Origin of the sequence: Micromonospora sp. Llam0 (genome assembly GCF_003751085.1) — a bacterium.
Taxonomy (GTDB): Bacteria; Actinomycetota; Actinomycetes; order Mycobacteriales; family Micromonosporaceae; genus Micromonospora_E.
The window spans coordinates 623853-679329 of sequence record NZ_RJJY01000002.1 but is presented as its reverse complement, the minus strand read 5'-3'; the positions used below and the strand labels follow the sequence as shown (position 1 = coordinate 679329).

Sequence of the window (55477 nt, the reverse complement as noted above, 5' to 3'; positions counted from 1 at the left end):
GGAGGCTGCCGCGGGCGCGGTGGCTCTGCTGCTGCCCGATCCGGCCCGACTGGCCGTCGCCGCAGATCAGGCGGTGGCCCGCGGCCTCGCCTCCGCGGTCCAGGTGACCGGCCCGGACGGTGCGTCGATCGTGGCCACCGCCGACCCGCCGTCGGCGCCCTGGGTCGACTGCGCGAGCGAGCGGGACGACAACGGTGGAACTGGCAGCACCGGTAGTGGACAGTCGTGGCAGGCGCCACCGGCCGACACCGGCACCGGGTCGCCGGACGGCACGGGGCCGCCGGACGGCACCGGTGGCAGCGGGGCGATGCCGACCCTCGCGGCGTTCGCCGAGGTCCGGGACGAGAACGACGCCCTGGTCGGTCAGGTGTCAGCGGTCAAGCTGCTGGACGCCGACCTCGTCGCCCGGCTCGCCGCGTCGACCGGCGTGGGCATCACCCTGCTCGCCGGCACCGACCGGGCCACGGTGGTGCACAGCACCGAGCCGTCCGAGGTGCGGGGCAACGTGGTGGCCACCGCCGGCCGGCTCGCCGACGGCGGGACCAGCTGGACCGACGGCGGCCGGCAGGTGCGCCGGCTGGGCCCGGACGACGGCCAGCTGTTGCCGATGGCGCTGTCCACCCCACGGGACCAGCTGTCCGGCCTGTACGCGGTGCTGGTGGCGACGGTCGTCCTGGCCGGACTGCTCGCGGTGGTCGCCGCCTGGTGGCTGGCCCGGTCCACCACGCAGCCACTGGCCGAGCTCGCCGACGCCGCGAGCCGGGTGGTCGACGGTGACCTGGCCGCGCGGGTCCCGGTACGTGGCTCCGACGAGGTGAGCGAGCTGGCCACCATCTTCAACCGGATGACCCGTGAGGCACAGGCGTACGTGCAGGCCCTGACCGCGAGCCGGGACCAGCTGCGCGGCCAGCTGACGATCCTGGGCGACACCCTGTCGAGCACCCACGATCTGCAGCGCATCCTGCGGGTGATCCTGCAGACCGCGCTGGCCGCGACCGGGGCGAGGGACGGTGCCGTACTGGTGCTCGACCCGGCGGCCGGGGTACTGGTCGGCCAGTCGTCCAACCGGACGACCCCGGCCACCACGTCGGCCGGCACCGGTCCGGCTGCCGATCAGCCGGCGGGACCGGACGCGGCCGCAAGCCAGGTGGGCCCGGACGGGACGCTGCACGTGCCACTCGGCAGTGGACTGCTCGGCACCGTGGCCGTCAGCGGTCAGCCGAAACGGGGGCGGATCGAACGCGACGGTCCGGCCCTGTCGGCGTACGAGCCGGCCTGCCGGACCTATGTCGCGGTGCCCTTCTCGGTGCCGAACTGGACCGACGAGCTCGGCGTGGGGGTGCCCGGGGCGGGTGGCCAGCGTCCCCCCGGCCGGCACGGTCCGGGTGCGCCCGCCGCGTTCGGTGTCCTGGCCGTCTACGACCGGCTCGGCGGCGACGAGTTCGACGACGCCGACCTGATGACGCTGCGGACCTTCGCCGGGCACGCGGCGGTGGCGGTCAACAACGTACGGATGCACAAGGAAGCTGAGCGGCTGTCGGTGACCGACCCGCTGACCGGGCTGTGGAACTACCGGCATCTGCGGGAGTCGATCCACCGGGAGATCGAACGGGCCAACCGGTTCGGCCGGATGCTCGCCGTACTCGTGCTCGACCTGGACCGGTTCAAGGACATCAACGACACGTACGGGCACGCCGCCGGGGACAGCGTCCTGGTCGAGTTCGCCCGCCGGATACGGGCCGAGATCCGCGAGGTCGACCTGGCCTTCCGGCAGGGCGGTGAGGAGTTCGTGGTGCTGCTGCCGGAGACCGACGTGCGCGGCGCGGCGACCGTCGCGGAGCGGCTCTGCGCCGCGATCCGCGACCGCCCGATCCGGGTCGAGCCGTACGCCGGGGCCGGCCGACGCGGGCACGCCAGCGTGTCCGTCACGGTATCGATCGGCATTGCCGTCTATCCGGACCACGCCAGCGACGGCGAGGAGGTCCTCGACGCCGCCGACGACGCGCTGTACGCCGCGAAAGCGGCTGGCCGGGACATTTTCCACGTCGCCGACCGGGCGGCGGCCAGGCCGACCCGGGTACCGGCGGGCGGCGGCGCGGCCACCCCGGAGGGCGGACCGTCGCGGGGCGGCGGCGCGTCTTTCGGGCCACACCCGCCGCGACAGACCCGTGGCCGATAGTCTCGCGGCATGTCGGAGCATGCAGCCACCCCAGCAACGACCCCCACCGCCAACGCGGATCAGCGGGCGGTGAAGGCGGTCATCCCCGCCGCCGGGCTCGCCACCCGGTTCCTGCCGGCCACCAAGGCCGTACCGAAGGAACTTCTCCCGCTGGTCGACCGGCCGGTCCTGCAGTACATCGTCGAGGAGGCCACCGCCGCCGGGATCAGCGACGTCCTGCTGATCACCGGGCGCGGCAAGACCTCCATGGTCGACCACTTCGACCGGCAGCCCTACCTGGAAGGCCGGCTCGCCGACAAGGGCGACCAGGAGCGGCTGGCCGCGATTCGGCGGCCGAGCGAGCTGGCCGAGATCTACACCTGCCGCCAGCACGAGCCGCTCGGACTGGGTCACGCGGTGGGTTGTGCGCAGAGCCACGTCGGCAACGAACCGTTCGCGGTGTTGCTCGGCGACGAGTTCGTCGACGAGAACGACCCGCTGCTGCCGGCCATGATCGACCTGCAGGCCCGAGCCGGCGGGATCGTGCTGGCCTTCATGGAGGTGCCGCCGGCCGAAACCAAGCGGTACGGCATCGCGTCGGTCGAACCGGCCGCCGAGTCGGTGCAGAACGGTGCCGAGATCGTCCGGGTGACCGGGCTGGTGGAGAAGCCGTCGGCTGAGGAGGCGCCGAGCAACCTCGCGGTGCTGGGCCGCTATGTGCTGCCGCCGAGCATCTTCGAGGCGATCAAGCGGACCAAGCCGGGCAGCGGCGGCGAGATTCAGCTGACCGACGCGATGGCGATGCTGCTGGCCGAGGGGACACCGGTGCACGGCATCGTCTACCGGGGCACCCGCTACGACACCGGGGCGCCGCTGGGCTACCTGCAGGCCGTGGTGCAGATCGCCTGTCAGCGGGAAGGACTCGGTGACGAGTTCCGGGCATGGCTGAAGGAGTTCGTGGCCGACGCGCCAGGGGTGCCCTCTACATGACCGCGACGGCCGGTGCCGAGGCGGCCTTCAACGAGCTGACGCCGCTCGCCGAATACCTGGGCAGTGTGCTGCGCAGGATTCGGCCGCTGCCGCCGCTCGACCTCGACCTGACCCAGGCGCACGGCAACCTCCTTGCCGAGGATGTCGTGGCGCCGCACGCCTTTCCCGCGTTCGACCAGGCCGTCATCGACGGTTACGCGGCACGCTGGGAGGACATCGCCTCGGCCGGCCGGGGGAGCAAGGTGATCCCGGCCAGCCGGTCGGCGACCCCGGCCGTGCCCCGCTCGGTGCGCCTCAACGTGGTGGGCGACCTGGGCGCGGCGAGCTGGCGGCCGGTCCGGCTGACCCCGGGCACCTGCTTCTCGGTGGCGGCCGGGGCGCCGTTGCCGATCGCCGCCGACGTGGTGGTGCCGATCGACTGGACCGATCAGGGCATGGCCGCGGTGGAGATCTTCCAGGTGCCGAGGCGTGGGTCCGGGCTGCGGCGGGCCGGCGACGAACTGCCGGCCGGGGCGGTCCTGGCCCGCGCCGGCTCGTACGTGACGCCGGCGATGGTGGCGGTCTTCGCCGCCACCGGGATCGGGCACGTGGTGGTCCGGCCCAGCCCTCGGGTGGTGATCGTGGCGACCGGTGACGAGCTGGTTGACGTGGGCCGTAGCAGCCAGCCGGGGCAGGTGGTGGACGCGAACTCGCACGCGCTCACCGCCGCTGTCGCCGAGGTGGGCGCGCTGGCGTACCGGGTGGGTATCTGTGACGACGATCCGGAGGGGCTGCGGGGGCTGCTCGAGGATCAGGCGATGCGGGCCGATCTGATCATCACCACCGGCGGCACCGGCACCGGGCCCGGCGACATGGTCCGGCGGATCTTTTCCCGGCGGGAGGGGGGCCGCGCCGGACCGGTCACCTTCACCGAGGTCGCGCTCTATCCCGGAACAGCCCTCGGATTCGGTACGGTCGGAGCCGAGGAGGTGCCCGTGGTCTGCCTGCCCGGGGAGCCCGGCTCCGCGCTGGTCGGGTTCGAGGTGCTGGCCCGGCCGGTGATCCAGCTGCTGGCCGGTGCCGAGCCGGTGTTCCGGCCGAGTGTGCGTGCCCATCTGCTGGAGACCGTGTCGTCGCCGGTCGGCCTGCGGGAGTTCCGCCCGGCCAACGTCGCGGAGCGGCGCGGCGGCGGCTACACCGTGCAGCCGCTGCCCGGCGGGCCGTTCACCCTGTCCGGGCTGGCCGAGGCGAACGGCCTGCTGGTGCTCGGTGAGCGGGTGACCACCGCCGCCGCCGGCTCCACCGTCGACGTGTTGCTGCTGGACCGGCAGCGGTGATCGGGGACGAGGCCCCGGGCTGGCCGGTGGTGCTCACCGACGGTCCGGTGCTGCTGCGCCCGTACCGTCGCAGTGACGCCGCCGACTGGTCGGCGGTCCGGCGGCGCAACCAGCCCTGGCTGGCCCCGTGGGAGCCGGCGCCGCCGGGGCCGTGGCACGAGCTGAACTCGCCGGACGCGTTCCGGTATCTCTACCGTGACCAGCGTCGACAGTCGCGGCGCGGTGAGAGCATGCCGTTCGCGGTCTGTCTGGTCGAGGCGGGTGCCGAGCGGCTGGTGGGCCACCTGAACATCGGCAACATCGTGCGGCGGGCGTTCTGCTCCGGCTACGCCGGCTACTGGGTGGACGCGGCGGTCGCCGGGCGGGGAGTGATCCCGACCGCGTTGGCCCTGGCGGTGGACCACGCCTTCGCCGCCGGCGGACTGCACCGGATCGAGGTCAACGTCCGACCGGAGAACATTCCGTCACGGCGTGTAGTCGAGAAGCTGGGTTTCCGTGAGGAGTCCTACCATCATCGTTACATGCACATCGACGGTGCCTGGCGTGACCACATCGGATATGCCCTGACCAGCGAGGATGTGCTGGTCGAAGGGGGACTGCTGGCCCGCTGGCGACGGCTGCAGGCCAGCGCCCACTGAACACAACCGCCGGCCCTGGTCGGCGCGGCGTACAAAATTCCTGGTCGGACGCCCGTAACCTCAAGTAACGAGAAGGTACGGCAACCTATCAAGCCTTTCATGTCCGTGCATGGGCGGCGGGTTGCCTCGGGGTGACGGGAGGGGTGAGGGTGCCGACCTCGGTGCTCCTCGCCGTCCTCGCCGCCGCCGGGCTGCTCGCCCTCGCACCGGCGCTGGTCCGTCGGTACGACGCTACCGAGCGCCTGGTGGCGGAGCGGGCGCAGTCGACGGCGCGGGTGCTGCAACGCCGCCGTCGTCGTCGCACCGTGCCCGGCAAACGGCCGGTCAACCCGCCCCGACGGCTCACGGTGCGTCGCGCTGCCGGTCCGGAAGGTGGTACGGCGTCCGACGCCGGGTCGTTCAACGATCCGTCCGCTCCGCCGCCGGCCGCCGGTCGACCAGGTGCCGGTCGACGGGGCGGCCGGCTGCGGCTCGTCCCGACCGTCGGCGTCCGACCGCGCCGTGCCCCGGCTCGTCGGCACACCCCGGCGGTGGTCCGCCGCCGCCGGGTCTTCGCCGCGTTGCTGCTGCTCAACCTGGTCGAGCTGATCGGCGTGCTGGTGGTCGGGCCCGGCTTCTGGATCAGCTTCGCGGTCACCGCGCTGCTGCTCGCCGTGTACCTGGTGCATCTGCGCAACCGGGCGATCGCCGATCGCCGTCGCCGTCGGCAACGTGCCCGGGAAGCGGCCTGGCTGGCCGCCCGGCAGGCCGAGGTGCGCCGTGAGCAGGCCCGCCGGGCCGCCGCCCGCCGGGAGCAGCAGCGCCGGCTGGCCGCCCAGCGGGAGGTGATGCGTCGCGCCGCGATGGGCCTGGACCGGCCGCGTGACCTGCCGGCTGCGGCCAGCGGTGGCGGGGTGGGCGGGTCGGTCTCCTACCGCCGTACGGGTGGCCTGCGGGGCCGGGCCTACGAAGCCGGCCGCAGCTACGACGGCCGGTCCTGACCGGCGCCGGGCGGGCCGTCCCGGCCTTGACCGGGGAGTGGTTCGCGTGTCGGGTGCCCGACCTGTTAGCCTTGTCGCCGGTCCACTGCTGGTCTGGCAGCGGGTCACCCGATTCTGGGGCTGTGGCGCAGTCCGGTAGCGCACCTCGTTCGCATCGAGGGGGTCAGGGGTTCGAATCCCCTCAGCTCCACATACTTAAGGCCCTGACCAGCAACAACGCCGGTCAGGGCCTTAAAGTTTGTCTATGTAATTTTGAATCACCCCCCGGAAACCCCCCACAAACGTGTGGGCGCGGTCGCGTTCGTGGGCGGGTGGGTCTGCCCGGCTTGGGGGCCATCAGACGTTCGCCCGCGAGCGTCTAGGTTGCCGGGGGCGGTCTATCGCCTGGGCGGTCGGGACCGGCTGTCGTCGGGCTGGCACCGAGCTGTTCGAGGATGTGGGAGCTGTCCGGGGCAAGAGCGGGTTTGACGATGTAAAACGTGTTGGTGACGTCCTCGCTGGCGTGCCCGAGTTGGGCTGCGGCGCTCTTGGCGTCGGCCTCCTTGTCGATGAGGGTGGCGACCGTCTTGCGGAAGGTGTGTGGGGTCACCCATTCGAGGCCGGTGTCGGCGCGGGCTTGCCGCCACTGGCGGCGCACGTTGTGTGGGGACAACCAGGTGCCGCGCCGGGAGGCGAAGATCGCGTCGTGGGGGTTGTCGGCGGCGGTGAGCTTGCGGGCCAGCAGCATCCCGACCGCGAATCGGGGCAGAATGACAGTCCGGTATCCGGCGTCACTCTTAGTCCACTCCTGTCGAAAGAAGCCCTTGCCCTTGAGGTAGACGATCGTGCCGCAGATGGTCACGGTCGGGAGTTCGGCGGCGAGGTCCGCGTCTTCCCACCGCCCGGCCAGGATCTCGCCGATGCGGGCACCGGTGGCGAGCATGAGGTCGACGATGTCGGCCAGGTCGCCGCTGTGCCGAGGCCCCGGCTTGCCGGGTGTGGGCTGTTGCCACTGGCGGATCGCCGCGCGGACGCCTTCCAAGTGTTCGACTTCGAGGGCGCGCACGGTGCGGCGTGGCTTGCGAAGGCGACCGGTTTCCCTGACGGGGTTGGTCGTGAGCGCACCACGGCGTACCGCCAAGGCGAACATCTGCCCGAGGACGACCTTCGCGTTCTTGGCCGCTGCCGGGCGGGTCTTGGCGACCTCACGCAGGAACTTGTCGATGCGCCCGACGGTGGCCTCTCGGATGCGCAGGTTGCCCATGCTGGGCAGGATCGAGGTTCCCAGACTGGTCTTGTAATTGTTGATGGTCTGCGGTGCGACACGTTCCTCTGCGGTGATCTCCTCGATCCACAGGCTGGCCAGGGTGCTGACGTGGGTGTCCCTGGTGATCTCGTCGTCGTTCGGGGTGGCGCGGTCGCGCAGCTTCTCCTTGAGTGCCCGGGTGGCGGCGGGGCCGGTGGTGCCGGTGGCTTCGACATCGCGGGTCTTGCCGTCGTGGTCGCGGAATCGGGTTCGGGCGCAGTATCGGTTGGGGCCGAGCTTCTCGGTGCGGATGTTGCCCCAGGTGCCGATCGGGAGTGGGGGTCGGGCCATGGCTCAGCGCTCCGGGTCGGTGTGGGCGTCGAGCCAGTGTTCGACCTCGCTGCGTCGGTAGCGCAGGGTGTTGCCGACTCGGATGGCGCGGGGTCCTTTGCCTCGGCTGTGCCAGGCGTAGAGGGTGTTCTTCGGCTTGCCGAGCCAGGTGGCGACGTCATCGATGGTCAGGAGCGGGTCGGGTCGCCATTCGGCGGTGGTCGGCGCGGTCATCGGTGGCCTGCCGCGTCGGATGGGCCGGGCTGCCGGGTCGCCCTGTCGTTGTCGGTAGACCGCCGGTGGTAGGTGGCATCTGGTCGTACGGACCCTGGTATGGGACGTGGGTCGGGAAGGCACGGGTCGGATGTCCTTTCAGCGTCCCGGCCCGGGTGGGCCGGGGGTGCGGTGGTGCCACCCGCGTTGGTGGGGGGCACCGGTTGTGGACGTCGATCCACGCGTGGTGGGGTTAAGGCATCAAGCCTGTGATCACGGCGGGCGTCGCCGGTGACTGGCTGAGGCGATGTCGGGTGGTGCCCGAGGGCGGGCGGCTGACCGAGTATGGATTCGCGTCGCGAGTGCGTCGGTTCGGCCGAACTCGTGGAGATCAGTGGGGCTTTGAGGATCAAAACGTCTTCGTGCTGGACGAGCCATTGCGGGTCGCCGGTGGCGATGGCGTCGCGGGTGTTCTTCTGCTGGAAGAAGGAGGCGCGGGGGATGATCACGCCGTCGCGGACGCCGCAGATGAGGGCGATGCACTCTTCGACGAGTTCGAGTCCGGCGTTGATGCCGGCGGCGGCGACCATGCCGGGGATGTCGATGAGTTCGCCGTGGCGGCGGTAGGGCCGGGCGGTGACGACGACGTGTCCGCCGGGACGCAGGAGCTGGCGGCAGCCGGCGAGGATCGCGGTGAACCCGTCAGCGAGTTGGCCGTGGCTGCGGTAGGCGAGGTTGTCCGTGCCGCCGTACTTGTGGTTGATCTTGCGGACCTTGCCGCGTCTCGGGCCTGGGGTGCGGACGTGGCCGTGGGTGGACGGCCCGTACGGCGGCGAGGTGATCACCAACGAGACCCGCCCGTGCAGGCTCGCCGGCAGCAGCGCCGGCAGCGCGGTCGAGTCGCCGTGGTAGATCTCGCCCCGGCCTGGTGCCCCGGTCTGGACGGTGTGGCGGATGTTGTCGGCTGCCTTGGCGACCCATTCGGCTTCGTACTCGACGCCGACGCCGTGACGGCCGAGGTGCATGGCCTCGATGACGGTGGTGCCGATGCCGGCCATCGGGTCGAGCACGACGTCACTGGGGTTGGTGTAGGTGCGGATGGCGTACCGGGGGATGGTCGGCAGCATCTTGCCGGGGTGCGTCAACGACTCCGGGGTGTATCGGCCGCGCCGAAGGTCACGCGATGCGGTTTGGCCGGTGAGCCAGACCGAGCCGAGGTAGCCCTCGGCGAGCAGCGCCGCCAGGTCGGAGACGCTGGGGTACGGCGATGCGGAGTCGTGGGGGTCGCCGAGGTGGAACGGCGGACGGGACTCAGGCACGGGCGTTCTCCTCACCGGTGTGTGCGACATCCCGCGAGTTCGTTGGGGTGGTGAACGGGCGGGAGTGCTTCTGGCTGGGTGGATCGCTTGTCGGGGTCGTCTGGGTGGTTTCGACGTAACTTCGGGGATTCTGAAGCGTTTGCACGGTGGTTGGCCTTTCGGCTGTTTCGGTGAAGGTGGGGTGCTCGGGTTGGCGCTGGCAGCGGTGCGGGATCTGCGGGAGCGCCGTGGGCCGGCGTCGGCGTCCGAGCTGGTGGAGTTCGAAACTGATGTGCTGGCCGGGTTCGTGCTGGCGAGGGCTTCGGCCGGGCTGGCCGACGCGACGGTGCGCGCCGATGTGGGCCACTTGGAGCAGGCCCGCGCCTGGTTCGACCGGCCGCTGTGGGAGATGGAGCCGGTCGACGCCGACGCGTACTTCGGTCGGGTGTTACGCGACGCGGCCAGCGGGACGCGGCTGGCGAGGGCGCAGGCGTTGACGACCTACTTCGCGTTCCTCGAGTTGCGGCACAAGGTCGAGATCCACGCGTTGACCGGCCGGGTGGTGCAGTGCCCGATCGACGAGATGAACCGGCCTCGCGGCCGTAAGGACGCCCGGCTGCGTATTCCTCCCTCGGAGGCGGAGGTGGCGCAGCTGTTTGCCGATTGGGCGGGCGAGCTGGCTACCTGTCGCAAGTTCGCGCCGGCCGCGCGGAACTACGCGGCGGCTCGGTTGATGGCCGAGGTCGGGTTGCGGATCAACGAAGCGCGCAGCCTGGACCTGACTGACGTGAAGTGGGATCTGGGCCGGTTCGGCAAGCTGCACGTCCGTCACGGCAAGGGATCGCGTGGTTCCGGCCCTCGAGAGCGGATGGTGCCGCTGGTCAACCATGCCGGCCGAACGCTGCGCTGGTTCATCGAGGACGTGTGGGGCCAGTTCGACGCCGACCACACCCGGCCCGGGGCGCCGCTGTTCCCGTCGGAGCGCAGGAACGGTGACGGCTCGTGCCGGCGGGTCGGTGACGACGCGTTGCGGCAGGGTTTGGCCACAGCTGCGGCCAGTCATCTCCCGGCCTGGGCGGACACGCTGACGCCGCATGTGCTGAGGCATTTCTGCGCGTCGCAGCTGTACCTGTCCGGGGTGGACCTGATCTCGATCCAGGAACTGCTCGGCCACTCGTGGGTGGCCACCACCATGCGCTACGTCCACGTGCATCGAACCCGGATCGAGGACGCCTGGGTCGCCGGGCAGCAGCGGGCCGCCCAGCGGTTGGAAGGACTGATCTGAATGCGGTGGAATCTGCGACTCGCGGCGGCCAACCGCGGCATCTGGAAAGCGTCGGAGCTGCAGCGGATGCTCGCCGAACGAGGCTTGGTCATCTCGGCGGGCAAGATGTCCGGGCTGTGGTCGGGCCGACCCGCGTCGATCAAACTCGACGACTTGAACGTGATCTGCGCGGTGCTCGGCTGCCAGGTCGGCGAGCTGCTGATACCGGAGCCGGGCAAGGTTCCCCAGCCCGGCCACGGCGAGCAGCCGATGACGGCGGCGGCCGGCGCGCCGCCGTTGGCCGTGGTGCCCCGTCGCCGTGACGGCCGTTCGCTGCCGCCGACCTGAGTACCGCTGATGAGCCCACGCGGCGTGCCCGGCCGCCACCTGCGCAGCTGCCTGACCTGTCTGGCGTGGGGTCGTGGCTTCAACAACGGGCTATGCCATCCGTGCTGGGACTTCGCCCGCCGATGGCCTGCTGGCGAGTGCGGAGCCTGCCACCGAAAACAATGCAGGCGAGGGGCGGCACCGCTAGCTTCGCGCAGATCGCCGCCGGGACGCAAGGTCCGGTCGCGCTGCTGAGAGGGATGGCCGCCGAGGGCCTCCTGGTCGCTCAAGATGGCGGCAGCTTGGACGACGAGCCCTGCGGCAAGACTCTCTTCTGCCTAACTGTCAAGGGCGAGGCAATTTTTGGTCACTTGCTCCGGCTTCATCAGTGGTTGACCTCGCGGTCATCGACGACCGGCACCTTTCGATCGAGAGGTTTCGGTCCGAAATAGCAGCTTTTGTGAGAATTGTCCTCGCGTCGAGGCGCCTGCTGCCGGCCGCTCTTTGTAGACAACGTTCAGCCGTTGGTGCAGATCCTTCAATGCAACTTGCGTGATCACATACACTGTGCTGTCGGTGCGTCGCGCGCTCGTGGCCCTGGGGAGGTGAGTTGCGCTGACAAACGAACTGGAACTCCTACTGGGCATCCTGGCGAAACGAAAGCTGTCCGTTGCGATCTTGAACGCTCTTCACGACGGACCCCTCCGGTACTCCAACCTGCATCACGCGGTGTCGCAGGCCAGCCCTTCCACCGTGCATGCCCGTACGCTCACCGACACACTGACCTACCTGCGCGCCCAAGATCTCGTCGAGCACCACCAGGAGGACGACAGCGCGGACTACCGGCTGACTCCCGGGGGCGAGGAATTGGTCGGTCTCCTCGAGGAGATCAAACGTTGGAGCAGACAGCATCGCGCCAGTCCCAAGCCCTGACTCAGGCGTCAGCTACAGGAGTCCTTGCGAGTTCGCGAAGATCGCAAACCTGGTAGAGATCCTGTGAAGGTAGCGCCGGGCTTAAAGGGGAGACCGACAAAGCGACGGGCGGACTCGGGTGGTGGGCGGCGCGGTCGACTCTTGCGGGAGATCGACATGGTCCCGCGCCGCCCACAGCAGGCTACTGGTTTTGAATCACGGCTGATCTCGGCTCCCGGACTGGGCGCCCGCCTGAGTCAGGGCTCGGGGCCTGGATGACTCACTTGGTGGGCGCGGGGCCGAGGGGCGCGGCAGGCGTGGCGTGGTGGTAGCGCGGGTGCATGGCGGGTGGTTGTCGGAGGAGGTAGCGCAGGGCGGAGGCGGCGATCGAGGGAAGGTAGCCGACGGTGCGCCATTGTGGGTCGCCGTCGAGGTGGTGCCCGGCGGCGGTGAGGCCGGTATGGATGCCGGGGAGGTGGGCTGCGCCCCAGATCATGACGGTGTCTTCGGTGGTCGTCACGGCGGCGTCGAGGGCGAGGGCGGTGCGGGTGTCGGTGAGAACCTGGGCGACGGCCCGCATGCGGGGGTCGCGGTGGGGTCGGGGAACGGTGTTCTTCGCCGCAGAGGAGGCGATCAGGCGGGTACTGAGGGCGAAGAAGGCGTAGACGCGGCTGAGTCGCCAGACCTGCTGGTCGGGCCAGTCGAACAGGGCGCGTCGGGTGGTGAGGTAGTGGGTCATGGCGTCGGTGCCGGCCTGACGGATGACGTCGAGGTCAGTGAGGTCTTTTCGCTGCCAGGTGGGGTGGTGGAGCAGGCTGGGTTGGCGTACCCAGCCGAGAGGGGCCATCCGGACGGTTTCGAGGTCGCGTAGGGCGTTGAGGTCGTCGAGGACGGACTGCTCTGCCTGGGTGGGTTCGTCGCCGGGGGTCTGGTACTGGGCGTTTTCGTAATGGACGACGTATCCGTCCTGTTGGTAGCAGTCGATGTCGTGCAGGAGTTCTCGATAGTAGGCGGGCTCGGCGTAGTGGTGCGTGGCGACGACGACGATTCGCTGCCCGCTGTCGGGGTGGCGGTAGAAGCTGATTGGCGTCTGGAGGACGAGGCGTCGCCGACGACCAGTGGTGAGCTGTAGGTAGGGGATCATGTGCTGGGTGTCCTCGGTACGGAGAGGTGGGTGCGGTCGGTGGTGAGGATGGTGAGGATGTCGGACAGAGCGATGGGGTCCAGGTCGAGCACGATCTCGTCGTGTCCGGGGTCGTAGGCGACGTTGACGACTCCGACGAGGTAGTGCTCACCGAGGCGGACGCTGACGGGATTGGTGCGGCGTCGGGTGAGGAGGTCGATGACCTGCTCACGATTGAGGGTTTCGCCGCGGAAGGTGGCGCTGGTCGGCATGGCTCTGTCCAAGGAATCCGTCGCGGTACCAGTGGAGGGTCGGGATTTCGTGCCAGCCGGGCCAGTCGGTGTTGATGGCGATGTGGCCGTCGCGCTGGTGCAGGACGATCTGTTCGTCGTGGACGAGGGTCGCGTCGTCTCCGGGGCTTGTGGGCATGCAGCGTGGGTAGGGCTCATTCGGGTTCGCCGGTGTGGTGGCGCAGGATGATGACGGCGGCGAGGACGAGGAGTCCGGCGGTGAGAAGTCGCCGGGCCCGGTATTTGGCGTAGGCCCAGGCCACGCTGTTGCCGGCGTGGAGGACAGCGATGGCGAGCAAGATGATGCCGACCGCGACGGCGACGGGGGCGGTCATCCGTTCGTCTTCAGCACGTCGGTGACCCGCGTGGTTGTCGTGGTGTAGAGGCGGTACTCGGCGGCCATGTCAACTGCCGGTGGGGGCGCGGCCGACGTGGGACAGGGCGAGGTTGCCTTTGACCACCAGGTCGGGGTGGAGCAGAAGCGTGCGGAAGGCGTCGATGTCGTCGGGGGTCATGCCGGCGGCGGTGAGCCGGTCGCGGATGACTCCGGCGGTGGCGTAGGGCAGGAGGCAGCCGGGTTGCCCGCCGGTCCACGTACCGGTGTGGCCGTTCGTGTCGACGTGCAGGCCGAGAGCACGCATCGCGTGGTGCGCGCGGCGACCCCACGTCAGGTCGTTGCCGGAGCCGGTGAGCACGGCCCCGAACGCCCGGTGGTAGGCGGCGAAAAGCCGGTCGGCCTCGTCGGGGTCCGGGGCGGACAGCACGGAGCTGCGCCAGGTGGGTTCGAACTCTTCAACGATGAGCAGTCCGCCGGGGGTGAGGGCGTCGACGAGCCGGGTGAGTACGGCGGTGCGCTGGTCGGTAGGCAGGTGCGCGAGGAGAAGCCGGACGTGGATGAGGTCGTAGCCGTCGTCGGGCAACGGGTCGGTGACGATGTTGTGGCGGATCAGCCGGATGCGGGGGTGCCGGCGGCTCGGGGTGAGGTCGATGTCGGTGGCGGCGATGTCGCCGTGCGGGGCCATCTCGGCGAGGGTTGCGGCGATGCAGCTGGCTCCGACGGCGACGACGAGGCATCGGGCGTCGGCGCGGACTCCGACCCGGCGCAGCTGCCGGCGGGAGAACGGGTCGAGCATGCCGGCCAGGGCGTCGAGCATGACCGCGTTGTCGTCGCGGGTGTCGGGTGGGGCGTCGCCGAACAGGTAGGTGGACGTGGTCACAGCTGTCTCCTTTAGACATAGGGTCGGCGGCACGGCCTGGACCCGTTGGACGGGTGAGCGTGCCCGGGGTCAGGCGGTTGTGTGCGGGACCCACGGCGCCGCCCTGGCGCAGGCTGCGGTGAGTAGCCCGTACATCGCGGTGCTCATGGCGGCGAGGACCGCGATGGCGGCGAAGGCCATGTCGGCGCGGGTTCCGGCGTGCTGGATGACGACGCCGAGCCCGGCGAGCCCGCCGAACAACTCCGACACGATGGCGCCGATCAGGGCGAGGGGTAACGCGATCCGCAGCCCGGAGTACAGGTGCGGTAGTGCGGCCGGCAGTCGGACCTTGACGAACGTCTGCCAGCGGGAGGCGGTCAGGGATCGGGCCAGCTCGACCAGATCCGCCGGGGTGGCCGTCAGACCGGTGGCTGTCGCGAGGGCGATCGGGAGGAAGCACATCAGCCAGACCAGGACGATTTTCGGCCCGGCGCCGAAGCCGAGGGCGATGATCAGCACCGGCACCAGGGCGGGTTTCGGTAGCACGCTGAGGACCAGCAGGGTCGGGGTGAGTGCCCGCGCTAGTGGCCGGGACATGGCCAGGACAGTGCCGAGCATGATCGCCGTGACGGCGGCGATGGTGTAGCCGGCCATCGCTGTGGTGAGGGTGACGCTGGCGTGGTGGAACAGGTAGCCGGGCTGGTCGCGGATCACGGCGGCGACCGCGAAGGGCGGCGGCACAACATAGTCGGCCACGCCGGACACCTCGACGGCGGCCCACCAGACGGCGACCAGCCCGGCCACACCGAGAACCGGCGGGCAGGCTCCCGCGACTACCATCCACAGCCGCGCGGTGACAGCCGAGGCGAGACTCGGCATCGGCGGCATGCGCCGGTTCATGGGACGAGGTCCGGGGCGATGATGTCCGACGGCACCAGACCAACGGGTATGGCACCTGCACCATGCAGGATCGCGATGTTGCGGGCCACCCTCGCCTCGTCGAAGTGGCCGAGGCGTCCTTCTGCCGGGGTGACGTAGCCGCGCAGCGCGGTCAGTTCGGCGGTGGCGAGGTGGGCCTGCTGGCCCTGCGTCTCTGGCTGTGACGCGTACGCCTTGCCTGCCTGGTCGGGATGGCTCATGCAGTAGTCCAGCCCGCGTAGCAGTGCCCGGTTGAACCGGCGGACCACGGCGGCAAGGTTGGTCGCGGTCGCTGTGGAGACGGCCATCGCCGAGCCGTGCAGGTCACCGATCCAGTCAGCGAACGGCAGCACCGACAGGTCCTGCTTCGCGACGGATCGCACCGACTCCACCGCCGGCACGAACTGGCTGATGGCGTCGACTCTTCCTTCGGCGAGCAGCGCTGCGTGCTGGGCCGGCACCGGGTTGCCCACCCACTGCACACCCGAGGGGTCGAAGCCGGCCAGCTGTGCATACGTCGGGAACAGAACATGGTTGATGCCGCCCGGCAGGTACGACAACCGCCGGCCCGCCAGATCACCCGGCGTGCGGATCCCCGACGACGCCAACGCCACGAAACACGCCAGGTTCCGCTGGTGCAGCACCGATGTCAGCCGGAAGTCCCGGATGCCGCCGGGTGCGCTGGCCTCGATCATCGCGGCGTTCACGTCCAGCGTCGCCACGTCGACCTGTCCGGCCGCCAGCAGCTTCAGGTTCTCGCCCGACCCCTTGCCCGGCAGCACCTCCACGGCCAGGCCCTCGTCACGGAACCAACCCTGCGCCCGCGCCACCAGCAGCGGCGCTTCCCGCCCCTGGAACCCGGCACCCGTCAACACTCTGACCGTCTGCACGGAGGCGGGGCCGGGAGCGGGCAACCGACCGCAAGCCGAGGCAGCTACCCCAGCCGCGACAACGGCACCACCGGCGAGTAGCCGGCGACGGGTGATCGTACGCACCATCAGAACCTCATCTACTTAGCAATACATGTCGGGGTGTACTCGTGCATGAAGGGCGCGGACGCCAGGAAGCCGCAGCAAGGCAGAACGGGATGGCCTGCCCTCCCGTCCTCGACGACGGGGGACGCCCAGGCATAGGAGGGCAGGCCGCGGTCGAGGTGTCCCGCCTCAGCCCCTACGCGAGGTGACACCTCAACCAGACCGAAAACCTAGATTGCTAAGCAAGACAAGTCAACACGGAGCACTTGGTTTACTTGCCAACACAGGTCAGGCGTGATGCGATGGCTTCACCTACGCGAGGAGCCTGCCGTGCCGACCCCCTCCCAGCCCGCAGAGCCGGTCTTCCGCCGGATCATGCGCGACATCGAGTCCGCCATTGCCACCGGTGACCTCAAACCCGGGGACAAGATCCCATCCACAGCGGAACTCAGCGAACAGTACGAATGCTCAGCACCCACCGTCCGCCAAGCCCTCGCACGTCTCCAGGAGCGGGGCGTCCTTCAGGGCCACCAAGGCCGAGGCGTCTACGTCCGGTGACCCGTGACACTCGACCTTTCGACCGCTCGGCGCTTGCCGGGCCAAGTCGGGTGCTCCAGCAGAGGTTGCTCGTTCCGACTACGATCTGACTCCCGGTATCAGCTCCGACGCTTCTGGTGATCATGGGGTGAATGCATGTCTGGTCGGCGAGTTGCCTGGGCCGCAGGCATCGCGGTGGTGCTCGCGGCCGCGAACAGCGCGGTTATCAACAGGTTGCAGGGCGGCTGGCAGTGGTGGCTCGCGGCAGGGATGTTGACACTGGTCGGGGCGTTGGTAGCGGGCTGGTTGGCCGGAGGAGTGTCGGAAGTACACTGGCGAATCGGTGCTGGTGCGGTGATGGCGGGTCGGGACCTCGGTGGCCGGGTCCGGACCAATCCGTCCCCTGCGGCTGGTGGCTTGTCGTCGATGCTGCAGTCCGGGGTCGCTCCGGGCGCGGTGGTCGCGGGGCGCGACATCACCGGACAGGCGGACATCGACACCACCGGCGGCAGATCCCGGTCGCTGCGGCGGCAGGGACCGGTTCAGTAACGGTGGGACCGAGATGGCAGCTGGCCCCCGGCGCGGTCGCCGCTGGCCGAGACATCACTGGCACAGTGCACACCGGACCGATGTACGTGCAGATCAGGGTCGGCCAATTCGATCGGCTCCACGACGCGATCTTCGATCCCGCGCCGCTATACGAGCAGCTGGATCTCGCACGGTTTCAGGGCCGCGCAGGTCTGATCGCCCAGATCGACGAACGGATCTCCGCTACCGACCGTGGGTATGTGGTGGTGCGGGGCGAAGCCGGGGTCGGCAAGAGCGCGCTGGCGGCGCATCTGATGTGGACCCGTCCATGTGCGTACCACTTCACCCGGCTCGACGGCGGGGCGCGCAACCCGGTCGAAGCGCGGAAGAGCCTGGCCGCGCAGTTGATCGGTGCGTGGGATCTGACGGAACGGTTCACCCCGGGAGACGTGTTCCCGGCGGCGGCGCAGCGGCCGGACTGGCTGGCCAAGGTCATCCGAGCAGCGGTGGCGGCCCGTGACGAGCGGTTCGCCCTGGCCGAGCGTCGGCCGTTGGTGCTGGTCGTCGACGGGCTGGACGAGGCCGAGGCGGATCCGCCGGGCATGGGCACCGGGATTCCGCTCGGCCTGCCGGCCCCGGATGCCCTACCGGCGGGGGCGTACATCGTGGCGACCAGCCGATACGGGCTTCCGCTGGTCGCGTTACGGGACCCGCTGCGGGTCGGCTGGTCGCAGATCGAGGTAGAGGCCGCCGACAACCTGGCCGATATGGCTGCCTACCTGCACGCCGCGACCACAGGCCCGACTCCGGATCCGGTGCTGACCACGGTACTGGCCGAGCGCCGAGTTCCTGCTTCGGCGTTCGTCGCGACGCTGCTCGACCGCTGCCGCGGAGTGTGGATCTACCTGCGGTACGTGCTCGACGAGGTTCGCGCTGGGCTACGTCCGCCGAACGATGTGGTGTGCCTGCCGGATGGTCTGCGCGGCTACTACGAGCTGCAGATCCAGCAGCGATGGGCTACCCATCCTGACTGGCGCTCGCTGCACCTGCCCGCGCTGGCGGTGCTCGCCGCCCTCAGCCGCCCGATCGACCGCAACGACCTCGCCGCCGTGCTGAAGAGGCCGGACGACGCCAGCGATCTGGCTGCGTGGCTGGACGGACCCGCCCGCGCTTTCCTCGACGTGACCACGGGGCCGGACCGCCACCGCCAATACCAGGTCCGCCACCAGAGCCTGCGGGACCTGTTCACCGCCGCCGCGAGCGGCAACGAAACAGCGGAATCGATCGACGCTGGGCTGACCGACGAGTTGCACACCGCATGGCAGACCGCGCACCGCGCGATCACGACCTGGCTGACCCCACAAGCCAGCCCGGCCACCGGCCGACGCGACTGGTCCGGCATCGACGAGTACACCCGCCTGCGCCTGCCCGCACACGCTGCCGCCGCCGGGATGCTCGACGAGCTCATGTCCGATCCCGGATTCCTGCTGTCCCACCCCTCCGATCAGATCCTGGCGCACCGACACACCTTGGACACCCGGGACGCTGCCACCGCTGCTGTGGCTCTGGAGGCCGCCGCTACCAACGAGTGGACCAGTTGGTCCGACGACAATCGGGCCTGGTGGCTGCACGTCTGGGCGCGCAAAACCCGATCGACTCGCCTGGCTGATGCCCTGATCATCGACCGCCCGGAGTGGCCCTGGCATGTGCAGAGCGCCATCTGGGCGGGGACCATTTACCGCACCCTCGCCGGCCACCCCGATGGGGTGAACGCGGTGGCGGCGTTCCCAGGACCAGACGGCCAACACCGCATCGTCACCGGCAGCGGCGATAGGTCGGTGCGGGTGTGGGACCTTGCGTCCGGTGACCAGCTTGCTGAGTTGGCTGGCCACCCCGGTGGGGTGAGGGCGGTGGCGGTGTTTCCGGGACCGGATGGTCGTCACCGGATTGTGTCCGGCTGCGACGGTGGGTCGGTGCGGGTGTGGGACTCTGCGTCCGGTGACCAGCTTGCTGAGTTGGCTGGCCACCCCGGTGGGGTGAGGGCGGTGGCGGTGTTTCCGGGACCGGATGGTCGTCACCGGATTGTGTCCGGCTGCGACGGTGGGTCGGTGCGGGTGTGGGACTCTGCGTCCGGTGACCAGCTTGCTGAGTTGGCTGGCCACCCTGGTGGGGTGAGGGCGGTGGCGGTGTTTCCGGGACCGGACGGCCGATATTGCATCGTCAGTGGCGGCAGCAGCCGCTATGGGTCGGTGCGGGTCTGGGACCCCGAGTCCGGTGACCAGCTCGCTGAGTTGGCTGGCCACCCTGGTGGGGTGAGTGCGGTGGCGGTGCTGCCGGGACCGGACGGCCGATACCGCATCGTCACCGGCGGTGGGTCGGTGCGGGTGTGGGATCCTGCGTCCGGTGACCAGCTCGCCAAGCTGATTGGCCACCCCGGCGGGGTGAGGGCGGTGGCGGTGTTTCCGGGACCGGATGGCCGTCACCGGATTGTCTCCAACTGCGGCGATGGGTCGGTGCGGGTGTGGGACTCTGCGTCCGGTGACCAGCTTGCTGAGTTGGCTGGCCACCCCGGTGGGGTGAGGGCGGTGGCGGTGTTTCCGGGACCGGATGGCCGTCACCGGATTGTCTCCAACTGCGGCGATGGGTCGGTGCGGGTGTGGGACTCTGCGTCCGGTGACCAGCTTGCTGAGTTGGCTGGCCACCCCGGTGGGGTGAGGGCGGTGGCGGTGCTGCCGGGCTTGGGGGGTCGCTACCGGATTGTCTCCAACTGCGGCGATGGGTCGGTGCGGGTGTGGGACCCTGCGTCCGGTGACCAGCTTGCTGAGTTGGCCGGTCATACCGACAGGGTGAGGGCGGTGGCGGTGTTTCCGGGACCGGACGGCCGATATTGCATCGTCAGTGGCGGCAGCAGCCGCTATGGGTCGGTGCGGGTCTGGGACCCCGAGTCCGGTGACCAGCTCGCTGAGTTGGCTGGCCATACCGATGGGGTGAACGCGGTGGCGGTGTTTCCGGGACCGGATGGTCGTCACCGGATTGTCTTCGGCTGCGGCGATGGGTCGGTGCGGGTCTGGGACCCCGAGTCCGGTGACCAGCTCGCCGAGTTGGCTGGCTACCCCGGTGGGGTGAACGCGGTGGCGGTGTTTCCGGGACCGGATGGTCGTCACCGGATTGTCTTCGGCTGCGGCGATGGGTCGGTGCGGGTCTGGGACCCCGAGTCCGGTGACCAGCTCGCCGAGTTGGCTGGCTACCCCGGTGGGGTGAACGCGGTGGCGGTGTTTCCGGGACCGGATGGTCGTCACCGGATTGTCTTCGGCTGCGGCGATGGGTCGGTGCGGGTCTGGGACCCCGAGTCCGGTGACCAGCTCGCCAAGCTGACCGGCCATACCGATGGGGTGAACGCGGTGGCGGTGCTGCCAGGGCTGGATGGCCGTCACCGGATTGTCTCCGGCGGCAACGACCGTGCGGTGATGGTCTTCGCGCCGAGCACCACGCAATCCGCCACTTGAGGGATCAACTGCTGCCAGTAGCAGTAGCCGGCACGGTGGCGTGCCGGCTACTGGGATCGATGTGGTGACGCTGTTAGCCGCCCTCTGCGGACAGGGCCAACCGGGACGGCTCGTGGCTACGGCGTACTGGCTGTTAGGCGGTGAAGCGTTCGCTGCTCGCTTCGCGTACGAAGGACTGCCAGTCCTCGGGGTTGATGCTCAGGACGTGGCCGGCAGGGTCTTTGCTGTCGCGGACGAGGACCCGCCCGGTCGTCGGGAGGAGGTTGGTGGCCACCTCCACGCAGTTGTTGCCGTTGCCGCTGCGGCTCGACTTACGCCACTGGGCACCGGTCTGGTCAGGCTTCACGGAGTGCCTCCAATGCAGAAGTGATCATGCTCCTCGACTCGTCCTCGTTGAGTGAGCGGCGGTCGATGTCTTCCCAGACGAGCTGGTAGGTGCCGGACTCGCCGGGCTTGTTCAGGTAGAGCGCTCCGGTCAAGGTGTCGACGTAGGCGAGCGGCGGTTCGAGCGGCTCACCGCTCTGCGGGTCCGCCGGGAAGGTCAGCAGCGCGAACGGGGTGGACGCTGCCATGCCGCCGTGGACTCCGGCGGTGAACGGCAGCACCCGGATGCTGATGTTGCCGCGCCGAGTCAGGTCGAGCAGGTGCTCGAACTGCTCGACCATCACCTCGCGCCCGCCGATGTGCCGGTGTAGTACGGCCTCGTTGAGGATGACGCTGAGATGTGGTGCGCGAGGGCGAGTGAGCAGTGACTGCCGTTCCATCCGGACCTCGACGCGTCGCTGTTTCTCGTCGTCATCGATGTAGCCGGTCGGCACTCCGTGAACTTCCTCGGCGTACCGCCGGGTCTGGAGCAAGCCTGGGATCAGCTCGACCTCGTACTGCCTGATCGTCTCGGCGGAGTCCTCCAGCGAGACGTAGAGCGCGAAGAACGCCGGTAGCTCGGTCTCGGTGCGGTCGTGCCACCAGGACTTCCGCCGCCCGTTGCGGGTCTCGGCAGTGAGCGCGAGGAGGATCCTCCCGTCCTCAGGCTCCGCGCCGTAGAGCTCCAGCATGGCCTTGACGTCGATGTCCCGGAAGCGTACGGCCTCGTGCCCGTCCTCCATGCGGGCGATCGTCGCGCGTCCCTTCTGGAGTGCGTCGGCCGCCTGCTCCTGGGTCAGGCCGGCGCGTCGTCGCAGTGCTTCGAGTCGCCGTCCGACGTACCGACGCAACAGTGCAGAACCCACCATATCCGACACCTGTCGACCACCTCCCGCTCGTTTTGGGCGTGTGTCTCGCCCAAATGATACAACCGATCTGCCATTACATACATTGGCCCCGCCTAAATGGGCTGGACAATTACCGATGATCTCACGTGGGGTCGATTAATGGAAAGCCGATCTCCCCGAGGTGTTGATTTTTGGACACACTCAAAGTGTAATGAGGTGGTCGCAGGTTCTCCGCCGACCGTTTTGGCGCTGGCCAGGCTATCGATTGGAGCAAGAGCGTGATTCTCGTGCTGGTAGCCGCGATATGCCTGTTCGCCGGCGCCTTCGTCGGGTTCTGCTTCGGTAAGGAAGTCAGCGGCTGGTGCGTGGAGTGTGGAGATCGGGTGCACCCACCCGATCTCCACCGTGCCGGCGGCCAGATCCGTACCCGAAGACCCTGGTCCTGATCAAACGGACGCCTGACTGACCGACGTGCGCGGCCGACGACGGCTCGCAAAGCTTCGGCACCCCTGCACCTCGCCGCCCAGGCCGGGACCCGGCTCAACACCTATTACATAGCAACTAAAGGAAGGAGGCGTGATGCCACCACCCACCCCTGCCACCGACCCGCACCAGCGCCGCCCCGATGACATCGCCGACGCGGCCACCTATCGCCCGTCCGACCGCGTCTGGGTATGGCCCCCACACACCGGCCAGTGGCGACCCGGCGTCGTGGAAGCCAGGTCGAACCTTGCGGTGCTGGTGACCTACCAGCGTCCCGGCGGTGGGACCAGCGTCGACTCGCTGCTCCCGCACAACGTCATGGCCCGTACCGAGCCCGCCGCCGACCTCGACGGCACCTCGTCCCGTCCGATCCGGCTGCGCGACGTCCGATCCCTCACCGCCAGGTCAGCCGCCCCGGCGTGACCAGCAAAGTTGTACCTCGAAAGGTTACATATGGACAGTCAGCTGCAAACCGCAACCGACCTGGACCACCCGGACTGGTGTGATCTCAGCGAGTGCACCGCCAGCGGCCCCAGCGAGTTCCACCCCGAGTCGTCGCCGCCCGCGCACTGGGGCCACCGGCATTCCTGCAACCCCCAGCCGGGGCGGTACCCGACCGAGGTAGCTGTCCAGCTCGTCCGGTTCGTCGACGACCCGCCGAAGACCGACTTCATCCGAGTGGAGCTGGGCAGCTACGAGGAGCGGCGCTCGCACTACGTGCGCCTCGCCCAGGGCGCGGCGATGCGCGACGTACTGAATGTGCTCCTCGCGCAGGCGCAGACGGGTCGCGACGTGACCCGCGAGTCGGGAGCGTGATCCGATGCCCTCCGGCTCTGTCGACGTGGAGGCCGCGGAACGTGCCGCCGGGCAGTTCCTGACGGAGCTGGGTATCACCTTGGACACCGACTCCAGGTCGCGCAGCGCGGCGCGGATGGTGGCTGCCTACCGGGAGCTGCTGGCCGGCCCGCAGTTCGCACCGACGACCTTCGCGAACGACGCAGGGCACCGGGATCTGGTCCTGGCACGCGCGGTGCCGTTCGTGTCGCTGTGCGAGCACCACTTCTTGCCGTTCACAGGGGTCGCGCACGTTGGCTACCTCCCCGACGGCCGCATCCTCGGCCTGTCGAAGATCGCTCGACTGGTGGAGATGTTCGCCCGGCGTCCGCAGGTCCAAGAGCGCCTCACCCAACAGATCGTGGGCTGGCTGTTCGACGAGCTGAGCGCACGCGGCGCCGGGGCTGTCGTCGGCGCTGAGCATACCTGCATGACCCGCCGAGGCATCAGAGCGCACGGTGCAACAACCGTCAGCGTGGGATGGCGCGGCACCCTCGCCGACGATCCATCCGCCAGGGCAGAGTTCCTGACCCTTGCCGGAGTCTCGCTACTCGCGGGCGGCGGGCTGTGACCGACGGTCCCGCTCGCGAATCGCGACGTGAAACGGAAGCGCCGCAGCTGATCAGCGCGACCGGTTGGTACGGGACAACATCGCGGCGGATATCAAGGCGGTCAAGCCGCCTATCGAATCCCGCTGCCGTTGTAGCGGGTTCCGCACCGACGAGAGTTCACGAACGTACGGCAGACCTCACGCACATTTCAGCTGACGCCAGGAGGGGCGATGGGACACGGACCTAGCGGGGTGAAAGCGGGAAAGCCAAGGAAAGTGGTACTGGTGCTCTCCGGCGGGTTGGACAGCACCGTACTCGCCCATCGCCTGCGGGCCGAGGGCTGCGACTTGACGATGTTGTCGTTCAACTATGGGCAGTCGCATCGCCGGGAGTTGGAGTTCGCGTACCGGACGGCCGCAAGCCTGGGAGGTGACCATCGGGTCGTCCAGCTCGGCGCGATCGCTGAGCTGCTCGCTGGGTCGTCGCTGACCGACCCAGCGGTGGCGATGCCCGACGGGCACTACTCCGACTCCTTGATGAGGGCTACGGTCGTGTCGAACCGCAACGCGATCATGCTTGACGTGGCGGTGGCGCACGCGGTTGCCATCGGGGCCAGCGCGGTGGCGTTCGGCGCTCATGCTGGCGACCATCCGATCTACCCGGACTGCCGGCCGAGCTTCGTCGCCGCCTACGAGCAGATGGTACGGGTGGCGAACGAGGGTTTCATCGATTCGGACTTCGCGGTCCTCGCCCCGTTCATTAACGCGAGCAAATCGCAGATCGTTGCCGAGGGTGCCCGGCTGGGGGTGCCGTTCGGGGACACCTGGTCGTGCTACCGGGGTGGCGCACGGCATTGTGGCAGGTGCGGGACCTGCGTCGAGCGCCGTGAGGCCTTCTTCGTCGCGAACGTGGCGGACCCGACCGAGTACGAGGTGCCGTAGGTGTTCGCGATCAGAAAGTCGTTCCGGTTCGAGGCGGCTCATCGGATCTCCGGTCTTCCGGCCGATCACAAGTGTGGGCGGCTGCACGGGCACAGCTACACCGTCGAGGTCGTTGTCAGCAGCTCCGATCTCGTGCCGCCGGGGTTCGTGGTGGACTTCGCGGACCTGGCGCCGCTCGGTGAGTACCTGGCGGCGACGTTTGACCATCGGGACCTGACGGAGGTGCTCGACGTCGCGCCGACGAGCGAGAACCTGGCGTGGTTTCTCTACGAGTGGTGTCGGGAGAACCTGTCCCTGCCCGTGACGGTCCAGCTGAGGGCCGTCCGCGTCGGTGAGACCGCGTCGACGTATGCGGAGTACGCCCCGGCGGAAGGCCGGTCATGAGTGCGGCGGTCGGCGGGTTGCTGGTGGCGGAGATGTTCGCGACGGTGCAGGGAGAGGGGCCGAGCTGCGGCCAGCAGGCGTTGTTTGTCCGGCTGTCGCGGTGCAACCTGTCCTGCCCGTCGTGCGACACCCCGTACACGTGGGATTGGAGCCGGTTCGACCCGGCGGGTGAAGCGACGCGGCGTTCGACGGACGCGGTGCTGGGGTGGGTGCTGGACCAGCCGGCTCGGCTGGTGGTGGTCACCGGCGGTGAGCCGCTCCTTCAGCAGGCCGGGCTGGTGCCGCTGCTCGCCGAGCTGGTTGCTGCCGGCCGGCGGGTGGAGGTGGAGACCAACGGCACGGTGGTGCCCGATCCGGCGGTGGCGGATCTGGTGGACTGGAACGTCTCGCCGAAGCTGGCGGGGTTCAGCGCCCCGCGTGACCAGCTGCGCCGGATAGTCGGTGAGGCGTTGGAAGCGTTCGCGCGTACTGGCCGGGCGCGGTTCAAGTTCGTCGCGTCCGGCCCGGCGGACCTTGACGAGATCGCCGGCCTGCAGCAGCGGTTCGGACTGGACCCGGTGTGGGTGATGCCGGAGGGCACCGCAGCGGACCAGGTGCGTACCGGGCTGCAGGGCCTGGCCGACGAGGTGGTGCGGCGGGGATGGAACCTGACCTCGCGGCTATACGTATTGGCGTGGGGTGACGTCCGTGGCCGGTGACTCGACGCATCACGAAGGCGAAGGGCCTGGACGGGGCCGTCGTTCCCGGCCCCATCGGCCGCGTGTGTCGGGTAGCGGCTCGGGTGACGCTGTGGGGGGCGGGATCGTTCCTGCCGTCCAGGCTGGATCGAGCGTACCGGATGCGGCCCTCGCGGCGCACTCCCTGATGTCGTACCTCGTCGATCCGGTTCATCTGGTCGCGGCGGCCCGCGCCTGTATGCGGCGGGCGTCGGCACCCGGTGTCGACGGGATGACCTGGGCGGCGTACCGGGTGGGTCTACGGGATCGGCTCGCGGAGCTCGCTGAGCGTCTCCGTGCCGGCTCCTGGCAGCCGGCTCCGCTGCGGCAGGTGTGGATTCCGAGCTACACCGGCAAGACCTTCCCGGCCGCGATCCCGACAGTGGAGGACCGGATCGTGCACCGCGCGATGCGCGACGCGCTCACGCCGATCATGGAGGCGAGGGTGCTGGCCGGCTGGGTGTCGGGGTACCGCGCCGGTCGTAACCGGATCACCTCCGTACGGCAGGCCGACCAGCACCGGCGTGCGGGTAGGTGTTGGGTCGCGGACGTTGACGTTGCCGGCGCGTCACAGGGCGGCACCGTCGACGAGCTGGTCGACTGGCTCGCCGTACACGTGAAAGACGGTGCGTTCCTGGCGCGGTTCCGCCGCGCTCTGGATGCCCTGCCTACCCCGATGATGCCCGGCAGTGGCCTGTGGCCGGTGGTGTTCCACCTGCGGCTGGCGCAGGCAGATGCGCAGCTCGACGGCCTGTCAGTGGTGCGCTTCGCGGACAACTACGCCGCGTTCGCACCTGACCGCCGAGGTGCGGCCATCGCGTACGAGCGGATCGGCTGCGCGCTCGCGGCGGTAGGGCTCGCCCCGAACGCGCGGAAAAGCCGAATCCGGCCGCCGCACCTGGCGCATCCCGAAGACCTGTTCCTGATCGACGGATGACGGGAGAGACATGCACAGCACCGATACGACGCGGACCGCCAACGTGGACGATGGGGCTGGTCGGGCGTCGCCACTGCGGTGGCTACCCGTTGCCGGTGGCAGCGGCCGGTTCGGGGACGCGGCCCGGGAACGTACGGTGACCGACCTCCTCGTGGCGGCCACACCGTTGACGTACCGGCACCTGAACCGAGCCGACGAGACGGCGGACCCGGACCTGCCGGTCGTCGAGGTCGACCACGCCCAGGCCGTCCGGCTCGCCGCCGACCTGGGCGGACGGCTGCCCACCTCGACGGAGTGGGAATGGATCGCCGGCGGCCGGCAGCGACGGACCTGGCCGTGGGGAGACGACGCATGGCGGCCAGACCTCGCCCGACTCCGCGGCACGGAGGTCGAACACACCCGGTGCGGGCCGGTCGGCGCCCATCCAGCCGGGGCGACCCCGGAGGGCCTGCTCGACCTGGCCGGCAACTGCTGGGAGTGGACGTCCACACCAACCATGGGACACGGGTACGTGATCAGAGGCGGCTCCTACGCCTCACCGCCGTTGTACGCCCGCTGCACGTTCCTCAACGCCGTGCACGCCGAGTGCCGCAGCGCGGGAATCGGCGTACGCCCGGTGAGGCCAGCATGAACCACAAACTTGCGCTGCCGGTCAGCGACGGACTTGTCCTCGTCGGCTGCTCGAAGGAGAAGGCAGCCACGCGCCGCGCGTTGGCCGCGTTCGACCTCTACGACGGCGGCTGCATACCGGCGATGCGCGATCGGCTCGGCTACTGGCCGCACCGCGACCGAGTCCGCTTCCTCAGCGCCGAACACGGACTCGTGCACGCCGACACCCCGTTGCACACCTACGACCGGCCGCTCGACCCGCACCGGGCCGTCGAGCTGCGGCCCCGGGTGGCGGCTGCACTGAGCGCCGAGTTCGAAGCCACCGGCATGCCGGACGAGATCCTCGTCGTCGCCGAACCCCTGTACCTGGTCCTGCTCGCCGACCTGCTCGCCCACCCGACACGCCCCCGCATCCACTGGATTCCCGACCACACGTCCGGGTGGCCCGCCGCCGCCCGTGTCCTCGACACCTGGGGATGGTGACCATGCCGACCCTGGCCCAGATGCTGGCCGCCAGCGACAACGACCACACCGACCTGACCGCAGCGTTCACCGCCCGTACCGGGCTGGGCTGGCACGACCCGACACCAGCGGCGATGGCAGCGGGGACCGTGCTGTCGGTGGTGATCCCCGCACACAACAACGCCTACAGCCTGCCCGTCGTGCTCGACGCACTCGCGAAGCAGGACACCTCCGGAACGGTCCAAGTCATCGTGATCGACGACGCCTCCACCGACGACACCCCGGCCATCATCCGACTGCACCCCGCCGTCGACACCGCCTACCGGCTGCCCGTACAGGTGGGTGGCGCCACAGCCCGCAACGTCGGCACCCACCTCGCCGACGCCGACACCATCGTCCACCTCGACGCCGACATGGTGCTGACCGCCCACGCCCTCGCCGACATCGCCGTACGGGCCCACCCCAGCCTCGTCCAGGTCGGATTCCGGCACAACATCGCCTACCAACCCGGCCGCTACCTGCGGGCCGAGGTCCCCGACGGGGAACCGGACCTGCACGCTGACCACCGCGTCCGGTGGACCCCACCAGTCGGCAAACCCATGTTCTACACCGGCGACGTCTACCACCAGCCAATGGACCTGCGCCCGCTCGACGACACCCACGACTTCGTCGATCTCGGCCACGGCGCCCGCTACTTCGACTGGGACCTGCCGAGGATGGTCGTCACCGCCCTGGTCGCCATGCCCCGCGCAGCCGTCACCCACGTCGGCGGATTCGACCCCGGATGGACCGCCGCCGGCTGGGGAGCCGAGGACACCCACCTCGGCGCGACGCTGATCGCCGCCGGCTGCAAGATCACACCCCTGCGTCAGCTCCGCGCCTGGCACATCGACGCACCCGACGCCGCAATCCAGTGGCGCGCGAAGCTGGCCAGCGTCCCAGCGCGTATCGCCTACTACCGGCACCTCCTCGGCGAGCCCGCCCCCGCCCAGCGGGAAGCCGACCTCGCCTCGCGGGCGCAGGCCCTACTCGCGCATGCGGAGGTGCTGCGGTGACCTCTCGTGTGTATGGCGTCGATGGGCACCTCGCCCACGACCCGGCGACCGGACTGACCCACCACGCCCCACGCCCGCTACCCGCCGGCAGATGGAGCGGAGACCCGGCCGAGGTCAACCGGTGGCCGGTCGTCGCCCCCGACCAGCACGCCCGATCCCAACCCGCCAGTATCTGCTGGTCACCGATCGTCCGCTGCAACCTGCACTGCCCGCACTGCCTCGACGACACCAGCGTCCGCGAACTCGGCCCCGCCGACCGCAACCGCATCGCCCAGATCCTCGCCAGCAGCGACATCCTCGGTGTGGACATCAGCGGCGGCGAACCGCTGCTCCTCAAAGACCTACCCGACCTGGTCCGCACCGTCACCACCGGCGGACGCGCCGCAGTGTCGATCACCACCAACGGCACCCACCTGCAACGCCGCGTCCCGCACCTCGCAGGCGTCGTCGATGCCATCCGGGTCTCCCTCGACGGAGCGACCGAGGCCACCCACGACCGGCTACGCGGCACCGGCAGCTTCACCCACGCCATCGCCGGAATCCGCGCCGCCGTCCAAGCCGGCGTCTGCGTCCAGATCCAGACCGTGCTGATGGCCACCAACCAGCCCGAGACCCAACGCATGATCGACCTCGCCCACGACCTCGGCGTCAACGGCCTGACCCTGCTCCAGATGCTGCCCATCGGCGCTGGCCTGCACCAACAGAACCAGATGCTCACCGACGTCGCCGCACTCGACCACGTGCACCGCCTACACATCCCGGACCCCCTGCGCGTCCGGCTCCGCACCCGCGAACTCGCGGGCGGATTCACCGTCGTCCGCGCCGACGGACGCATCTGGCGCAACGACACGCGCGGCCTCACCATCGCCGGACTGAAGCCGCTGACCACGCCCGCCGACCTCACCCTCACCGCGAAGGACGGATCCGCATGACCAGCCGCACCGCCCAGCGGACCTTCACCCACCGCCGCGTCCTACGGCTCACCGCCCACGCCTACGAGCAGGCCGTCAACCTCCTCGCCCGCGAGGTCACCAACCGGATCGGACCCATCGAGGCGATCATCGGCATCGCCAACGGCGGCGTACCCCTGTCCCACAGCCTCGCCGCCCGCCTCGACGCCCGAGTCCTGCGGGTCGATGCCCAACACAACCCCACCGACACGATCTACACCCAGGCCACCGGCCACGTCACCCTCGACCTGCGGCCACTCACCACCGTGCTGCGCGACACCCGCCTGCTCGGCAACGTCCTGCTCGTCGACGACATCTGCGGCACCGGCGCGACCATCGACGCGCTCTACCCGAGACTAATCCCGTACCTCTGGGCGGGATCGGTCGTCCACACCGCCGTCCTGTGCCGCAACACCGGGGCCGATTACAACCCCCACCTGTGGATCTGGGACACCGACGACTGGGTGCACTTCCCCTGGGAAGCGCCCCTCCCTATCGCCACGCCCGTCGAAGACCTCGCCGTCCCCGACACCGCGCAACACCATTGACGACCGTCGCCTTCGTCCTCGCCTCCTGGCGACCGGACGCCCCCGCCGGCATGGAACGCGCCGTCGCCGGCACCGTCACCGGCCTCACCGCCAGCGGCCACCGTGCCGTGATCATCACCGCCGACCGCACCGCTCCACCCCGCTACGCCGCCGCACCCGTCGTCACCCTCGACAGCCTGCGCATCCCGCACCCCTGCGACGACGACAGCCTGCGCGACGCCATCACCGCCGCCGAAACGCCGATCCGCGCCGAGCTGACCAGCGCGTTCGCCGCGCACCAGGTCGAGATCACCGTGTACGTCGACAGCCTCTGGGGACTCGGCCGGGTCATGCCCACTACCGACATGCCCCGCCGGGTCCTCGGCATGCACGTTGTCGGCCACCACACCGACCTGGCCGCCGCCCTGCCCCGAGCCCACACCGTCATTGCCCCCTCCGACATCGTCCTGCGACGTGCCGCCGCCTGCGGCTACGACACCTCCCGCTGGCGGGTTGTCCCGAACCCTCTGCTCACCGATCAGCCGCCGGCACCGGAACCCCAACGGCACCGCCTACGCCGGGAGGGTCCGATCCGCGTCGTTGCGCGCCTGGGTCCGGAGAAGGGGGTGACGCAGCTGCTCGCCGCCGGTGCCCGCCCGTCCGGATACGCCGTCGAGATCGCCCTGGCCGCGGCCGGCTTCGAGACCTCCACCGGGGGCCAAGATCAGCTACGTGGTGAAGCACGGCGTCTCGCCCCCGGAGCCGGAGTGCAGATCCGGGCAGGTCTGCGATGGGCGCAGGTGCCCGCCTGGCTCGCCGCCGCCAGCGTCTGCATCGTGCCTTCCCTGGCCGAGACGTTCGGCCTGGTCGCCCTCGAAGCAATGTCCGTCGGAACCCCCGTCATTGCCCTCGACGTCGACCACCTCCCGGCGCTCATCGGCGACGGCGACGGCGGCGTCATCGTCGAGCAGGCCATCGGCCACGCCGGGCTGTGGCGCGCCGCCGAGCAACTCCTGCACGACCCGGTACGCTACGAACGCATCTCCAGGGTCGGCTACTACCGCGCGCGGGACTATCGACCCGCCCACATCGCTGGCCAACTCCTGAAGGTGGTGAGCTGATGGGCGGTCGCCCCATGCAGCCAACGCTCCCGATCCCCGCCGACACCACAACCGCCCCACCGCTGCTACTCGTCGACGGACACAACCTCCTGTGGGGAGCCACCTTCGGCTTCCCCGCACCGATCTACTCCCGCGACAAGACCCGCCTGCTCACCGGACTGTTCGCCTTCTTCGCCCTCCTACGAGTCGCGATCCGCAACGAGATCCCCGGCGGCAGCCCCGAAGCCATCGTCGTCTGGGACGGCGAACACGGCTCCCGGGCACGCCAGCAGGAACACGACGGGTACAAGGCCAGCCGGCCCACCGACGACGACGCCCTTCTACCGCTACGGTTCCTGCCTGACGTCAAGCGAGGACTCGACAGCTGCGGCATCGCTTGGATCGAACTGGACCAGGCCGAGGCCGACGACGTCATCGCCACCCTCGCCCACGCCACGCCTGCGCCGCGACCCGTGATCGTCATGTCCCGCGACCGGGACTACTACCAACTCGTCACCGACCGCGTACACGTCCTCAACACCCGCTTCCGCGCCGGCCACCGGCTCGTCACCCCCGCCGAGGTGTACGCCCGCCACCAGGTCACCCCCGACCAGTGGACCGACTTCCGCGCCCTGGCCGGCGACCCCGCCGACGAGATACCCGGCGTCCACGGCGTCGGCGCCAAAACCGCCGCGCGACTCCTCGACGGCGGACTCCACCTGGAAGACCTCCCCGCCTCCGGACGGCTCACCACCGGCCGCGGCCGAACCGTCGCCGAGCAGTACGACCTAGCCCTCAAATGGCGCGACCTCATCCGGCTCACCACCACCCTCGACCTGCCCCGCCACCCGACCGGCACACCCAGCCCCGCACTACCCCGACCAGCCGACATCGTTGAGGAACTCGGACTGTGGTAGCCACCCCCACCGGCGGAATCCTCACCGTCATGGCCCACCCCGACGACGCCGAACTCTGGGCCGGCGGAACCCTCGCCGTACACGCCGCCACCGGCGTACCCGTCACCATCGCCGTGCCCGGTCTCAACCCGACACGACGCCGCGAAGCCGTCGCCGGAGCCCGAATCCTCGGCGCGACACCGCACCTACTCGACGGCATCACCGTAGACACGGTGCGGGACCTACTCATCGGCATGCAGCCCGACGTCGTCATCACCCACAACCCCGACGACATCCACCCCGACCACCAACACGCAGCGCAGACGCTGCTCACCGCGCTACCCGACGTCGTCATCAGCACCGGCAGACCCCACGCCGTCTACACCTGCGACAGCTACCACAACCTCGACCGCCGTGGACACCCGCTGTATCTGCCCACGCTCATCGACATCACCCCCGCCTGGCGGACCAAGATCACAGCACTCGCCGTCCACCAGTCCCAGCCCATCACCGAGCACTTCGGCCCCATGGCGGAAACCCTGGCCCGCCTCCACGGCGGACGCGCCGGTGTCCGGTACGCCGAAGCCTTCGCCCCCGTACCCGTCCTCGGCAGACTCCCCACCACCCCACTCGCCCTAACAGAGCATTAGGGCAAGTATGTACGGATTGCTACTATCCTCTTCGGTTGTGAATTAATCAAGCGGACAATTTCGACATTCAGGGTGGGGATGGCTTTCTGGCTTAGTCGCGTCGCACAGCTTGTGCGACGTAGCCCGCAAAACTATGGCTAATTTCCGTGGAAATTTCACCGGACTACGGGGGCACCGCTTGCCTGAACAGACTCACGTGAGGTTCCGATAAAAGATGGGCGCAACCATTGGCTTGCCCGCCTCGTTGCTGATGAGACACCTCTAAAGCAATGGAGACGAGCGATGGCACCCCCGACCGTGTACCCGACTCATCCCTATCCAGAAGTGGAGTGGGTGTTCAGGGTGCTCTACCACCACGGCTTCACATTCGAAGCCAGAGCCAAGCTTTACGACGTGATCTGCCCCTGCAAGGCGCACTCGCGGCAGGCGCATCGCAGGCCCAGCAACCCCAGAGACTACGGCGAACGGTTGCTGGCGTGGGCACGGAAGCTTCGCTGTTGGCCAGAGAAGAGGGGCGGGATGTTGTCATGCGGGTCCGTATCACCTTGCGGGTTGCAGAACCCGACCGACGCGAGGTGCGACTGCCTGCAGCCCGACTCCGCCAAGAAGCCAACCGCATCATGGAAGCCCTGCTCGAAGCCGAGGAAGATGGCGCGATCGCGAACCTCGCCACCGAGACGGACGCGACCGAAAACTCGATCACGGTCGAAGCAATCGTCCCGTCCGACGACAAAGATAAGGCAAAGCAGTCGCTCGCAGCACTCCTGGCATCCTTCACCTCTGGGCAGACTGGCCGATCAGCTCGTAGCGCGTTGACATACGACATGATCGACTCCCGAGCGGAGGATTTACAGTAGCGCACACGAGATGCTCACAGTCCGTAGAGGGCTTTTCCCGTGCTGCTCGGCGAGACCCGCTGCATTGTGCCCCGACGTGCAGATACCCCGGACCTTTCTTATCCATTTGTGGGTATATTTGACTGTGTGATGAGGCGTTTGACGGTGCCGGCGTGGGGGTCGCCGAGTGGAGCGAGGATTTGAAGTGCCTGCTGCCAGCAGCGTTGCGCGTCGTCTGGTCGGTCGATGGCGTGGAAGGTATCGCCGAGGGCGGCCAAGGTGAGTCCTTCGCTACGTCGGTCGTCGAATCTGCGGAAAAGCGTCAGTGCCCGCTCGTGCTGCTGAAGGGCTTCATCCGTCTGGCCAGCCTGCTGGTATGCCAGGCCGAGCGGGTACGACGCCCAGGCAACGCTCCACTGGTCGTTGATGCTGTCCAGAATCGAGACCGCTTCCTGGTAGTGAGCGATGGCATTGTCGAGGTGTCCTCGTACGCGGTGGCAGTTGCCGAGGCTGAGTAGGGACATGCCCTCGCCTCGGGTGATTGCGTAGTTTCGGAAGACTTCCCGCGCCTGGCCGTACAGGTCAATGGCCTCTTCGATGTTTCCAGATTCCTCGTGGATGAGGCCTTGGCCGCGGAGGCAGAAGCCTTCGACCCAGTGGTCGTCGACGTCACGGCTCGCGTTGACACCCTGACGGTAGTAGTCGAGGGCGGTGTCACGCTGTTCCATCCGCCAGTAGGCGTCGCCGAGGCAGCGAAGGTTGGCTGCCTCGCCGAGGCGTGATGCGGCGGATCGGGCGGCGCGCAGGCCGATTAGGTGCACGTCTCGCCAGTCGGCCCAGTACGACTTGAGTTCGAAGAATCCGTCGCTGACGACGGGCAGCTGCCAGGCGACGTCGTGGTCGCCCAGCTCGTCTGCCTGCCGGATGGCGTCGAGGATGTTCAGCCGCTCCCGCTCGAACCATGCCATCGCCTCGGCCACCGTGCCGGGAGAGGTGACCGGGATGTCGGGTTCGGCTGGGGGGAGGGCGATGGCGTGGGAGTAGGGAAGGATGACCTTGCGGCCTTCCTCAGCCGTCCACAGGTACCAGGTGTAGAGGCGGCGTCGTGCTCGGTGTTGCTGCTCGGGTGATTCTTCGGCTTGCGCGCGTTCGAGGGCGTATGCACGTAGGAGGTCGTGGAGCAGGAATCGGTGGCGGGCAGGATTCTGGATGAGGTGCGCTGCGGTGAGCTGGTCAAGCAGGCTACGAGCTTGCGGGAGGCTGACACCGGCGATGGCTGCGGCGGCGGCGATGGAGATATCGGAGCCTGCGTGCAGCCCGAGGAGGCGGAAGAACCGCGCTCTCTCCTCGGGCAATGCCCGGTAAGACCAGGAGAACACCGTTCGGACATCGGAGAGTTCATCGTCGTCGACCGTCAGGGCGTCAAGCTGCTGGTCGACGAGCGCGAGGTCGGTCACGAACTCTGCGAGGGTGGCGTAGGGGGCGTTCGCGATGCGCTCCGCGATAATGCGCAGGGCAAGCGGGAGGTAGGCGCAGCGGCGGGCGAGTTCGGCGGCGGCCCCCGGTTCCGTGCTGACTCGGTCGCCGCCGATACTGTCGCGCAGCAGCGCGATCGCCTCTTCGGGAGACAGGACGTCCAGGGTCATCCGTGACGCTCCTTCCCGTGCGACAAGCCCGGAGAGCCGGCTACGGCTGGTGATGATGGCCATGCAGGTCGGTGTGGCGGGCAGCAGTGGCCGCACCTGGCCGACCGTGGACACATTGTCCACCACGATCAAGACCCGTTTGCCGGCCAGCACGGACCGGTAGAGGGTGGCGCGTCCCTCGGTGTCGGTCGGGATCTGTTCGGCCGGTACGTGAAGTGCCCGGAGGAAGGCGTCCAAGGCTTGGCCGACGTCAAGGGCCGGGCCCGGCCCGTAGCCGCGCATGTCGATGTAGAGATCGCCGTCGGCGAACCACTGTCGGACCCGGTGAGCCCAGTGTACGGCCAGGGCTGTCTTGCCTACACCAGGAGCGCCCGCGATGGCCGCGACGGTCATAGCGGAACCACTCGTTGCGGTGGTTCCGTCAACGGTGGGTAGCGCCTCGTCCAGTCGGTTGAGGGTCTGCTCGCGGTTGACGAAGCGAGTTGGGTCAATCGGCAGTTGGCGAGGTGGCGGCGATGGAGGCGGTGCCGCGTGACCGAGCAGGTTGACGCCGCCGTACACCGTGCCGGCCTGAACGACCGCCTCAGCATCGCCTGACGATTCATTGCGCGCCGTGTGCACGCTGTCTCCTCACCGGCGGCGAGCTGTGGGTCTATGGAGGGCTGGGTTGGAGGCGGTCTGCGTAGGTCCGGTACGGCATCGACGCCGAGACGGCGGCATCACGCCATAGGTTGGTTTGGACGATCTTGGCGGGATCGCTGATCAGCTCGCCGGAGACGAACCGTCCTTCCTCGTCGTAGTACATCGCTACGAGCTGCGAGGAGTCGAACAGCCAGTAGTCGTAGTGCGGCAGTGCAGCCGGCCAGTCGTTACCAGCGACCACGATGAGGCGAACGTCCTCGCCGGCCTCGACCGTGTGTTCGTAGGCCCAGCCGCACTCGAACCGGACGTAGTCGGACAGTGGCTCGGTGACGACGTGGACGCGGTGCATCCGCTTGCCGGCAGACACCGCTGCCCGCACGGTGTCGCACCAGGCGGCGATCCCGGGGAACTCCCCGCGGCGCTCGCCAGCCAAGAACCGAGTGAACTCATCCTGCTCGTATGACACGTCGTACCGCTGAAGCGTCTCCAGCCGGTACGCCGTGTAACGGAAGTCGCGGAACAGCTGGTTGAACTCGTCGTCATCCAGAGACGTGAATGATCGGGTCAACCCTGGATCACCGCTGTCCGGACTCGCGGTAGCGCTCGATCGCGCCGAGAACAACGTCGGCAGAGATCCGGACCGCCCCCTCGCCAGGAAGAACGTTTTCCAGCTCGCCGAGGGTATCGCCGTCGAGCAGGTGCCCCTGGATGACCAGCTCGCCGCTTTCTGCGAGGTAGACCGTCGGGCAACCGTTGCCACCCGACCCGGGATCTTTGTAGAGCCTGGTCAGCTTCACTGCGATCTCCTTCGAAGCATGGCAACAGCCAGCGCCGTCGGTAAGGAGGCTACTGCTTAGCGTAGTGGTCGAACAAGTCGGTGTCGTCTATCCGATTCTGGCGCCTCGGGCACCCGCGTCGTCGCGCGCGCCCAGCCTCGAAGCGTCAGCAAGGCGGAACGACTCGGCGGGCTGCTTGCGATCATGACGCCTCGAACCAGGTCCCAGGCTCAACCCGCCCGGCCCGGAGGGAGGGCCGTGGTGGGCTGGGACCGGCGGTAGCATCGAGGTAGACAGGTTGACTGCACGCATTTCTAGTCGATCTTCGTGCCAGTCGGCGCTAGACGTTCGGAGGAGAGCGCCACAGTGGAGCAGCTCATGGCTACCGCCGCGACGACGCTCGTCGCCTGGACGACCACCGAGATCGCCCAGGGCGGCCGGCTGGCGGTGTCGGCGCTGATCGATTTCCTTCGAGACCGATTCCGGCGCGCTCCCGAGGATCGGGCGGTCATTGAGGATGTGCTTCACGAGCCGTCACCGGACGCCGTTCGCTCCCTCGCCGAATTGCTGGATCGAGAGGCGCTGCGCGACCCGGCGTTCGCCGCAGAGTTCCGGGCCCGATGGGAACAGGCCGATGCGGCCGTCCTAGCGGGTGCGAACGGCGTCGCGAACTCCATCTCGGGTGACGTGAGCGGACCCGTAGTGCAGGCCCGCGATATACACGGTGGCGTCTCCTTCGGCGGAGGCTCAGCACAACCCTGACCTTCCGAGCGCTGGCGAGCGCCTTGTACCTTCACCTTCGGGTACCACTGGTCGGATCCACGGCATGTCGCTGCCGCCGCGCACGGGACAGCACGAACGTTCCGAGGGACGGGCAATATCGGTAAGGTTGAGCGCCGGGCAGGTGCCGGCGAAGCCGGACTGGCGGGCGGAAGGGAGCGGGTTCGTCGTGCATGGGAGTGCCGAGGTCGTCGATCAGATCATGAGGACCCTCGACCGAGAACTACCAGACATCGCAGCGCAGATCCGTGAGGAGATTACCCGGGGGCGCATGGTGAAGGGATCGAAGCTGCCCGAGCGCATCCGGCAGGATCGGCAAGATGCTCTCAAGGCGCAGCGTCTCGGGCGCATCGGCAAGGACGAGCTTGCCGATGTGCCGTACACCGGCGACGAGAGCCTTGCCACAATGCCACGTAGCCTAGGTTGATCTTGATGGTGGCTGGACCCGATGGATGTGGATGGTCGGTGGACGCTGGTGGCGGATGCTGGCCGGTTCGTGGGGTTTCTTGACCCGGTACTGGTTGTGGCGGGCGCGTTTGACCGCGCGGGGGCAGGTGCGTTCGCGTCGGGTGGGGATCAGGAGAGCGGCGATCCGGGCGAGGTGGGTCGGTAGCTGGTCAGCCCAGTCCTGAGGGGGGAATGTCCGCCGTGCCGGTGGCGGTGCGGCGGATCAGGCGCAGGGCTCTGGTGAAGGAGATCCTGTCCGGATCGAGGTCGGCGGCGGCGGACGCTTTCGCTGTCAGCGCGCTGATCGCGTGGTGGACGATCAGGTAGGCCCAGATCTCCTGATGGGCCAGGTCCGGCAGACGGGACCGCAGCACCCGTCCGGGACCACGGAGGTGGGTTTTGAGCTGGTCGTTGGCGGTTTCCTCCTCCCACCGCTCGTGGTAGCCGCCAGCTAGTTCGTCGGCGTGGGCGTCGGCGGGGTCGACGATGGTGGTGATCAGGGCGATCAACTCGCCGGTGCCGTCGCCGACGCGGTCGGGAATGTCGTACTCGACCACCCGGGCGAGGTGGACGACCGGCAGGCCCCGGTCGTCGAACGCGTCGGGAACGCTGTTGATGTCGGTCAGGTCAGCTCCGGCGCGGGCGGCCGCGAGCAGTCGTTCCCGTCGACCGCCACGGACGGTCGGTTTGATCAGGACGGTGAGATAGGTGCCGTCGGACAGGATCTTGACCACGGGCAGGTCGAGCTGGGTCGGGGCCCGCCACAGCAGCGCGGCGCCGGTCGCGGCGGCGGTGTCCCACGCCTGCCAGGAGTAGAACCCCCGGTCGGCGGTGAGTAGTTCGTCGGACCGTAGCCGTGGGTACAGCCGCTGCGCGAGGGTCTTCTCCCCTTCCGGGTAGGCGCCGATCTCGGCGGCGACGAAGGCGTGGGTGCCGCACTCCGCGAGGGCCACGACCCGGGCCTTCGGAAACGCGGAACGGTTCCCCCCTGACCCGGCGTAGCCGAACTCGGCCGCGTTAGCCGTGCTGTCGGGCACATCGACGGTGAACCCGTCGATCGCCAGCAGCCGCCACCGGCGTAGGAACGACCCCCGCGCGGTCCCCAACGCGCCCGCCGGCGCTGTCGGGCCCGCCTCGCCCGCGACCGGCCCGCACGTGCGCTCGAACAGCTCGGCGAACACCCGGCGGCCCAACCGTTTCCGCGCCTGGCTGATGGCACTCGAGGTCGGCACGCTCCACGCCGCGTCCCAGCACCCGAACCGGTCCAACGACCCGGTGACCCTGGTCGCGACCTCGGTGTAGTCATCGTCGGGGAACAACGCCAACCCCAACGTCAGGTAGGTGCTCACGTGCGCCGGCAGTTTCCCGTCCGACCGCTGCTCCCGCACCCCGCACACCTCGATCGCGGCGTCGACCTCCTCCCGCGACACCTGCGAGATCAGCACCCCGAGCGTCACCTGATCCGGCCGTACCACTGGACGGTCCACCACATCCACCGACATGACCCGTGATCAAAACAGTCAGCCGAGCCGTGGTCGTCCCGCCACGCCGCACCGCCCAGGAGTCCACATCAAACCCGCAGGTCAAACCCAAGATCAACTTAGGCTACGTGGCATTGTTGTGTCCCGAACGCGAAAGGACAGGAATATGTAGGAATATCTGTCTTGCGGCGATGCTGTACGGAAGATGAAGGTTTGGCCCTTCGGAGTCGCTCTGCTGGGGGAGGCTTCAAACCACCTCATGCTGCATTAGCTGAAGACTGTTGTGGTGAACGATGGGGAAAGGCATCCATTCGAGATGTCAGGTGGGGGTCGGGAAGGCGAGCGAAAGCGAATCGCTGATGACGTGTCGAAAATTAGAAGGCGACATCGAAACCGGGGTGTCAATGCGATCCCGGGATGAGTCTGGCGGGGACCAGTTTACTGGCCAGGCGGTGTCCGGCATACAGGCGACGCGAGCCCGACCTGCGGCTTTCGTGCGGAACGGGAGAAGGCGTGTGAGGAAACTACCCGCCGCTGCTGGGGCGGGTGAGAGGGAGCGTTCCGGGCGGCCCGAAGCCGTGAGGGATTGAGTACCGTTGCCGATCGCGCTGGCGGACCGACTCGTAGTAGTGGCGAAGCTCCTGTAATAGGGGTGGAGCGAAGGGGTCGGGTCGTTCGTGGCTGGTTTACCCGATCAACCGGCGATTGCTGGGAGGAGTCGTGTGGATGAGTTGAAAGCACCAGGCAAGCCGTTCGTTGTTTCGAAGCGGGCTGTCTGGGAGGCGTACGAGAAGGTGAAAGCGAACAAGGGGGCGCCGGGGGTGGATGCGGTGTCTTTGGCGGAGTTCGAGAAGGATCTGAAAAACAATCTCTACAAGATCTGGAATCGGATGTCGTCAGGGACGTATTTTCCTCCTCCGGTGCGGGCGGTCGAGATCCCGAAGACTGGGGGAGGCGTGCGAACGCTCGGTGTTCCCACGGTCGGGGACAGGATCGCGCAGACGGTGGCGGCGCGGGAGGTGGAAGCGCGGGTCGAACCGATCTTCCATCCGGACTCGTACGGCTACCGGCCTGGGCGGTCGGCGGTCGACGCGGTAGCTGTTTGCCGTAGGCGGTGCTGGCAGAACGACTGGGTGATCGATTTGGACATCCGGAAGTTCTTCGACACGGTTCCGTGGGAACTGCTACTAAAAGCAGTCACCGCGCATACTGATAAGCCCTGGGTTCTGTTGTATGTGGGACGCTGGTTGAAGGCGCCACTGCAACTACCCGACGGCGTGCTACAGGAAAGAGATCGTGGTACTCCGCAAGGGTCCGCGATTTCACCGGTCCTGGCTAATCTGTTTCTCCATTACGCGTTCGACGCGTGGATGGCCAAGGTGTTCCCGGTCGTCCGGTTCGAGCGTTACGTGGATGACGTGGTCGTGCACTGCGTCAGTGAACGGCAAGCTAAATACGTGCTGGCCGAGATCACGAAACGGATGACTGGGGTTGGGCTTGCTCTACACCCGGAGAAGACCCGGATCGTCTACTGTCAGGACGACAACCGGCGTGCAGATTCATCCGAGCACACCGAGTTCGTTTTCCTCGGCTACAGCTTCCGGAGACGCTCCGCGCGAACAAAGGAAGGAGCGATGTTCCTGTCGTTCCTGCCGGCGATCAGTAGCCAGGCCCTGAAGAAGATCAGTGCCCAGGTGCGGTCCTGGCGGCTGCACCATCGCACATGCCTAACCGAAGCGGACCTCGCCGATTGGATGAACCCGATCGTACGGGGTTGGATGAACTATTACGGGGCGTTCTACCGATCGGCCCTGTATCCCCTCCTGGAACGTATCAACGCCTACCTGCTGCGGTGGGTCCGTCGAAAGTACAAACGGTTGCGGGGCAAGAGGAAAGCCCGGTCGGCATGGAACAGAGCCGTTCAGAAACGCCCGAGGGCTTTCGCCCACTGGGCGTGGGTCACCCACGCTCCCACGGTCTGGTGACCAGAGCGACAAGAGCCGTATAACGGGCGACTGTTACGTACGGTTCTGTGAGGGCCCGGGGGTGAGATTCCCCCGGGCTACTCGGCAACCTTGTACTCCCCCTCCTGACCGTCGTCGAGTGGACGTGTGTCGGTTTCTTGGCGCGGTGTAGACCTTTCCTGAGCTGGTATCGCTATGGTTAGGGCGTAGTGTGTTCAAACTTTCTTTACTTGTTCAAGGGCGGGCCTTCGGCCCGCCGCCGTGTTGCGCCGGGGCGCGCGTGCGGCCTGGCGGCCGGTCACGCCCCGGCGGACACGGCGCAGCAGGGAGTAGACGTTAACCCGATCACCGCTGTCGCTCAGCGCCCGAGAATGACTCGCAAGGAACGACCGACAAGCCCCAAGCATGGGGGCAGTGTCCGCCGGGGACGAGCAGGCGACCCCCCGTGCCAGCCTTGAGCCGTAGCCCAGGCCAGATCAAAACCGGCACCGGCGCGGGGGAGGTGGCCGTCGTGGTCGGCCCGAGCGCCCCGAGCCACGTCCGCAGCCGTTGAGGTCAGGTCAAAAGCGCTGCGGTGGTGGTGTCCGCCGAGGTCAAGGCTCGTGACACGAAAGCCGACTGGAGTCAGTCGTTCTGCCAGGGCCGATTGCGGCTGATCCACGCAGCGACCTCGGACCGCAACCAGATCGGGCCTTGGCCGAGCACAGCGACCGGGTCGGGGAAGCCCTTCGAACGGCTGATGACCCACGCGCGCTGTTTCGACATCGGCCGGTCGGGTGTGCCCAGCATCGTGCGCAGTTCGGCTGCGCCGACCAGGTCGGCGGGATCGACCTCCACTCGGCTGACCGTAGGCAGGGACCCTGGTTGTTGACCTGAGTCTGTAGATGCTTCACCCTGTGGTGGTCACGTCACGACACCAGAGAGTGAGCAGCCGCATGACCTCGATGGACGATCAGCGTTGGCTCAACCCCGACCACAGCCGCGAATGCCACATCGACGAGCCCGCAGACGTCGGCCTCACCCTGCGCTGGTCGTGGGAAGACCTGAAAGCCGAACATGGCGAGAGCGGAGCAACGAAGATCCTCGCCGACCTGATGGACGCGTTCGAGGCCAACGGCGGGCAGCCGGTCACCGCCGAGCAGATCGAGGCGGCCGGAGTACGCCGCACCCTCGACGATGACTGACTCTCCCGCACTCCGGCGACCCCCGAGACGGCACCGGTCCGGGGGTCGCCGCGTCCCAGCCGGACAGCAAGGAGTCGGTAATCTTCGATGTCGCGGGCATGATCATCGGGCACAGATCCGGCACAACCAAGCTCGATAACGGGTGTAAAACGTCGGCAGGTGCTGAGGCTTTCCGTCCTGGCCAACGGCCAGATCTGCCCGATTTAGGATGACCTCTAGCCGACTGCCGGCATTAGGGGTTCGAATCCCCTCAGCTCCACCAGAAGAAGCAGCAGACCAAGGGCGGGTTCTCGGAGGATCGAGAGCCCGCCCTTGGTCGATGACGCCGGCGGGTTGATCGTCCATCCAGGAGAGACTCGCCGCAGGCCCTCAGGTCGAGGCGGTGGGCGACGACGAGGCGGGGAACGACACCTGGACCCGAAGGCCGTCGTGGCCGGTGGACGAGGCCGAGATGATGCCATCGTGCGCCCGGGTGATCGAGCGGGCTATCGCCAGTCCGAGCCCGGCCCCGCCGCTGTGGTCGATACGGTTCCCGAACCGGCGCCGGAAAGGCTCGAACAGGGCCGACACCTCCTCGACGGGCACGTCATCGCCGGTGTTCGACACGACCAGGGCGGGGTCGTCACCGACCTGCACCTCGATGACCCCGTCGGCCCGGTTGTACTTCACGGCATTCTGCACAAGGTTGGCGACCAGCCGCTCCAGCAGCACCTGCTCGCCGATCACCACTCGGGGCTGGAGCCGGCTGGTGATCGTCACCCCGGCTTCGGCGGCCCGCGCCTGATGAGCGTCGAGCACCGCGGCCACGATCCGGTCGAGCCGCTGTGGTGTCCGGGCGACCAGACCGCGGTCGCTCTCGCTGAGCACCAGCAGCCCTTCGATCAGGCGCTCGTTGCGCTCATTGGTCGCCAGCAACTGGGTCGTGAGGAGTTCGAGCTGCTCGGCGGTCAGGGTCCGGGCCATGCCGACCTCGATCAGTGTCCGTTGCACGGCGAGCGGGGTACGCAGCTCGTGGGACGCGTCCGCAGCAAACCGGCGTTGTGCTTCGTAGCCGACGGCTATCCGATCCATCATCTCGTCGATTGCTCGGCCCAACTCGGCCAGCTCGGAACGGCCCGGACCTGGGCGGAGCCGGTGACCCAGATTCATCGGTCCGACGTTCGCGATCCCGGCGGCCAGCTCCCGGATCGGCCGCAGGCACCACCGCACCATCGGGTACGCGGCGGCCAACATGGCCACCAGCGCGGCGGCGAGAGCGATCGCGGGGGGAATGCTGGGCCGCCGGAACATCTGCACGCAGATGAACGGGGTATCGCTGTCCGGCGCCTGCCCCGGTGGAATGCCGCACCAGTCAGCACTGAACGCCTGCCACCACGCGAGTGTCTGCCCAGCGAGCACCGGTGCGACCTGGGCCGCGAGCAGGAGTGCGCCACACAGCAGCAGGATCCGTCGGGCCGGTGTCCGGGGACTCATGGACCGAGCCGGTATCCGGCACGTGGCACCGTGTGGATCACCTCGGGTTCATCCAGCTTGCGGCGCAGCGTCATGACGGTCATGCGGACCGAGTTGGTGAACGGGTCGGCGTGCTCGTCCCAGGCCTGTTCCAGCAGGTCCTCGGCGCTGACGACGCCACCATCGGCCCGCATCAGCACGTGCAGGACGGCGAACTCCTTCGGCGACAGCGACAGCACCCGACCGTCGCGGGTGGCCGTGTGCCGCGTGACGTCCAGGACGATCCCGCTGCGCTCCAGCACCGGCGGCAACGCCGGGCCCGAGCGCCGGGACAGAGCCTGGACCCGGGCGACGAGCTCGGCGAATGCGAACGGCTTGGTCAGGTAGTCGTCGGCACCGAGGCCGAGACCTTCGACCCGGTCGCGGATGCCGGCCGCTGCGGTCAGCAGCAGCACCCGGGTGCCGTCACCGGAGTCGACGATCGATCGGCACACCTCGTCGCCGGTGTGTCCCGGCATGTCCCGGTCGATGACGGCCACGTCGTACCGGTTGACCCCGAGTCGTTCCAGGGCCCCGTCTCCGTCGTAGACCACGTCGACGGCCATCGACAGCCGGCGTAGTCCTTCGCCGACCGTGTCGGCCAGCAATCGCTCGTCGTCCGCCACCAGCACCCGCACGCCGTGTCCTTCCGCTGCCCCGTCCCGGCTGCCCGACAGATGCCCCGTCCCGGCTGCCCGACAGATTCGCACAGCTCGGATAAAGGATGGATAAGGGCGTCGCTGACGCTCTCCTGACCACCGGACCGCAAGCATGATCCCATCCACGCTGCTTCTCATAGGTGTCGGTGATCGCTTTGCGAAGATATGTGCTGAATTCTCTCATGATCTTCCTGATGGCCGCAGCTGTCGTTCCCATCGGGGCCCGTAGCGCGGCGGCGATCGCGTACGGCGCGGACGCACCCGACGGGGCCTACCGGTTCTCGGTCCTGCTCACCATGACCGACCTGCCCACCGCCGACGGTGGCACCCGGGACAGCTCCTGCTCCGGGGCACTGATCGCACCGCGCTGGGTGATCACCGCCGGGCACTGCTTCCGAGGTGCCGACGGCCGCTGGGTGAGTCGCACCGTGGCCGGTCGTACCACCGCGACGATCGGGCGCACCGATCTGAACAGTGGGGGCGGACAGGAAGTCGAGGTCATCGCGGTGCACCAGGCCGAGACGAGCGACGTGGCCCTCGCCGAGCTCGGCACCGCCGTCACCGGCATCACGCCGCTGAAGATCGCCACCACGCCGCCGACGGTGGGCGAGACGCTCCGTCTGACCGGATACGGACTGGTCACCGCCGGCGATGCGATCGTCGCCACGACGCGGCTGCAGACCGGCCAGTTCATCGTCGAGGCGGTCGGCGAGACCCTGATCGAGACTTCCGGTCGGGCACCCCGTCCGGACACCAGCCCGTGCGCGCACGACTCCGGCGGTCCATACTTCCGCGAACGAGCCGATGGAACGGCCGAACTGGTGGCCGTCGTCAGCTCGGGACCGGGCTGTCCGCACCCTGGAGCGGACTTCAGCGCCCGCACCGACAACCTCGACGCCTGGATCGCCGACACGATGGCCGGAACATCGGATCCGGGCCGGATCGTCCTCGGCGCCGCAGCGCTCCTCGTGACCTGTGTTCCCCTGGCGGCCATCGCTGCGCTGAGATTGCGGCGTGCCAACCGGCCGCTTCGTCAGCCCTGCTGAGCGGCCCATTCGGCGACCCGGCGGGCGCTCTCGGACTCGGACAGGTCCTCGACCCGGGTCATGATCGACCAGCGCACCCCGTACGGGTCGCGGATGCTGGCGAACCGGTCACCGGAGACGAAGGTCGCCGCCGGTTCCCGTACCGTCGCGCCGGCCGCGACCGCGCGGGCGAGCGTGGCGTCGACGTCCGGGCAGTACCGGCCGATCGAGTAGCAGTCCTCGTCGCCGGCCGGCGGGGCGACCAGACCGTACGCCGGGGACGGCTCGCCGAGCTGCAGTTGGCCGTTGCCGAAGTCGAGCACCGCGTGCACCACGGCGCCGCCCATCTCGGTCACGTCCACCACCCGGGCGCCGAACACGTCCCGGTAGAAGGCGATCGCGCCGCGCGCGTCCGGGATGGCCAGGAACGGGGTGAGGCTGGTGACGCCGTGCGGCGTACCGTTGGTGGTGTGTCGGCCGTCGGCGGCCGCGAAGGTGTCGGACATGTCCCGACCCTAGGCAGCGCCCACCGCCGCTGGCTTGGAGATTCGCGACAGCCGGCGACCTGCCGGTGCCGCAGGCCGTAGCCTGGCTGCCGTGGACCCGGCGCAGCGCGGCATCCTGTACCCGGCCCGGCTGCCGACCTTCGCCCGGCTACCGCCGCCGGAGCAGGTCGCGCCGCTGGTCCGCTGGTTCTGGATCCCGCAGTGGCGGATCGCGCCGGGCCGGGTCTCCCGGCAGCAGATCCTCTCGTTCCCCGCCTGCAACCTGGTGGTCGGCCCGGACGGCGTGGAGCTGGCCGGCCCGACGACCCGGGTCTCGTACCGGGACCTGACCGGCACCGGCTGGGCGGTCGGGGCGCTGCTGCGTCCGGCGGCGGTGCCGCACTTCACCTCGGACCCCGCTGCGCTGCGGGACGCCTCCCGCCGGCTGGACCTGCCCGACCTGCAGTCGCCGGTGGTCGAGGCGATGACCGGCGCCGGCGACGCGTCGCAGCGGCACGCCGCAGCGGTGGCGGCGTTCGCCGACTGGCTGAACGCCACCGTCGGGCCGCCCGGTCCGGAGGCGCTGCTGGCCAACACCCTGGCGGAGCTCGTCGACACCGATCACGCGGTGCTGCGGGTCGAGGACGTCGCCGCCCGGCTGCACGTGTCGACCCGTACGGTGCAGCGGCTGGCCCGCCGCCACGTCGGCCTGTCGCCGCTGACGATGATCCGCCGACGACGGTTACAGGAGGCGGCGCAGCTGCTGCGTACCGATCCGGCCACCGACCTGGCCGGGCTGGCGGCCCGACTCGGGTACGCCGACCAGGCCCACCTGGCGACCGAGTTTCGTACGGTGCTCGGATTCACGCCGACCGCGTACCGTCGCGGGACGTCGGACGCCGTCACCTCCGCGACCGCCCGCCGGTTCAGTTGACGGGGGCGGTGGGCGGTTCCGGGCCGGCGAGGGAGCGACCGTTGACGACCGACGTGGTGATCGTGGGCGCGGGTGGGATGGGCCGCGAGATGTACGGCGTGATCAGGTTGCTGAACGACCTGGCCGCCGACGGGCCCCGGTGGCGGGTGCTCGGGTTCGTCGACGATTACCCCGGCGGGTCGACCGTGGAACTGGTACACCGCCTCGGTGTTCCGTTCCTCGGCCCGACCCGGTGGCTGGCCGACCAGCCGGCCACCACCCGGGTCGCCCTCGGCGTCGGGCAGCCCGACCTGCGCCGCGAGACCGCCGGGACGATCGCCCGGTACGGCCTGCCGGCTGCCACAGTGGTGCACCCGGCCGCCGAGATCGGCCCGGACTGCGTCGTCCAGGAGGGGCTGTTCGCCGCCGGTGGCGCCCGGGTCACCACGAACGTGGTCATCGGCCGGCACGTGCACCTGAACCAGAACTGCACGGTGGGCCACGACGCCGTGCTGGGTGACTTCGTCTCGGTGAATCCGTTGGCCGCGGTCTCCGGCTACTGCCGGCTGGCCGACGGCGTCATGGTCGGTGCCGGCGCTGTCGTCCTGCCGACGTTGACGGTGGGCCGTGCCGCGACCGTGGGCGCCGGTGCCTGCGTGACGAAGGACGTGCCGGCCGGCGTCGTGGTCACCGGCGTGCCGGCCCGCCCGCACCGGACCGGCTCGGCGCCACGACCTGTCGCGTCGGATCGAGGATCATCTGCCGGGCCTGGTCGAGCACGCTGACCGGGTCGCGGCCGGCCCGCCACCGGCGGTACGCGGCCCCCGCCGCCGACCTGGCCCGGTGGCGCTGCTGCGGGGTGGCGGTGGCGACCTGGGTGATCAGCGCTGCCAACGCCGCCGGGTTCAACTCGGTGAGCACCAGCCCGCCGCCGTCGCGCAGCACGGTGGTCCACGGGGTCCGGTCGGAGCAGAGCACCGGGCAGTACGCCGACAGGCTTTCGGCGATGGCGTTGCCGAAGTTTTCGCCCTGGGTCGGCAGCACGAACGCGTCGTACCGGGAGAAGGTCTCGCGTACCTGCCCGGGATGGAGTTCGCCGTGGTAGTCGACCACGGCCGGGCCGGGTAGGGCGTCCAGTAGCCGTTGACACCGCTGCCAGTACGCCGGGTCGCCCACCGGCCCGTAGATGTCCAGCCGCACCGGGACCGGGACGTGGGCGAGTGCGGCGAGGACGAGGTCGAGGTTCTTCATCGGGGAGATCCGCCCGATGAAGACCAGCCGGGCGGGCCCGGTCGCGGCCGGCCGGTCGGGTGCCGGGCCCGGTTCCGGGCCGCTGCCGATGGCGACGACCCCGATCCGGGCCCGGGGCAGCACCCGGCGGATGTCGGCGGCCTCGCCCGGGGTGGTGGCGTGCCACGTCACCCGCGGCCCGGCCAGCATCCACCGCCAGCCGGCCAGGAAGATCCGTTTGCGGACCCGGTGCAGCGCGAGGGCGGCCGACCCGAACTCCCCGCGGGGGGCGATCAGGATGTGGTCCGCCCGGAGCAGTCCGATCCGGACGAGTGCGATCGGCAGGAGGGAGAAGATCGACCAGACGCTGTTCACGTACAGCAGATCGAACCGGGCCGGCCGCAGCGTTCGCCAGAGCGTCCGCCAGTGGGCCGGGTGACGCGGACCCAGATAGAAGACCTTGGTCCGACCGAACCGGGTCCAGCGGCCGGAGAGACCGGGGTAGGGCTTGTCGCGGCCGAGGTCGTGGTCGCGGGTCAGCAGGGTCGTGTCGATGTCGTCGCCGGCCAGCTCGAGGATGTCCGAGACCGAGCGGACCGGGCCGCCGGCCCGCCAGCCGGGGTGGAAGTAGCCCGCGGTGACGAGGACCTGGAACCGTCCGCCGTCGACTGGCACCGGCCGTCGCCGGGGGTGCGTCGCGGGGGCGGTGTCGTCGGCCATCCTCGCTCCTCGTCGGCGGGTCAGGTCCGCCCGGTACAACGAACGGATGCCCGGCTGGTGACTTTACACGGCGATTTGGGCAAATAAGGCGATGAGTACGTGAAAAATCTAAATTACTAGCTTCGGTGACGATATAACGAGGTAGCAGAACTTGCTGGCCCCGCCTACGAGAGAGATCTCATGTCACGAGTGGCACTCATCTCCGGTATCACCGGTCAGGACGGCAGCTACCTGGCGGAACTCCTGCTCGACAAGGGGTACACGGTGCACGGGATCAAGCGGCGGTCGTCGACGTTCAACACCGAGCGGATCGACCGGGTCGACGTCCATCCACGAACCGCGGGTGCCCGACTGTTCCTGCACTACAGTGACCTGTCCGACCCGGCGTCCCTGGCGTCGCTGATCCGTGACGTGCGACCGGACGAGATATACAACCTCGGGGCGCAGAGCCACGTACGGGTCTCCTTCGACATCCCGGGCTACACCGCCGACGTGACCGGGCTCGGCGCCCTGCACATGCTGGAGGCGGCCCGCGCCGCGGGCATCGACTGCCGCTTCTACCAGGCGTCGTCGTCGGAGATGTTCGGCTCGACCCCACCGCCGCAGCGCGAGCAGACCCCGTTCCATCCGCGCAGCCCGTACGCCTGCGCCAAGGTCTACGCCTACTGGTCGGCAGTGAACTACCGCGAATCGTGGAACATGTTCTGCGTCAACGGCATCCTGTTCAACCACGAGAGCCCGCGCCGGGGCGAGAGCTTCGTCACCCGCAAGATCACCCGGGCGGTGGCCAGGATCGAGGCCGGCCTGCAGGACAAGCTCTATCTGGGCAACCTCGACGCGGTGCGGGACTGGGGGTACGCGCCCGAGTACGTCGAGGCGATGTGGCTTGCCCTGCAGCAGGACGAGCCGGACGACTACGTCGTCGCCACCGGCGAGGGCCACACCGTGCGGGAGTTCGTCGCGGCGGCCTTCGACCGGGTCGGGCTCGACTGGCAGCGGTACGTCGAGATCGACCCGACGTTCTTCCGTCCCGCCGAGGTCGACGCCCTGATCGGCGACTACACCAAGGCCCGGCGCCGACTCAGATGGGCCCCGAAGACCCTCTTCACCGACCTGGTACGGATCATGGTGGACGCCGACCGCCAACTGCTCGAGGACGAGCGGATGGGACGCCTGGTGCGGGTGGACCGATGAGGGTCACCGTCGACGCCACTGCGATCCGTCCCGGCCATGCCGCCGGCGTCGAGGCGTTCAGCTACGGCCTGCTGGCCGGAATCGCCGCCGACCGCTCCTGCGAGCTGCGGGTCGACGTCCTCAGCGGCACCGTGGAGCAGTGGCGTCGCAGCGTGCCCGACCCGCGCATCGACTGGGTCGAGACGGCGCAGCCGCTGCGTACCGACAACCCGGTCGGGCAGCTGCTGCGCCGGTGGACGCCGAACCGGCTGCGTGACTCGTCCGCCGTACGCCGGACGGTCGACGCGGTCCGGCAGCGTACCGTCCCGACCCGGTCCGACGCGGACGTCATCCTCCACCCGTTCCATGGCACACCGATCCGACCGGGTACGTCCGTCATGGTGCTGCACGACCTCCGACGGCTGCGGGCCGACTTCCACGCTCCCGGCTACGCGGCGGTGATCCGACAGAACGTGGCCCGCGCGGCCGCCGTCGTCGTCACCTGGCCGCACCCGTACCGGGAAGCGCTGCGGATCTTCCCGCAGGCGGCGGAGAAGACCGTGCTCATCCCGACGCCGACCTTCCAGCCCGCACCCGGACACCTGCGGGCCCGACCCGAACCGGGGCTGCTGCTCTACCCGTCGGCCACGGCACGGCACAAGAACCACATCACCCTGCTGGAGGCGATGGCGCTGCTCCCCGAGCACCACCTGATCTGTCCGGGCCCGCTGGTCGAGCCCGAGGCGAGCCGACTGCGCGCCCGCGCCGCACGGCCCGATCTGCGCGACCGGATCCACTTCCCCGGCTTCGTCACCCGCGACGAGTTGAACGCCCTCTACGCCCGGGCCGACGCGGTGGTGGTGCCCTCGCTGTGGGAGGCGGCCAGCGGGGCGATGCTGGAGGCGTTCAGCTGGGGGCTCCCGGTGGCCTGCGCCGACAGCGAGCCACTGCTGGCACAGCTGGAGTTCACGGGCGCCGAAGCGGCCGTCTTCCGGGCCACCGACCCGGCATCGCTGGCCGCCGCGGTCGGCCGGCTGGCCGACGACCGGGCGCACTACGCCGCCGCGTCCCGGCGGGCCGACGGCCGGCTCGCCGCCCGGACCTGGGACGCCGCCGGCCGCGACTACCTGGACGTGCTGCGGTGGGCCGCCGACGGTCGTCCCGGTCCGGTGCCACGGTCGGCGTTCGCCGCCACGCTCAGCCGGGCGGCGTCCCGGTGACCGGCCCGACAGACCGGTTCCCGGTCGCCCGGCCGAGCCTGACCGAGCTGGAGGAGCGGTACGTCGTCGACGCGCTGCGCAGCGGATGGATCTCGTCGCAGGGCCCGTACCTCGCCGAGTTCGAGCGACGGCTCGCCAGCCGCTGCGCCGCCGCCGCGGCGGCGGCGACCAGCAACGGTACGGTCGCTCTGCACCTGGTCCTGGCAGCCGCCGGAATCGGGCCGGGCGACGAGGTCGTCGTGCCCGCGTTGACCTACGTGGCGACCGCCAACGCCGTCGCGTACTGCGGGGCGCGGGCCGTCTGCGTGGACGTACTGCCGCAGACCTGGTGCGTCGACCCGGCCGCGGTCCGCGCGGCGATCGGCCCGCGAACCCGGGCGGTCGTCGCCGTCGACCTGTACGGCCACCCGGCTGACTACCCGGCGCTGCGGGCACTGTGCGACCGGCACGGTCTGCTGCTCGTCGCCGACGCGGCCGAGTCGTTCGGCGCCACCCTCGACGGTCGCCCGGTCGGCGGCCTGGCAGACGCCACCACCTTCTCCTTCTTCGGCAACAAGGTGATCACCTCGGGGGAGGGCGGTGGCGTGACCACCTCCGACCCCGCGTTCGCCGATCGGATGCGGCTGTTGCGCAACCAGGGCATGGACCCGCGACGGCGCTACTACTTCCCTGTTCTGGGCTACAACTACCGGATGACCAACCTGTGCGCCGCGCTGCTCTGCGCCCAACTCGACCGGGCCGACGAGATCATCGCCCGGCGGGAGCGGGTGATCGCCGGGTACGAGGAGCAGTTGGCCGACGAGCCGGAGCTGGCCCGGCAACCGGTGGCACCCGGCGTCCGCCGAGCCCCCTGGATGGCAGCCTTCCTGGTCGGAGCCGAGACGGACCCGACCTCGCGGGACGCCCTCGCGCGCGGGCTCGACCGGCTGGGCGTCGATAGCCGCCCGTTCTTCGTACCGATCCCCGACCTGCCCGCGCACCACGATCCGGCCGCGAACTGCCCGGTCGCCGCCGATCTGAGTCGGCGCGGGATCAACCTGCCCACCTACGCCGAGCTGGCCGAAGCCGAGGTGAAGACGGTGGCGGAGCGGGTTCGCACCGCGCTGCGCGCGATCGGTCGACCGGTGGGCGCGCCGTACGGTCCCGCAGCAGCAGCAGGTAGCCGACGCTCCAGGCGAGCGCGCTGACCAGGGCCAGCAGCACGAGCGCACCGGCCGCGCCGGTGGCACCGAGCAGCACCGCGCCGCCGACGACCACCGGCACCCGGAGCGCCCCCACGGTGACCCCGAGGACGATCGCTCGCCGGCTGGCCCGTTCGACCCGCAGTCCGGCGAAGCCGATGGCGGCCGGTACGGCGAGCAGGCTCTCCAGCGCCAGCAACGGCAGCAGGCTGCGGGCCACCGTCCAGTTGGCGCCGAGCAGCGTCGTGCCGAGCGAATCCGGCAGCAGCGCGACCGCCGCCGTCAACGGCAGGACGCCGCCGGCGATCAGCGAGGTGAGCCGGTACGCCGCCCGACGGCGGACCGGGCCGGGCTCGCTACGGGTGCGGGCCAGCTGCGGCAGGATCAGGGTGGCGGCCATCGACAGCACCAGGTTCACCGGCCCCAGCAGGGTCCGTCCGGCGCTCAACGCCCCGACGATCGCGGTTCCCGCGGCGGCGGCCACCGCGGTCAGCGCCAGCTGCGCCGATCCGGTGGTCAGCAGGAACTGCGTGCCGAACCCGAGCGCGACCCGCGTCTCGGCTCGTCCGGCGGACCAGCCGGGCAGCAGGTCGTACCGGTGGCAGGCGGCGGTGACCACTCCGATCAGCGCGCCACCGACGGCCCAGCCGGCGAAGACCACCGGTGCGTCGATCAGCCCGGCCAGACCGCCCAGCGCGGCCGCACCGGTGAGCACCGACCAGGCGATCTCCTGACCGATCGCCCGCGTCGGGTTGCCGACGCCGACGGCGATCGCCTTGGTGTAGTCGTAGAGGACCAGGCCGGGCAGGGCGATTCCGGCGACCGTCAGGTACGCCGAGCCGTACGCCGCGCCGACGGCCGCCAGCGACACACCTCCGATGGCACCGAGCAGGGTGACCCGTCGGGCGGCCACCGCCGCGCCGGAGCCGGCAACCAGCACCGTGTCGGTCACCATGCTGCGGACCAGCCCGGAGCCGAGGACGTAGAACGAGAACGCCAGGGCGTACTGGCCCACCCCGCCGATCGACTCCAGCCGGGCGACGGTGACCGCGAGCAGGAAGTTGCCGCCGCTCGACAGTCCTCCGACGAGCAGCGCCAGCAGTGCCCGACGGCTGACGCGTGGCCGATCGCGGCTGCGGCCACGGCCGTGACCCGGTCCGGTCACCGGTCGGCGCCGGTCGGTGCGGGACCGCCCACCAGCCGGTGCCGTCCGGGCAGGCCGTGCTGGCTGGGCAGGTCGTGCCAGCGGCTCGGCCGCAGCCGCCAGCCGGGCAGGCTGTGCCGGCCGGGCCGGTCCGGTCGGCTGCGGGTCAGCCAGAGCAGCAGGAACACCGGGACCGCCGACACCACGTGCTGCAGGAATCCGATCACCGAGTCGGGGTAGGTGCCGGTCCAGAGCAGCAGGTCGGACAGGGCGAGGCAGAACAGGACCAGCCGCGCCGGCCCGGGCGCCCCTCGCCAGCGCAGCAGCGCCGCGGTGAACCCGGCGGCGGCGGCGTGCAGGACCACCAGACCGACCGCGCCTTCGAAGAACCAGATGTTGCCCAGCAGCAGGAAGCTGTACGCCGTGGTCCCGCTGCCACCCCGGTACATGCTGATCAGCTGCCCGGTGGACATCGGCGGCCGGTCCGGGTCCAGCATCCGGGGTACCAGCCCGTAGCGGAGGTAGTCGGCGGGGCCGGGCTGGCCGAGGTCGACCGGGACGTCGTAGCCGGCCACGGTGGCGAGCTGGCGGTCCAGCCGGATCCGGTCGAGCGCGCTGACGTTGTCGTCGACCGTGATGCCGTGGCTCTCCCGGATGGTGTTGCGGTGGTCGAACAGGGGCGGCCAGAGCAGGATCAGCACCGCCCCGGCGACCAGCAGGTACCGCAGCCGGAAGATGCCGCAGAGCATTCCCGCGACGGCCACGAAGAAGATGAAGGCGATCAGCGCGGCGGTGAGGGCGGTCTGGACGGCGACCACCGTCTGAGTAGCGACGAGCGCCGTCAGCCAGCCGTAGAGTTTCGCTCGGGACAGCCGACCACTGAGGTGGCTGGCGATCAGCAGGCCGACGGCCAGCGCCCCCCAGCCGGAGAACAACGTGGTCAATGTGGCGACCGGGCCGCCGGCCAGTTCGCCGGAGAGCTGGGCGACGATGGTGCCTCGACCGAGGTGGACCCCGAGCAGGTCGGCCGCGATGCCGGTCAGCGCGACGAATCTGGCTATCGGGTAGAGGCGTGGATACCGGGCGTGGGAGTGCTGGACACCTGCCCGCCACTGTGGATCGGGTCGGCCGAGCAGCAGGCTGAAGGTTTCTACCGTCGCGCTGCCGAGCAGGGCGAATCCGACCAGCGACGCGATCAGGCCGGTGTGCGGATTGTGGTAGATGACGGCCATCGGCAGGATGAGCCCCAGGTAGGGGGCGAGCACGACGGCGCTTACCGGGTAGCAGCGCAGCAGTTGGCCGACGAGTTCCCGGCGAAAGACCGGCGAGGTGTCTCGAGCCGGTCGCCGCGTGCGGGCCGTGGCGATGCCGACGGCACCGCCAGGGTCGGGGGACCGCCCCGACAAGATCATCTTATCTGTTCCTTCCGCAGTTGCCGCGTCACCAGCCGT

The 55477-nt window shown here is 69.4% G+C and carries 59 protein-coding genes and 1 tRNA gene (1 of these 60 running past the window's edge); 38 read left to right on the top strand and 22 right to left on the bottom strand.

Annotated features, from left to right (window positions below; translation table 11 throughout):
- From EDC02_RS30240 to EDC02_RS30215, 6 genes are all read left to right on the top strand, one after another.
- Nucleotides 1-2179: the 3' portion of a diguanylate cyclase gene (locus tag EDC02_RS30240; protein ID WP_123605702.1), read on the top strand. The gene continues 179 nt to the left of window position 1, outside the view; the window shows 2179 of its 2358 coding nt (coding positions 180-2358); its start codon lies beyond the left edge, outside the window; the stop codon is at nt 2177-2179.
- 9 nt (nt 2180-2188) lie between these two features.
- Complete coding sequence (locus EDC02_RS30235; protein ID WP_123605701.1) at nt 2189-3148, top strand: UTP--glucose-1-phosphate uridylyltransferase; 960 nt, start codon at nt 2189-2191, stop codon at nt 3146-3148.
- Nucleotides 3145-4464 (top strand): gephyrin-like molybdotransferase Glp, encoded by a 1320-nt coding sequence (glp, locus tag EDC02_RS30230; RefSeq protein ID WP_123605700.1) that lies wholly within the window; start codon nt 3145-3147, stop codon nt 4462-4464. Before EDC02_RS30235 ends, glp begins: the two co-directional genes overlap by 4 nt.
- Nucleotides 4461-5102 (top strand): GNAT family N-acetyltransferase, encoded by a 642-nt coding sequence (locus EDC02_RS30225; protein ID WP_123605699.1) that lies wholly within the window; start codon nt 4461-4463, stop codon nt 5100-5102. The genes glp and EDC02_RS30225 overlap by 4 nt, the downstream gene beginning before the upstream one ends.
- A gap of 149 nt (nt 5103-5251) precedes the next feature.
- Entirely contained in the window at nt 5252-6082 is an 831-nt protein-coding gene (locus EDC02_RS30220; protein WP_123605698.1) for a hypothetical protein, read from the top strand.
- Between the two features lie 116 nt (nt 6083-6198).
- Nucleotides 6199-6272 (top strand) — tRNA-Ala (locus EDC02_RS30215).
- A 168-nt stretch (nt 6273-6440) separates the two neighbouring features.
- Here EDC02_RS30215 and EDC02_RS30210 read toward each other — a convergent pair.
- The 3 genes from EDC02_RS30210 to EDC02_RS30200 are packed head-to-tail and all read right to left on the bottom strand — an operon-like array spanning nt 6441 to nt 9199.
- Nucleotides 6441-7658, bottom strand: coding sequence for a site-specific integrase (locus EDC02_RS30210; protein WP_123605697.1), 1218 nt, complete (start codon nt 7656-7658; stop codon nt 6441-6443).
- Between the two features lie 3 nt (nt 7659-7661).
- Entirely contained in the window at nt 7662-7871 is a 210-nt protein-coding gene (locus EDC02_RS30205) for an AlpA family transcriptional regulator (RefSeq protein ID WP_123605696.1), read from the bottom strand.
- Nucleotides 7868-9199: a DNA methyltransferase gene (locus tag EDC02_RS30200; protein ID WP_370461585.1), complete on the bottom strand. Its 1332-nt coding sequence runs from the start codon at nt 9197-9199 to the stop codon at nt 7868-7870. Before EDC02_RS30200 ends, EDC02_RS30205 begins: the two co-directional genes overlap by 4 nt.
- 151 nt (nt 9200-9350) lie before the next feature.
- On the opposite strand from EDC02_RS30200, the gene EDC02_RS30195 reads away from it, so the two are divergent.
- From EDC02_RS30195 to EDC02_RS30180, 3 genes are all read left to right on the top strand, one after another.
- Nucleotides 9351-10433 carry a site-specific integrase gene (locus tag EDC02_RS30195; protein ID WP_233606518.1) on the top strand — a complete coding sequence of 361 codons (1083 nt, stop codon included), beginning with the start codon at nt 9351-9353 and terminating at the stop codon, nt 10431-10433.
- Nucleotides 10434-10760, top strand: coding sequence for a helix-turn-helix transcriptional regulator (locus tag EDC02_RS30190; RefSeq protein WP_123605695.1), 327 nt, complete (start codon nt 10434-10436; stop codon nt 10758-10760).
- A gap of 594 nt (nt 10761-11354) precedes the next feature.
- Nucleotides 11355-11672 carry a winged helix-turn-helix transcriptional regulator gene (locus tag EDC02_RS30180; protein ID WP_370461616.1) on the top strand — a complete coding sequence of 106 codons (318 nt, stop codon included), beginning with the start codon at nt 11355-11357 and terminating at the stop codon, nt 11670-11672.
- Nucleotides 11673-11931: 259 nt separating this feature from the next.
- Here the strand turns inward: EDC02_RS30180 and EDC02_RS30175 are convergent, their stop codons facing one another.
- From EDC02_RS30175 to EDC02_RS30150, 7 genes are all read right to left on the bottom strand, one after another.
- The gene (locus EDC02_RS30175) at nt 11932-12795 is read right to left on the bottom strand and encodes a hypothetical protein (protein WP_123605692.1); all 864 of its coding nucleotides are present in this window, start codon (nt 12793-12795) and stop codon (nt 11932-11934) included.
- Nucleotides 12792-13046 carry a hypothetical protein gene (locus tag EDC02_RS30170; RefSeq protein WP_123605691.1) on the bottom strand — a complete coding sequence of 85 codons (255 nt, stop codon included), beginning with the start codon at nt 13044-13046 and terminating at the stop codon, nt 12792-12794. Before EDC02_RS30170 ends, EDC02_RS30175 begins: the two co-directional genes overlap by 4 nt.
- Nucleotides 13003-13203, bottom strand: a complete 201-nt coding sequence (locus EDC02_RS39850; RefSeq protein ID WP_148083699.1) for a hypothetical protein — start codon at nt 13201-13203, stop codon at nt 13003-13005. Before EDC02_RS39850 ends, EDC02_RS30170 begins: the two co-directional genes overlap by 44 nt.
- A 16-nt stretch (nt 13204-13219) precedes the next feature.
- The gene (locus EDC02_RS30165) at nt 13220-13399 is read right to left on the bottom strand and encodes a hypothetical protein (RefSeq protein ID WP_123605690.1); all 180 of its coding nucleotides are present in this window, start codon (nt 13397-13399) and stop codon (nt 13220-13222) included.
- A 69-nt stretch (nt 13400-13468) separates the two neighbouring features.
- The gene (locus EDC02_RS30160) at nt 13469-14281 is read right to left on the bottom strand and encodes a class I SAM-dependent methyltransferase (protein WP_123605689.1); all 813 of its coding nucleotides are present in this window, start codon (nt 14279-14281) and stop codon (nt 13469-13471) included.
- 69 nt (nt 14282-14350) lie between these two features.
- A complete protein-coding gene (locus tag EDC02_RS30155) occupies nt 14351-15160 on the bottom strand; it encodes an ABC transporter permease (RefSeq protein ID WP_123605688.1) in 810 nt (269 codons plus the stop codon).
- A complete protein-coding gene (locus tag EDC02_RS30150) occupies nt 15157-16050 on the bottom strand; it encodes an ABC transporter substrate-binding protein (RefSeq protein WP_158632367.1) in 894 nt (297 codons plus the stop codon). The genes EDC02_RS30155 and EDC02_RS30150 overlap by 4 nt, the downstream gene beginning before the upstream one ends.
- Nucleotides 16051-16482: 432 nt before the next feature.
- Between EDC02_RS30150 and EDC02_RS30145 the strand changes: the two genes are divergently transcribed.
- From EDC02_RS30145 to EDC02_RS30135, 3 genes are all read left to right on the top strand, one after another.
- The gene (locus EDC02_RS30145; protein WP_233606516.1) at nt 16483-16710 is read left to right on the top strand and encodes a winged helix-turn-helix domain-containing protein; all 228 of its coding nucleotides are present in this window, start codon (nt 16483-16485) and stop codon (nt 16708-16710) included.
- A 135-nt stretch (nt 16711-16845) separates the two neighbouring features.
- On the top strand, nt 16846-17238 hold the full coding sequence (locus EDC02_RS30140) for a hypothetical protein (RefSeq protein ID WP_148083698.1): 393 nt from the start codon (nt 16846-16848) through the stop codon (nt 17236-17238).
- A gap of 65 nt (nt 17239-17303) precedes the next feature.
- Complete coding sequence (locus EDC02_RS30135; RefSeq protein WP_148083697.1) at nt 17304-20723, top strand: WD40 repeat domain-containing protein; 3420 nt, start codon at nt 17304-17306, stop codon at nt 20721-20723.
- Nucleotides 20724-20856: 133 nt separating this feature from the next.
- Here EDC02_RS30135 and EDC02_RS30130 read toward each other — a convergent pair whose 3' ends face one another.
- Together EDC02_RS30130 and EDC02_RS30125 are read right to left on the bottom strand one after the other, a co-directional pair.
- The gene (locus EDC02_RS30130; RefSeq protein WP_123605684.1) at nt 20857-21069 is read right to left on the bottom strand and encodes a DUF397 domain-containing protein; all 213 of its coding nucleotides are present in this window, start codon (nt 21067-21069) and stop codon (nt 20857-20859) included.
- Nucleotides 21059-21955 carry a helix-turn-helix transcriptional regulator gene (locus EDC02_RS30125; RefSeq protein WP_123605683.1) on the bottom strand — a complete coding sequence of 299 codons (897 nt, stop codon included), beginning with the start codon at nt 21953-21955 and terminating at the stop codon, nt 21059-21061. The genes EDC02_RS30130 and EDC02_RS30125 overlap by 11 nt, the downstream gene beginning before the upstream one ends.
- Nucleotides 21956-22513: 558 nt before the next feature.
- Between EDC02_RS30125 and EDC02_RS39845 the strand changes: the two genes are divergently transcribed.
- The 16 genes from EDC02_RS39845 to EDC02_RS39840 all read left to right on the top strand — a co-directional run bounded on the left by EDC02_RS39845 (nt 22514) and on the right by EDC02_RS39840 (nt 33886).
- Nucleotides 22514-22840, top strand: coding sequence for a hypothetical protein (locus EDC02_RS39845; RefSeq protein ID WP_148083696.1), 327 nt, complete (start codon nt 22514-22516; stop codon nt 22838-22840).
- Nucleotides 22841-22870: 30 nt separating this feature from the next.
- The gene (locus tag EDC02_RS30115) at nt 22871-23233 is read left to right on the top strand and encodes a hypothetical protein (protein ID WP_123605681.1); all 363 of its coding nucleotides are present in this window, start codon (nt 22871-22873) and stop codon (nt 23231-23233) included.
- Between the two features lie 4 nt (nt 23234-23237).
- Complete coding sequence (gene folE / locus EDC02_RS30110) at nt 23238-23822, top strand: GTP cyclohydrolase I (RefSeq protein ID WP_123605680.1); 585 nt, start codon at nt 23238-23240, stop codon at nt 23820-23822.
- Nucleotides 23823-24032: 210 nt separating this feature from the next.
- Nucleotides 24033-24743 (top strand): 7-cyano-7-deazaguanine synthase QueC, encoded by a 711-nt coding sequence (queC, locus tag EDC02_RS30105; RefSeq protein ID WP_123605679.1) that lies wholly within the window; start codon nt 24033-24035, stop codon nt 24741-24743.
- Nucleotides 24744-25127, top strand: coding sequence for a 6-carboxytetrahydropterin synthase (locus EDC02_RS30100; protein WP_123605678.1), 384 nt, complete (start codon nt 24744-24746; stop codon nt 25125-25127). It abuts the gene before it with no gap.
- Complete coding sequence (locus EDC02_RS30095; protein ID WP_123605677.1) at nt 25124-25825, top strand: 7-carboxy-7-deazaguanine synthase QueE; 702 nt, start codon at nt 25124-25126, stop codon at nt 25823-25825. The genes EDC02_RS30100 and EDC02_RS30095 overlap by 4 nt, the downstream gene beginning before the upstream one ends.
- A 166-nt stretch (nt 25826-25991) precedes the next feature.
- Nucleotides 25992-26780 (top strand): reverse transcriptase domain-containing protein, encoded by a 789-nt coding sequence (locus tag EDC02_RS30090; protein ID WP_123605676.1) that lies wholly within the window; start codon nt 25992-25994, stop codon nt 26778-26780.
- Nucleotides 26781-26790: 10 nt separating this feature from the next.
- Complete coding sequence (locus tag EDC02_RS30085; RefSeq protein WP_123605675.1) at nt 26791-27411, top strand: SUMF1/EgtB/PvdO family nonheme iron enzyme; 621 nt, start codon at nt 26791-26793, stop codon at nt 27409-27411.
- Entirely contained in the window at nt 27408-27872 is a 465-nt protein-coding gene (locus tag EDC02_RS30080) for a DUF6884 domain-containing protein (RefSeq protein WP_123605674.1), read from the top strand. Before EDC02_RS30085 ends, EDC02_RS30080 begins: the two co-directional genes overlap by 4 nt.
- Nucleotides 27873-27874: 2 nt before the next feature.
- Nucleotides 27875-28906, top strand: a complete 1032-nt coding sequence (locus EDC02_RS30075; RefSeq protein WP_233606515.1) for a glycosyltransferase family 2 protein — start codon at nt 27875-27877, stop codon at nt 28904-28906.
- Nucleotides 28903-29838: a radical SAM protein gene (locus EDC02_RS30070; protein WP_123605672.1), complete on the top strand. Its 936-nt coding sequence runs from the start codon at nt 28903-28905 to the stop codon at nt 29836-29838. Before EDC02_RS30075 ends, EDC02_RS30070 begins: the two co-directional genes overlap by 4 nt.
- A complete protein-coding gene (locus EDC02_RS30065) occupies nt 29835-30404 on the top strand; it encodes a phosphoribosyltransferase (protein ID WP_123605671.1) in 570 nt (189 codons plus the stop codon). Before EDC02_RS30070 ends, EDC02_RS30065 begins: the two co-directional genes overlap by 4 nt.
- Nucleotides 30401-31504, top strand: coding sequence for a glycosyltransferase family 4 protein (locus EDC02_RS30060; RefSeq protein WP_199757969.1), 1104 nt, complete (start codon nt 30401-30403; stop codon nt 31502-31504). Before EDC02_RS30065 ends, EDC02_RS30060 begins: the two co-directional genes overlap by 4 nt.
- Nucleotides 31504-32400 carry a 5'-3' exonuclease H3TH domain-containing protein gene (locus tag EDC02_RS30055; protein ID WP_199757968.1) on the top strand — a complete coding sequence of 299 codons (897 nt, stop codon included), beginning with the start codon at nt 31504-31506 and terminating at the stop codon, nt 32398-32400. The genes EDC02_RS30060 and EDC02_RS30055 overlap by 1 nt, the downstream gene beginning before the upstream one ends.
- Nucleotides 32394-33029 carry a PIG-L deacetylase family protein gene (locus EDC02_RS30050; protein ID WP_233606514.1) on the top strand — a complete coding sequence of 212 codons (636 nt, stop codon included), beginning with the start codon at nt 32394-32396 and terminating at the stop codon, nt 33027-33029. Before EDC02_RS30055 ends, EDC02_RS30050 begins: the two co-directional genes overlap by 7 nt.
- Nucleotides 33030-33505: 476 nt before the next feature.
- Complete coding sequence (locus EDC02_RS39840) at nt 33506-33886, top strand: hypothetical protein (RefSeq protein ID WP_148083695.1); 381 nt, start codon at nt 33506-33508, stop codon at nt 33884-33886.
- A gap of 98 nt (nt 33887-33984) precedes the next feature.
- On the opposite strand, the gene EDC02_RS30040 is transcribed toward EDC02_RS39840, so the two are convergent.
- The 3 genes from EDC02_RS30040 to EDC02_RS30030 are packed head-to-tail and all read right to left on the bottom strand — an operon-like array spanning nt 33985 to nt 36950.
- A complete protein-coding gene (locus EDC02_RS30040; RefSeq protein WP_123605669.1) occupies nt 33985-36132 on the bottom strand; it encodes a tetratricopeptide repeat protein in 2148 nt (715 codons plus the stop codon).
- A 31-nt stretch (nt 36133-36163) separates the two neighbouring features.
- Nucleotides 36164-36721: a DUF6879 family protein gene (locus EDC02_RS30035; protein WP_123605668.1), complete on the bottom strand. Its 558-nt coding sequence runs from the start codon at nt 36719-36721 to the stop codon at nt 36164-36166.
- Nucleotides 36722-36728: 7 nt separating this feature from the next.
- Nucleotides 36729-36950: a hypothetical protein gene (locus tag EDC02_RS30030; protein ID WP_123605667.1), complete on the bottom strand. Its 222-nt coding sequence runs from the start codon at nt 36948-36950 to the stop codon at nt 36729-36731.
- A gap of 345 nt (nt 36951-37295) precedes the next feature.
- Here EDC02_RS30030 and EDC02_RS30025 point away from each other — a divergent pair, with 345 nt between their 5' ends.
- Both EDC02_RS30025 and EDC02_RS41985 read left to right on the top strand, forming a co-directional pair.
- On the top strand, nt 37296-37691 hold the full coding sequence (locus tag EDC02_RS30025) for a hypothetical protein (protein ID WP_123605666.1): 396 nt from the start codon (nt 37296-37298) through the stop codon (nt 37689-37691).
- Nucleotides 37692-37755: 64 nt separating this feature from the next.
- Complete coding sequence (locus tag EDC02_RS41985) at nt 37756-38136, top strand: hypothetical protein (protein WP_233606513.1); 381 nt, start codon at nt 37756-37758, stop codon at nt 38134-38136.
- Between the two features lie 190 nt (nt 38137-38326).
- Here EDC02_RS41985 and EDC02_RS30015 read toward each other — a convergent pair whose 3' ends face one another.
- A complete protein-coding gene (locus EDC02_RS30015; protein ID WP_233605980.1) occupies nt 38327-39643 on the bottom strand; it encodes an IS4 family transposase in 1317 nt (438 codons plus the stop codon).
- A 716-nt stretch (nt 39644-40359) separates the two neighbouring features.
- Here EDC02_RS30015 and ltrA point away from each other — a divergent pair.
- A complete protein-coding gene (ltrA, locus tag EDC02_RS30010; RefSeq protein ID WP_123605665.1) occupies nt 40360-41622 on the top strand; it encodes a group II intron reverse transcriptase/maturase in 1263 nt (420 codons plus the stop codon).
- 603 nt (nt 41623-42225) lie between these two features.
- Here ltrA and EDC02_RS30005 read toward each other — a convergent pair.
- Nucleotides 42226-42438, bottom strand: coding sequence for a hypothetical protein (locus tag EDC02_RS30005; RefSeq protein WP_123605664.1), 213 nt, complete (start codon nt 42436-42438; stop codon nt 42226-42228).
- 107 nt (nt 42439-42545) lie between these two features.
- On the opposite strand from EDC02_RS30005, the gene EDC02_RS30000 reads away from it, so the two are divergent.
- Entirely contained in the window at nt 42546-42785 is a 240-nt protein-coding gene (locus tag EDC02_RS30000) for a hypothetical protein (protein WP_158632366.1), read from the top strand.
- Between the two features lie 369 nt (nt 42786-43154).
- Here EDC02_RS30000 and EDC02_RS29995 read toward each other — a convergent pair whose 3' ends face one another.
- Together EDC02_RS29995 and EDC02_RS29990 are read right to left on the bottom strand one after the other, a co-directional pair.
- Entirely contained in the window at nt 43155-44258 is a 1104-nt protein-coding gene (locus tag EDC02_RS29995) for a HAMP domain-containing sensor histidine kinase (RefSeq protein ID WP_123605662.1), read from the bottom strand.
- Nucleotides 44255-44914 (bottom strand): response regulator transcription factor, encoded by a 660-nt coding sequence (locus EDC02_RS29990; protein ID WP_123605661.1) that lies wholly within the window; start codon nt 44912-44914, stop codon nt 44255-44257. The genes EDC02_RS29995 and EDC02_RS29990 overlap by 4 nt, the downstream gene beginning before the upstream one ends.
- 215 nt (nt 44915-45129) lie before the next feature.
- Here EDC02_RS29990 and EDC02_RS29985 point away from each other — a divergent pair, with 215 nt between their 5' ends.
- On the top strand, nt 45130-45981 hold the full coding sequence (locus EDC02_RS29985) for a trypsin-like serine protease (RefSeq protein WP_233606512.1): 852 nt from the start codon (nt 45130-45132) through the stop codon (nt 45979-45981).
- On the opposite strand, the gene EDC02_RS29980 is transcribed toward EDC02_RS29985, so the two are convergent.
- The gene (locus EDC02_RS29980; protein ID WP_123605659.1) at nt 45969-46466 is read right to left on the bottom strand and encodes a glyoxalase/bleomycin resistance/extradiol dioxygenase family protein; all 498 of its coding nucleotides are present in this window, start codon (nt 46464-46466) and stop codon (nt 45969-45971) included. The two genes, EDC02_RS29985 and EDC02_RS29980, sit on opposite strands and share 13 nt — an antisense overlap.
- Nucleotides 46467-46596: 130 nt before the next feature.
- Here EDC02_RS29980 and EDC02_RS29975 point away from each other — a divergent pair, with 130 nt between their 5' ends.
- Nucleotides 46597-47379 (top strand): helix-turn-helix transcriptional regulator, encoded by a 783-nt coding sequence (locus EDC02_RS29975; RefSeq protein WP_233606696.1) that lies wholly within the window; start codon nt 46597-46599, stop codon nt 47377-47379.
- Between the two features lie 41 nt (nt 47380-47420).
- Nucleotides 47421-48143 carry a NeuD/PglB/VioB family sugar acetyltransferase gene (locus EDC02_RS29970; protein WP_123605657.1) on the top strand — a complete coding sequence of 241 codons (723 nt, stop codon included), beginning with the start codon at nt 47421-47423 and terminating at the stop codon, nt 48141-48143.
- On the opposite strand, the gene EDC02_RS29965 is transcribed toward EDC02_RS29970, so the two are convergent.
- Nucleotides 48046-49308, bottom strand: a complete 1263-nt coding sequence (locus tag EDC02_RS29965; protein ID WP_123605656.1) for a glycosyltransferase — start codon at nt 49306-49308, stop codon at nt 48046-48048. The genes EDC02_RS29970 and EDC02_RS29965 overlap by 98 nt on opposite strands.
- 180 nt (nt 49309-49488) lie before the next feature.
- Between EDC02_RS29965 and gmd the strand changes: the two genes are divergently transcribed.
- The 3 genes from gmd to EDC02_RS29950 are packed head-to-tail and all read left to right on the top strand — an operon-like array spanning nt 49489 to nt 52888.
- Nucleotides 49489-50502, top strand: a complete 1014-nt coding sequence (gmd, locus tag EDC02_RS29960) for a GDP-mannose 4,6-dehydratase (RefSeq protein ID WP_123605655.1) — start codon at nt 49489-49491, stop codon at nt 50500-50502.
- Complete coding sequence (locus tag EDC02_RS29955; RefSeq protein ID WP_158632365.1) at nt 50499-51701, top strand: glycosyltransferase; 1203 nt, start codon at nt 50499-50501, stop codon at nt 51699-51701. The genes gmd and EDC02_RS29955 overlap by 4 nt, the downstream gene beginning before the upstream one ends.
- Nucleotides 51698-52888, top strand: a complete 1191-nt coding sequence (locus tag EDC02_RS29950; protein ID WP_123607225.1) for a DegT/DnrJ/EryC1/StrS aminotransferase family protein — start codon at nt 51698-51700, stop codon at nt 52886-52888. Before EDC02_RS29955 ends, EDC02_RS29950 begins: the two co-directional genes overlap by 4 nt.
- A 1155-nt stretch (nt 52889-54043) precedes the next feature.
- On the opposite strand, the gene EDC02_RS29945 is transcribed toward EDC02_RS29950, so the two are convergent.
- Nucleotides 54044-55438, bottom strand: coding sequence for a hypothetical protein (locus EDC02_RS29945; RefSeq protein WP_123605653.1), 1395 nt, complete (start codon nt 55436-55438; stop codon nt 54044-54046).
- Between the last annotated feature and the right edge of the window lie 39 nt (nt 55439-55477).

Coding starts and splice junctions, on each gene's coding strand:
- EDC02_RS29995 (WP_123605662.1), bottom strand. CDS start 44,258: ATGAGTCCCCGGACACCGGCCCGACGGATCCTGCTGCTGTGTGGCGCA.
- EDC02_RS30235 (WP_123605701.1), top strand. CDS start 2,189: ATGTCGGAGCATGCAGCCACCCCAGCAACGACCCCCACCGCCAACGCG.
- EDC02_RS29955 (WP_158632365.1), top strand. CDS start 50,499: ATGAGGGTCACCGTCGACGCCACTGCGATCCGTCCCGGCCATGCCGCC.
- EDC02_RS30090 (WP_123605676.1), top strand. CDS start 25,992: ATGTCGTACCTCGTCGATCCGGTTCATCTGGTCGCGGCGGCCCGCGCC.
- EDC02_RS29985 (WP_233606512.1), top strand. CDS start 45,130: ATGGCCGCAGCTGTCGTTCCCATCGGGGCCCGTAGCGCGGCGGCGATC.
- folE (WP_123605680.1), top strand. CDS start 23,238: ATGCCCTCCGGCTCTGTCGACGTGGAGGCCGCGGAACGTGCCGCCGGG.
- EDC02_RS30190 (WP_123605695.1), top strand. CDS start 10,434: ATGCGGTGGAATCTGCGACTCGCGGCGGCCAACCGCGGCATCTGGAAA.
- EDC02_RS30065 (WP_123605671.1), top strand. CDS start 29,835: ATGACCAGCCGCACCGCCCAGCGGACCTTCACCCACCGCCGCGTCCTA.
- EDC02_RS30170 (WP_123605691.1), bottom strand. CDS start 13,046: ATGCCGACCAGCGCCACCTTCCGCGGCGAAACCCTCAATCGTGAGCAG.
- EDC02_RS30085 (WP_123605675.1), top strand. CDS start 26,791: ATGCACAGCACCGATACGACGCGGACCGCCAACGTGGACGATGGGGCT.
- EDC02_RS30000 (WP_158632366.1), top strand. CDS start 42,546: ATGGACGATCAGCGTTGGCTCAACCCCGACCACAGCCGCGAATGCCAC.
- EDC02_RS30200 (WP_370461585.1), bottom strand. CDS start 9,199: ATGTCGCACACACCGGTGAGGAGAACGCCCGTGCCTGAGTCCCGTCCG.
- EDC02_RS30125 (WP_123605683.1), bottom strand. CDS start 21,955: ATGGTGGGTTCTGCACTGTTGCGTCGGTACGTCGGACGGCGACTCGAA.
- EDC02_RS39850 (WP_148083699.1), bottom strand. CDS start 13,203: ATGCCCACAAGCCCCGGAGACGACGCGACCCTCGTCCACGACGAACAG.
- queC (WP_123605679.1), top strand. CDS start 24,033: ATGGGACACGGACCTAGCGGGGTGAAAGCGGGAAAGCCAAGGAAAGTG.
- EDC02_RS29965 (WP_123605656.1), bottom strand. CDS start 49,308: ATGGCCGACGACACCGCCCCCGCGACGCACCCCCGGCGACGGCCGGTG.
- EDC02_RS29980 (WP_123605659.1), bottom strand. CDS start 46,466: ATGTCCGACACCTTCGCGGCCGCCGACGGCCGACACACCACCAACGGT.
- EDC02_RS30080 (WP_123605674.1), top strand. CDS start 27,408: ATGAACCACAAACTTGCGCTGCCGGTCAGCGACGGACTTGTCCTCGTC.
- EDC02_RS30140 (WP_148083698.1), top strand. CDS start 16,846: ATGTCTGGTCGGCGAGTTGCCTGGGCCGCAGGCATCGCGGTGGTGCTC.
- EDC02_RS30115 (WP_123605681.1), top strand. CDS start 22,871: ATGGACAGTCAGCTGCAAACCGCAACCGACCTGGACCACCCGGACTGG.
- EDC02_RS30205 (WP_123605696.1), bottom strand. CDS start 7,871: ATGACCGCGCCGACCACCGCCGAATGGCGACCCGACCCGCTCCTGACC.
- EDC02_RS29945 (WP_123605653.1), bottom strand. CDS start 55,438: ATGATCTTGTCGGGGCGGTCCCCCGACCCTGGCGGTGCCGTCGGCATC.
- EDC02_RS30155 (WP_123605688.1), bottom strand. CDS start 15,160: ATGAACCGGCGCATGCCGCCGATGCCGAGTCTCGCCTCGGCTGTCACC.
- gmd (WP_123605655.1), top strand. CDS start 49,489: ATGTCACGAGTGGCACTCATCTCCGGTATCACCGGTCAGGACGGCAGC.
- EDC02_RS30210 (WP_123605697.1), bottom strand. CDS start 7,658: ATGGCCCGACCCCCACTCCCGATCGGCACCTGGGGCAACATCCGCACC.
- EDC02_RS30075 (WP_233606515.1), top strand. CDS start 27,875: ATGCCGACCCTGGCCCAGATGCTGGCCGCCAGCGACAACGACCACACC.
- EDC02_RS39845 (WP_148083696.1), top strand. CDS start 22,514: ATGCCACCACCCACCCCTGCCACCGACCCGCACCAGCGCCGCCCCGAT.
- EDC02_RS30095 (WP_123605677.1), top strand. CDS start 25,124: ATGAGTGCGGCGGTCGGCGGGTTGCTGGTGGCGGAGATGTTCGCGACG.
- EDC02_RS30165 (WP_123605690.1), bottom strand. CDS start 13,399: ATGACCGCCCCCGTCGCCGTCGCGGTCGGCATCATCTTGCTCGCCATC.
- EDC02_RS41985 (WP_233606513.1), top strand. CDS start 37,756: ATGTCGCTGCCGCCGCGCACGGGACAGCACGAACGTTCCGAGGGACGG.
- EDC02_RS30175 (WP_123605692.1), bottom strand. CDS start 12,795: ATGATCCCCTACCTACAGCTCACCACTGGTCGTCGGCGACGCCTCGTC.
- EDC02_RS30055 (WP_199757968.1), top strand. CDS start 31,504: ATGGGCGGTCGCCCCATGCAGCCAACGCTCCCGATCCCCGCCGACACC.
- glp (WP_123605700.1), top strand. CDS start 3,145: ATGACCGCGACGGCCGGTGCCGAGGCGGCCTTCAACGAGCTGACGCCG.